The organism is Oceanispirochaeta sp. M1, from assembly GCF_003346715.1.
Taxonomy (GTDB): Bacteria; Spirochaetota; Spirochaetia; order DSM-2461; family DSM-2461; genus Oceanispirochaeta.
The window spans coordinates 1-50,229 of record NZ_QQPQ01000034.1; the positions used below are offsets into that span (position 1 = coordinate 1).

Here is a 50,229-nt window from a genome sequence, read left to right on the forward strand (position 1 = left end):
GTTAAGAGAAAATTTTAAAATTATCCTTATATTAAGTATTTTTATTTGCTTTATCGGTATTCTACAGTTTTTTGGATTTATAACTATTGATAGTCGTAGTTATATTGCAGGATATAAGGATAATATTGATATTGGTTCTATGATACGACTTACATCTATCTTTGATGAACCTGCCTCTTTTTCATATTTTATTTGTCTTTCATATTATATTTCAAGATATGTATTAGTAAATCCTAAATTTACAATTTTGTTTGTTTTTTCACTTTTTTTATCTCTATCCATGTCAGCTCTTGTTACAATCTTTCTCATTGAGATAGTCAATATGAATAAGAAAACTGTCATTAAATCTTTAATTGTAATAAGTATATTCCTTTTTTTATCATATTTTACTGTAAATGAGTTTAAAATAATAATAGATTTATTTTACAATAGAATTGCAAATGGTAAGTTTGGTGAATATCGTACTGTTGCACCTATTAAAGCATTGGTATTATTTTCAGAGAATATTTTCACTATTTTCTTTGGAAATGGAATATCATCTTTAGTGGACGCAACTACTACTTTTAATTTATCTGAAAGTGCTTCTACAACTCATAATATTTTTGTAGATATAGTTTTTGAATTAGGTTTGGTTGGATTATTTCTTTATATTTTTTTGACATTATCCATAATAAAAAATTTTAAAGTATTATTTACTATGGGAATTTTTCTTATGGTTGGTACAGGATATAGAAGCGGTAATTTTATTATTTTATATGCTTTAATGCTGGGTTCTATAAATATTGAAAAAAATAAAATTGAAAATAGCAGGATTTAGTAACTTACAATTCTCTATATTATTCACAGTTTTTCTACTATCTATGTCTTGTCAGTAAATTAAAATTTATTCATCAATAATAAGGAAATTTAAATGTATGATTATGTATTTGTAACTCATTTGCCATGCTTCTATAAAGTTAATCTTTATAGAGAGTTAGCAAAAGAACTTAAAATTTTTGTGATTTTTATTTCTGATAGTACAATAGAAAAAAGATCTGATGATTTTATTGATTTAAATAGTTTAAACTTTGACTATAAAGTAATTAATAAAGGACATTTTCAGAGCAGATGTATATTGAATAGTATATTTAGAATATATAAAGTTTTAAAAAATACTAAATTTAATAAAATAATTGTTTCAGGATGGGATTTGTTAGAGTTCTGGTTTATTATTTTATTTTTTTCTAAGCATAAGAATTGTTTGGCTTTAGAATCAACAGTATATGAAAGTCATATTACTGGCTTAAAAGGTCTTTTAAAAAAATATTTTTTGTTACGAATTAGTACTGTTTTTGCATCAGGTTCAATGCATCATGATTTATTAAAGAAATTAAATTATCAAGGAGATGTGAGAATAACGAAAGGTGTTGGAATAATTAACAAGCCAGATATTATATTTCACGAGAAAATATATAATAAAAAATATTTGTATTTGGGTAGACTCACTTATGTTAAGAATTTAAAGATAATGATCGAAATATTTAATTCTCTAGCAAATTATGAATTTACAATTATTGGAGATGGTCCACAAAAAGATATTTTAAAGGAAATGGCAAATACAAACATTAAATTCATTGATTCTATAGATAATAAGGATCTTCAAAAATATTTTTTGAAGTATGACATACTTATTTTACCTAGCATTTGTGAAACTTGGGGACTAGTTGTAGAAGAATCACTTTATTATGGACTTCCAGTAATTATTTCCAAATATTGTGGATCTTCAGATCTTATACAACATTGCAAAAATGGCTACATTGTTGATCCTTATGATATTTCTTTGATTAAAGAAACTATAGTAAATGTAGATGAGGAGAAATATCATAGTCTTGTTGAAGGAATAAGAAAAATATCTATTTTGGACAAAGATCTTGATCAAATAAATTCATATCAATAATATATTTTAATGACTCCTGTATGACTTGTGTTTTATTAATTTCAATATATTATCAGTATTCAAATTTTTACTAATTGTATTTATCTCTTGTAAAAGGACTAATTTTGAAAATCACATTTATTGGATATACTATAAAACGAGGTGGAGCTGGTAAAGCCGCGCTTCGCATGTATAATGCATTAGATAAATCTGGAGTAGAAAGAGAATTTATAACTATCGAAAATAATTCGCTTTATTCAGCAAAAGATAATAAATATATTGAGAAGTATATTCATCTTATAGGATGGATAACTTCATATTTAATTTGTAAATTTCAAAAAACAAAAAATATTACAAAACATTCTTTAAATATTTTTGGTAGTTCTTTTATCAAAAGGCAAGTTAGTGAGGCATCATTGCTTCATATTCATTGGATCAATAATGAAAGTTTACGAATAAAGGATTTTTATCTTTTATCAAACAAATCAGTAATTACACTTCATGATGAGTGGTTTTATTGTGGAGCCGAACATTTAGCTTTAGATGATGAGACATTTAAACGTGTTATTGAAGGGTATAGTTTCGTTAATAAAAATGTAAAGGGTATTGATATAAATCGTTTTATTTGGAATATAAAAAAACAGAATTATAAATTATTATCTGGTGTTATTTTTACTGTTCCATCTAGTTGGATGAAAGATCGTGCACAACAAAGCAATCTATTAAAGAATCGAGATATCAGGATTGTACCAAACCCCATAGATACATCAATTTTTAAGAAACAGAAAGATCTAGATTATCCGTATTATGGAATTTTAAAGAATAATTTTATTATCACGTTTGGTGCTGTGAAAGGAAGTATAAGCAATATTAAAGGTTTTGACTTGCTTATAAGTGCAATTGAAAAAATATCTATATATTTAGATGATATTTCTATGTTAAAGATAATTACATTTGGCGGTAAAGTTAAAAAAAAGAGCACTATTTTTGGTATCGATGTTATCGAAGTGGGGCATATATCTTCAGAATCTGAACTTGCTGAAATTTATTCATTATCATCAATAACTGTTGTACCATCAAGAGTAGAATCTTTTGGGCAAGTTGCAGCAGAAAGTTTAAGCTGCGAGACTCCAGTTGTTGGGTTTGATCATTCGGGTTTAAAGGACATTATTATTCATAAAAAAAATGGTTTTTTAGCAACTCCATTTGAACCTGATTCTCTTGCTGAGGGAATTTTGTGGTTTTATAATATGAGTAAGACAAAACTTTGTCATATTGGTGAATGCGGAAGATCTCATATTGAGCTCAATTTTAGCAACAAAATTGTTTCAGAAAAAATGATTTCTATTTATAATGAGATAGAGGGGAATTTATAAAAAGATGAAAGTATCAATAGTTACTGTCGTATATAATAATGAAAATACAATAGAACATTGTATTAAAAGTGTTCTTAGTCAAAATTATGATAACTTTGAATATATACTAATAGATGGTTGTTCAAGTGATAATACTATGAATATAATTGATAAATATAAGGAAAATATAGATATAATTATAAGTGAAATTGATAATGGTATATACGACGCAATGAATAAAGGTTTAAGGATTTCAACTGGAGATGTAATAGGTTTTTTAAATTCTGATGATATATTCTATAGTGAAAACATAATTTCAAATATAGTAGATCAATTTAAGAATAACGATATCGATTGTTGCTATGGTAATCTAATTTTCAAAAATATAAATGGGAGTATCAGTCGTAATTGGATTTCTAAGGATTTTTATTCAGGATTATTTCAACGTAGCTGGACTCCAGCACACCCCACATTTTATTGCAAAAAAGAAATGTATGATAAATATGGATTTTATAGAACAGATTATAAAATTGCTGCAGATGTAGATTTAATGTTTCGTTTTTTGGACATTCATGGAATAAATTCGAAGTTTATTGATCAGTATTTTGTGATAATGAGTGATGGTGGGGTTTCTAATCGTGGGATAAAAAGTACTTTTACAATAACTAAAGAGGTACGAAATAGTTTTATTGAGAACAAACAGCCCTTTAATTTGCTTGTTTATTTAATTTATAAATTTATTAAAATAATAAGGCAAAAAAATGAAAGCACTAATAACAGGGTATAATGGTTTTATTGGTAGATACCTATTTGATTATCTTAAAAAAAATAATATAGAAGTTGACGGGATAAGTTTAAGTGAAACAAATCTTGAAAAAATAAATTTAAAAAATTACGATTCAGTTGTTCACTTATCAGGACTTGCTCATCAAAAAAAAAGTACACCTTATAGTGAGTATAAGCGTATTAATGAAGATCAGAGTTTTCATTTAGCTCTTATTGCAAAAAGAAATGGGATAAATCACTTTATTTACTTTAGTTCTTTGAAAGTTTATGGTGACGGAGATCTTTTTATTAAAGAAGATACTGAGTGTTTTCCCACTGATTCCTATGGGAAAAGCAAAAAGAATGCAGAAGGTAAGATATTAAGTCTACAAGATACTACTTTCAAAGTTACCATTTTGAGAGTTCCATTAGTTTATGGACCAAATCCTAAAGCTAATATATTGTTGTTATTAAAATTAGTTAATAGATGTCCAATATTACCATTTCGAGGAGTTGAAAATAGGAGATCAATTATTTCAATTTATAATCTTTCTGAAATAGTTAGACAAGTTTTAAAAAATCAAATTGAGGGTATTTTAATTCCTTCTGATATAAGACCTGTTTCAACAAGCGATATTATTCATTATTTAAGTAGGGCTAGAAATAAGAGTAATATTAATTTTGCAATACCTCATATTATTGAGAGTCTTTTAAAAATTGTTTTCTTAGATAAATATAAACGTCTATACATGGACTTCTATGTTGAAAATACAGAATCTTTAAAACGTATAGATTTAAGACAATTACATGAAAGTGAAAATGATTTTATTGAGTTCTTTAAGAAAAATTGAAGGAGATAAATATGAATTTATTATCTATTTTGAATCGTGAAAATCAGTTACTAGAGAAAGATATTAAAAAGAACATTGTTACATTAAACAAAAGAGTTTCCGAATCTTCTTTTTTGGTAATTGGTGGTGCAGGTTCAATTGGACAAGCTGTAGCAAAAGAGATATTTCAACGTAATCCAAAGCGATTGCATGTTGTTGATATTTCTGAAAATAATCTGGTAGAGTTAGTCCGTGATATTCGTTCTTCTTATGGTTATATTGATGGTGATTTTAAAACATTTGCTTTAGATTGTGGCAGTAGGGAATTCGAGTTATTATTTGAAAATGAAGGACCTTATGATTATGTGCTTAATTTATCTGCGTTAAAACATGTCAGAAGTGAAAAAGATCCATACACATTAATGCGAATGATTGATGTTAATGTATTGAATACTATAAAGACAATAGATTTATCAATTAAACATGGTGTAAAAAAGTATTTTTGTGTTTCAACTGATAAAGCAGCCAATCCAGTAAATATGATGGGTGCTTCAAAACGAATCATGGAAATGTTCCTGATGCAAAAAAGTATAGAAATAGATATTTCGACAGCTCGTTTTGCTAATGTTGCTTTCTCAGATGGTAGTTTACTATATGGTTTTAATCAAAGAATTTTAAAGAAGCAACCCTTATCAGCTCCTAATGATGTGAGGCGATATTTTGTTCTTCCTGAAGAAGCCGGACAGTTATGTCTTTTTTCAACTATACTAGGAGAGAATCGGGATATATTCTTTCCTAAACTTAGTCAAGAATTAAACCTTATTACTTTCTCTTCAATTGCAGAGAGGTATTTGAGTGAAAGAGGATTTGACCCCTATCTATGTGATAGTGAAAATGAAGCAAGAGAATTAGTAAGTAAACTTTCTGCAGAAAACAAGTGGCCATGTTATTTTTTTAAAAGCGATACGACTGGTGAAAAGGACTTTGAGGAGTTCTTCACAGAGAAAGAAACTCTCGATATGAATCAATTTATAGCTTTAGGAGTGATTAAAAACAATCCAGATTATAATGAAGAAAAGCTTTCATTTTTCCTAAAGAAAATAAGTGATTTGAAAGATAGCGGATGGAATAAGAAAGAACTTTTAGAATTGTTTTATTTTATGATACCAGATTTTGGACACAAAGAAACAGGGAAATATTTAGATGGTAGGATGTAATTATGATACGTTTTTTTGATATTCTTTTTTCAACAGTGGCAATCGTTATCTTATTTCCACTTTTTTTAATTGTAATGGTTTTATTAAAGTTAACTGGTGAACATGAAATCTTTTATTTGCAGAAGAGAATGGGAAGATTAGAAAAATCTTTTAATATTATTAAATTTGCTACAATGTTAAAAGATAGTGTTAATATGTCTGGTGGGGCAGTAACAAAGAAGCATGATAGTCGTGTTTTACCTATTGGTAAGTTTTTAAGGAAAACTAAGATAAATGAACTTCCTCAACTTTTTAATATTTGGATTGGCAATATGAGTATTGTTGGTCCTAGACCTTTAACTATTGAACAATATCATAATTATTCTGAGGCTCAAAGAAAGTATATCTCAGAATTAAAGCCAGGACTAACTGGTATAGGATCATTAATATTTCGTGATGAAGAAGAAATCATGGAACGATCAGGAATGGATTATAATAAAATACACGATACTATTATTGCTGACTATAAGGGTGATCTTGAATGCTGGTTCCATCATAATAATAGTTTAAGAAAATATTTTTTATTAATACTATTTACTGCTCTATCAGTGGTTAAACCTAATTTGAATTTTCAACACAGATTTAAGAACCTCCCTGAGCCTAAGGGTATATTGAAAGATCTAATAAATGGATAGGAAATTGAAAAAAGCACTAATTACAGGAGTCTCCGGTCAGGATGGTTCTTACTTGGCTGAGTTTTTATTAGCAAAAGGTTATGAAGTTCATGGTATAAAAAGAAGAGCTTCTTCATTTAATACAGCTAGAGTTGATCATCTCTATAAAGATACTCATGAAAAAAATGTTAACTTTTTTTTACATTATGGTGATCTGACTGATTCCAGTAATCTGGTTCGTATTATACAGGAAGTAAAGCCCGATGAACTTTACAACCTAGGTGCTCAAAGCCACGTTCAAGTCAGCTTTGAAGTCCCTGAATATACTGCTGATACTGATGGACTTGGTACACTACGTCTTCTAGAAGCAATCAGAATTCTTGGCATGGAGAAAAAAGTCCGCTTTTATCAAGCTTCTACAAGTGAACTTTATGGAAAGGTGCAGGAAATACCTCAAACAGAGAAGACTCCATTTTATCCGAGAAGCCCATATGCTGCAGCAAAAATGTATGCCTACTGGATTGTTGTTAACTACAGAGAGTCTTATGGAATGCATGCAAGTAATGGAATCCTATTCAATCACGAAAGCCCCCGTCGAGGTGAAACATTCGTAACTCGCAAAATAACTAGAGCTGCAGCTCGGATAAAAACCGGATTACAGGATAAATTGTATCTGGGTAATATGAATGCCGAGAGGGATTGGGGATTTGCCGGGGATTATGTACGGATGATGTGGATGATGATGCAGCAGGATACTCCTGATGATTATGTTGTTGCTACTGGTGTGAAAAGAACAGTTCGCGATTTTGTCAATTACTCATTTATTGAGCTTGGTATTGAATTGGAATGGCAGGGTGAAGGAATAAATGAGAAAGGTATAGATGTGGCTACAGGTAAAGCTCTTGTTGAAGTCGATCCTAGATATTTTAGACCTGCTGAAGTAGAACTTTTAATTGGAGATCCTACTAAGGCAAAAGAAAAGTTGGGATGGGTACCGGAAATAACTCTTCAAGAATTGGTCTCCATGATGGTTCAGTCTGACTTAAAAGATGCTGAAAAGGAACTTCATCTTAAAGAGGGTGGATACGAGGTTCAGAATTATTATGAATAAATCAGATTGTATATATGTTGCGGGTCATCGGGGAATGGTTGGTTCGGCAATTATACGTTTGTTAGTAAAGGAAGGTTATTCAAATATTATTACCCGTACTCATAGTGAGCTCGATTTAATCAGGCAGGAGGAAGTAGAAGACTTTTTTTCTGAGAATAAGATTGATTATGTATTTTTATCTGCTGCCAGGGTCGGTGGAATAATGGCTAATTCTACTCATAAGGCGGAATTTTATTACCAGAATGCAATGATAGCTCAGAATGTTATTCATTCTTCCTGGAAGAACAATGTTAAAAAGCTGATGAATCTTGGTTCAAGCTGCATTTACCCGAAATTAGCTGAACAGCCTTTAAGAGAAGTTTCATTATTGACAGGTGCTCTTGAAGAAACAAATGATGCTTATGCAATTGCCAAAATTAGTGCCATCAAAATGTGTCGTTATTACAATGAGCAATATGGTACAAATTATCTCTCTGTGATGCCTACTAACCTTTTTGGTGAATCAGATAATTATGATTTGAATTCATCTCATGTACTACCCGCAATGATCCGTAAATTTCATGAAGCTAAAATCAATAATAGTACTGTTCAATTATGGGGTGACGGCAGTCCATTGCGTGAGTTTCTATATGCAGATGATTTAGCCGAAGCTGTTGTTTTTCTTATGGAAAATAAGGATGCTGATGAAATTGGTGAGTTTGTGAATATAGGAACAGGTAAAGACTGTTCTATAAAAGAGCTCTCTGAAATGATTGCCGATATAGTAGGATTTAATGGGAATGTCGAATGGGATACTTTAAAACCGAATGGTACACCCCGTAAGCTTCTTGATGTTTCAGTCTTGGAAGAATTAGGATGGACAGCCAGTACATCTCTTAAACAAGGTATCCAAAAAGCCTATAACTGGTACTTGGAAAACAAGGCATAAATGAAATATCTAGTATCATTACCAGAATCTACTTCTGATCATTTTCATCAATTGGCTTCTTTAGATAAGGATCAATGGTTCTGTACCTCTGATCCAAATGGTGGCAAGGTTGGTTCCGGTGGTGGAACTGCCTGGCTATTGTATGATGCATGGAAAAAGTCTTCTTCTGAATTAAGTTTTTCTCAGTGGATTAGTACAGAGAAAAGAATTTTGATTCATGGTGGGGGGCAAAGTCGTCGTTTACCGGCATATGCCTCAATGGGGAAATTACTCCTGCCTATGCCTGTCTTTAGATGGGAGAGAGGGCAGAGGTTAAATCAAACGCTATTGGATCTTCAAAAACCTCTTCTGGATAGAATCCTCGATGCATCTGCTGATAAATGTCATACTTTGATTGCCAGTGGTGATGCGTATATAAGTACGGATGAGTTAATACCTGATCTTCCTGATTCAGATGTTATTTGTTTCGGATTGTCCGTTGATCCCTCTCTTGCATCCCGTCATGGTGTCTTTGTTACTGAGAGAAATACCCCTGAATCATTGAAGTATATGCTTCAGAAACCGAGTATTGATACTCTTCGTGATCTGGCTAGGGATAATCTTTTTTTTATCGATATAGGAATCTGGTTACTTAGCGACAGAGCACTCAATATATTAATGAAAAAATCCGGTTGGCTAGATACTACAAATACATTTCAAAATGGTATTCCTGATTATTATGATATGTATGGTAATTTTGGCTTGGCATTGGGTGAAAATCCTTTTACTGTTGATGATGATATTTCCTCATTATCTGTAGCCATTAAACAAATACCTAATGGAGCATTTTATCATTTAGGAACCAGCCCTGAGATAATCTCTTCTTCCTTGTCTATTCAGAACAAAGTGACAGACCAGAAAGAGATCTGGTCAAAGAATATTAAGCCTCATCCAGCTATCTTTATCCAGAATTCTGATGTTCAGATTTCTATAAATGAGAATCATGGAAACTTATGGATTGAGAATTCCAATGTTTCTGAAAAGTGGTCTATCGAGGGTAATCAGCTTCTTACAGGGATTCCGAAGAATAGCTGGAATCTTACACTTCCTGCGGGAATCTCTCTGGATATATCTCCCATCGGTACTGATGCTTATGCAATACGCCCTTATGGGATAAGTGATGCATTCAGAGGAAAGCTAGGATCTAAAAGTACAAAATGGATGAGTAAACCATTCCTGAACTGGATGGAGGATAGAAATCTTTCAATGACTGATTGTTCGCTGGAACCTGAAGATGATATTCAGGATGCTGCATTGTTTCCCGTATTGTCTGACTTCTCTGATATGGAAAATGTTATTAAATGGATGCTAAATCCCAAAGAATATAATGCTAGAGACCTTTGGATTAAGTCTTATAGAATGTCAGCTACTGATATTTCTTGTTCAGTGAATTTTGAAAGATTAGAACAGCAGAGAAAACAGTTTCGGGACATAAATTGGCTTCAGTTGGCTGAAAATAGTGAAAACAGTGTTTTCTTTCAGATAGATCTGGATCATGCTGCCCATGAGTTTGCAGAATCTTCTCTAGAAATTCCGGAAAGAGTACTGAATCTTAATAACCCTATCCAAAAAACTCACACTCAGATGTTTGCTTCCAGGGTTAATAGGTATAAGGGGTTGGATTATAAACATTATTCTGAATCAGCTTTTGAGGTTTTGCAGAATAGTCTGTTAATAAATCTTATTAATTCCAAACCAACTCCTATTAAGAATGTTTTTGATGATCAGATTGTGTGGTCACGTAGTCCTGTCAGAATTGACCTTGCCGGTGGATGGACAGATACTCCTCCCTACAGTGTCCTTTGTGGTGGTAATGTTGTCAATGTCTCTCTTGAGCTTAATGGACAGCCACCTCTTCAGGCTTTTATCAGACCATCTTCTAAAAAAAAGATAGTACTCAGTTCTATAGATCTTGGAGTAAGAGAAGTTGTAACAAGCTTTGAAGAGTTGAAGGATTTCACCCAGGTAGGTTCTCCCTTTGCAATACCTAAGGCCGCTTTGTGCCTTGCTGGCTTTCATCCTGATTTCTGCTCAGATTCTTATCCCGACTTAATCACTCAGCTAAATCAACTAGGCTGTGGTATTGAAATTTCATTATTGGCAGCCATACCCAAAGGCTCTGGTATGGGTACCAGCTCTATTCTGGCTTCTACCATATTAGGAGCTCTTTCTGATTTCTGTTCTCTTGACTGGGATCATTTTGAAATTTGCAGCAGGACCCTGGCCTTGGAGCAGTTGTTAACTACTGGAGGAGGCTGGCAGGATCAGTATGGTGGTGTTATTCCCGGAATTAAACTACTTCAGACTGAGAAGGGATGGAACCAGATTCCAAAGATTCGCTGGTTACCCGATAGGCTTTTTACTGAACCTGAGTATCAATCCTCTATGCTTCTATATTATACAGGTATCACCAGAGTTGCTAAAAACTTACTGGCTGAAATTGTAGAAGGTATGTTTTTGAATGAACGAGATCGCATGATGGTTTTGAAAGAGATGAAACAGCATACTCTGGATACCTGGGAAGCTATTCAATTGGGTGATTTTGAGTTATTCGGTAAGAAAGTGGCTCGTTCCTGGAATCTGAATAATCGATTGGATGCAGATACTACAAATCCTGAAATTGAAAAAATCATAGCAATGATAGATGATCTTTCTATCGGGTATAAACTTCCTGGTGCCGGAGGTGGTGGTTATTTATATATTGTTGCTAAAGATCCAGAAGCAGCTCAAATAATAAAAAAGAGATTGGAAGATAATCCTCTGAATTCTAGAGCACGTTTTGTTCAGATGAGGATTTCAAATAAGGGGATGCAAGTCTCCCGATCATAATTGGAGAATTTATGAAAGCAATAATCTTAGCCGGAGGATCCGGAACTCGTCTCTACCCTGCAACTAAATCAATTTGTAAGCAATTGCTACCAATTTTTGATAAACCCATGATCTATTATCCTCTATCCACTCTGATGTTGGCTGGGATAAAGGATATTCTTATTATCTCTACTCCTGCTGATACACCTCGTTTTGAGGAGTTGTTGGGAGATGGTTCTGATTTGGGGATTTCTCTGACTTATGCAGTGCAGGATGCTCCTAATGGTTTGGCTGAGGCCTTTATCATTGGAAAGGACTTTATTGGTTCTGATTCAGTGGCTCTGGTGTTGGGTGATAACCTGTTTTATGGGCATGATTTTGCCAAGCTTGTTACAGAGGCAGCCACCTTGAAGAAAGGGGCAACCGTATTCGGTTATTATGTGAATGATCCTGAAAGGTATGGAGTGGCTGAGTTTGCTTCTGACGGGACAGTTTTGTCTTTGGAAGAAAAACCCTCTCAACCTAAGTCAAATTATGCCGTTGTGGGTCTCTACTTTTATGATAACCAGGTTGTGGATATTGCCGCTAATCTTGCACCTTCCCCCCGGGGAGAGCTCGAAATCACCGATGTGAATAAAGAGTATTTGAAACGGGGTGAGTTGAAGGTTGAGCTAATGGGGCGGGGTTATGCCTGGCTGGATACGGGGACTCATCAGTCTTTGATGGAAGCCTCTCAGTATGTTCAGATTGTAGAGGCCCGTCAGGGACTTAAGATTGCCTGTATCGAAGAGATCGCCTACAGTAAGGGCTTTATTGATAGGGAGCAGTTTTCAAAATTGGCTGATTCTTTAAAAAAGTCTAGTTATGGTCAGTATCTAATTGATATTCTGGAAAGAGAGGATAAGTAGTTTATGCCATTTGATTTTAAAGAAACTTCTATTCCAGGAGTTATAATTATACAGCCCCGGAAATTTGGGGATGATCGTGGTTTCTTTATGGAAACCTATAAGCAGAGTGATTTTGTAGCTGCAGGGATTACAGAATCCTTTTGTCAGGATAATCATTCTTTATCTTCTAAGGGAGTGTTGCGGGGGGTTCATTTTCAGAGTGCTCCCCATGCCCAGGGTAAGCTTCTTCGTGTTCTTGCTGGTGCTGTGTGGGATGTGGCTGTGGATTTGATTCCCGGTTCACCTACCTTTGGACAGCATGTGGGGGTTGAATTGACAGGGGAGAATGGAACCATGTTCTATATCCCCCCCGGTTTTGGTCATGGATTTTTAACACTCTCTGATAACACTCACTTCCTTTATAAATGTACCGAAGAATATGCTCCTTCCTCTGACGGAGGAGTGAAGTGGGATGATCCTGATCTGGCTGTGAAGTGGCCCTTGCAAACAGGTCAGGTTCCTCTTGTCTCTGATAAGGATGCAATTCTGCCCTATTTAAAGGATCTTTCATTATGATCTGGCTTATCGGGAATAAAGGGATGCTGGGGCAGGATCTTGAAAAAAAACTTTCTGGTTTGGATTGTATCGGAACAGATAGAGAAGTCTCTATTCTCGAAGCTGATGCTTTGAAGGCCTTTGTTGTTGACAAAGATATATCCTTTATTATCAACTGCTCGGCCTATACGGCGGTGGATAAGGCCGAAGAAGATGTAAAGGCCGCCTATGCCATTAACCGGGATGGGGTAGGGAATATAGCAAGACTCGCTGCTGACTTGGATGTTCCCCTTCTTCATATATCAACAGACTATGTATTTGACGGTTCCAGTTCAGTTCCTTTGAATGAAGAAACTCCTACTGGACCCGTTGCTGTATATGGGGCCAGTAAACTGGCGGGTGAAGAGCTGATCCGTTCTCTCTGTACCAGGTATTTTATCATCCGGACGGCCTGGCTTTATGGCCAGTATGGACCCAACTTTGTTTATACCATGATAAAGCTTATGAATAAGCTTGAAACTTTGAAGGTTGTGGATGATCAGGTCGGTTCTCCCACCTGGACCCGGGATCTCACAGGACTGATCAAGTTGATTGTAGGTAGTGGATCTGCTGACTACGGAACTTATCATCTCTCGGGAGAAGGGGAGTGCAGCTGGTTCGGTTTTGCCTCCGAGATTTATACTCTGGGGAAAGAATTGGGACTTATCGAGGGTGAATGTTCTCTTGTTCCCTGTAGCTCTGAAGAGTTTCCAAGCCCCGCAAAACGTCCAGCCTATTCCCTTATGTCTAAAGATAAGGTACGGACTGTATTGGATTATAATGTTCCCATGTGGCAGGATTCATTAAACTCTTTTTTAAAAGGAATTAAAGCAGATGACATCATCTAGATCATTTAAAAATATACTCGTCACCGGGGGTGCCGGGTTTATCGGTAGTAATCTTATCAGGGTATTACTGACAAAGTCTGATTTTACCGGGCGGATTATCAATCTGGATAAACTTACATATGCGGGCAATGCCTCTTCATTGGACGATGTGGCTTCTCAGTTTCCCTCCCGTTATGTCTTTAAACAGGGTGATATATGTGATAGAGAATTTGTGGATTCTTTATTTAAAGAATATGATATAGACAGTGTCTGTCACTTAGCCGCCGAGAGTCATGTGGACCGCTCCATTGAGGGGCCTGAGGCCTTTATTACGACCAATGTAAACGGAACCTTTACCCTCCTGGATGTAGCCCGGAAGGCCTGGGATGGTTCCTATGATGGGAAATTATTCCACCATGTGTCTACAGATGAGGTTTATGGATCTCTGGGAGACACAGGGTATTTCTTTGAGGATACTCCCTATGATCCCCGCAGTCCTTATTCAGCCTCTAAAGCCTCCTCGGATCATCTGGTGATGGCCTATTACCATACCTATGGAATGCCTATCACCATGACCAACTGTTCCAATAACTACGGACCCTATCAGTTCCCTGAGAAGCTTATACCCGTGATGATTGAGAATATGCTTCAGGGGAAGGCTCTGCCTGTGTATGGAGATGGAAAGAACATCCGGGACTGGCTCTATGTGGAAGACCATAACTCCGCCGTCTGGGCCGTCATGCAGGGCGGAAGGCTGGGTGAAACCTATAACATCGGCGGGGAGAACGAGTGGGAGAATATCAAGCTTGTTCATACCCTCTGTGATGTTGTGGCCGATGAGGCCGGGCTGGATGCTTCTTCATTAAAGGGATTGATCTCCTATGTGAAAGACCGCCCCGGTCATGACCAGAGATATGCCATCAATTGTGACAAGCTTAAGAATGAATTGGGCTGGAAACAGTCCCTGGATTTTGAAGAGGGCTTGCAGAAGACGGTGCGCTGGTATCTGGATAACAGGAAGTGGATCGAGAATATAACAAGTGGTGAATATCTTAAATGGATGGAAAAGAACTATAAAGGACGTTAATACAATTAATATTATTGGAGGCGTCATGAAACGTCCGGCATTGATTCTTATACTAATTATTCTACCAATATTCTTGATATCCGCCGATATGAACTTTCGCGGCATCTATTCTGATTACCTCTTCTACAGTGAACTATCGGGTGAGCAGGAAGGGACCTCTCTTATGTTTCATAGTTTCAGTACCGATGCTGGTCGTACTGATTTTTCCTGGGGAGACAGAAGTTTTACCTCCCCCCTGGTAGAAACAAAACTGGGTACACTGAGAATTATGGACCCCGAAACATTCTTTTCCTACAATAGCTATAGAGCCTATGGACACAACGATGGAGCCCTCTGGCAGGGGAAAGGTTTTAACAATGTCACGGCCTTTGGAATGGACTGGATGAACGACTGGTTTTCTATCCGTCTCTATCCTGAAGTCTGGTGGGCTCAGAATGCAGACTATGATATTGTCTCGACAAGCGAAAGTTCCGGCTGGGGTGACTGGTGGGACGGCAGGGGTTATGACCGTCTTCAGCGCCAGGGGGATGACTTCCTCTATGATTTTAACTGGGGGCAGAGTGATCTCCGCCTTTACTGGGAAGACTATCTGACCTTTGGTTTCTCAAACGAAGAAGTCGTCATTGGCAGCGGCCGTGAGAACAACATCCTTCTGAGTGACAATGCAGGAGGCTTTCCCCATTTTGATATGGGAACCTATCGTCCTCAGGAGATCTGGAAGCTTGGAACCTTTGAAACCCGCTTCTTTTGGGGATTTTTAGAAGAGTCTGATTATTATGATGATAATCCCGATAATGACACTGCCTGGTTTTCTGGAATGACCATTGGCTATAGTCCCTCTTTTGTTCCAGGTTTGACTCTGGGAGCCACCCATCAGTATTACAAACCCCTGCAGTATTGGAATGCTCTGGATCTTGTGGCCGCCGTACCTGTTTTCAGCAGCAATAAACCCGGAGCAGATGATGATGAAGACGGCATGATCTCTCTGGATTTTAATTGGATTTTTCCAAAAGTCGGGTTCACTGTTTATGGAGAGTGGGCCAATAACGACTATTCCCATCCCATTACCTCCCCTGAACACACTTCGGCACAGGTGCTGGGTCTCTCTCAGATTCTTAAAACATGGAATCCTGGACAGAAACTGACCCTCTCCTTCGAACATGCCAATCTGGCTCAGACTCGTACCACAAAAGTACGTTCTGCAGGCCCCTGGTATCGCCATGGATTTGCAGGGTGGACCCAAGGCTACAGTCATGACGGACAGATCCCCGGGGCATGGATTGGACCCGGCTCAAACAGCCAGTGGATTAACTTTTCCTACTATCACAATAAGGGGATGGTTGGTCTTGAATATACCCGTATCTGCTATGACAGTGACTACTTCTATAATGTAATAATCAACGACCCGGACTACAACAAATCAACATTCGGTCAGTTTATAGATAATGATATAAGCATAGATGCTCTCTATTTTCTGGGAAACTGGAATCTGTACGGAAAGGCTACTCTTCTATATACTAACAATGAGAATTGGGCCTGGCAGGAAAATCTATTTCATTTCCATTTTGAGACTGGCCTCTCTTATTCATTCTGATCCGGAGGAACCATGTCCGATTCTATCACCGTATTTACCGCCGCCTACAACTATGGCGAATATCTACACCGTGTTTATACAAGCCTGGAGGCACAGAGTTACAAAAACTTTGAATGGGTCATAGTCGATGACTGTTCCACCGATAATACCCGGGAAGTGGTGGAAAGCTGGCTTCAGGATAAGAATGATTTTCCTATCAGATATTTCCGGCAGTCTGAAAATAAAGGCAAGATGGCCGCCATGAACAGGGGTGTGCGTGAAGCCTCATACGAACTCTTTATCAGTATAGATGCGGATGACGAGCTCATGCCCGATGCTCTTGCTATCTATATGAAGCATTGGGATTCAATTGATAAAGAGACAAGACTGGGACTTTCAGCCCTTGTGGGGCTATGTAAAGATCAGCATGGTGAGCTTGTGGGGAACAAATTCCCCAGTGATCCTCTTATTGCCGACTTTTATGAGACCACATTCAAATATAAGATCGTCGGAGATAAGCTTGAGATGTACCGGACGGCGGTGCTCAGGGAATTTCCCTATTATGAGGGTGTTGACCGTCATGTTATCCATTCGGCAACCTACTTTGATATGGCCGAGAAATATAAACTTTACTGTTTCAATGAAATTGTAAGGATCTATTACAGAGATGAAGATGGTAAAGTTCCCCTTTCCAAAAGAACAAAGAAACTTCGCTTCCTGAAAGGGCGGCAGTACTATGCGGAGATGCGTATTAATAAATATTTTCCCCGCATCCCTTCAGTAAAATTTAAATTTTTAACTTTTATCTCCTATACCCGTTACTCCTGGCACATCGGTATCAGCCTTTCAGAGATGATGCAGAGGATCGAGAAAGGAAAGAATAAAGTAGCATTTATTGCAATACTCCCCCTCTCTTTGAGCTTAATAGTCATGGATAAGATTCAGAAAAGGGCCTAATCTCTTTTCAGTTCCTTAAGGAGAATCCTTTTACTGTCCCCGTCTTTTCCCCTTAAATTACCGATAAAGAGGGAAAGTGAAACACAGAATCTCTTGTAGGGAATTAAATACTTCTTCCCAAATTTCCTTGCATAGAGTCTCAGTGAATCGGCATACCAGCTGATACCATTCTTATTATAGCTTTTACCTTCATGGTGAATGATTTTAAAACCCTTGCTCAGTACAGTGGGATTATACTTTTTCTTCAAAATCAATGAGCTCCGAAGGTCATTCTCTTCGAAAAATAGAAAATATCTTTGATCGAATTGATCAGCTTCATTGAACAGCTTTTTTTTAATCATAAAAGCAGCACCCGAAATATAGAGTCTTCGGGATATTCTTTGATCCTTTGAAAATATTCTTTTGTATAAACTCCCATAGAGTTTTTTGGGGAGGATGAAGTCAATTTCAGGGATGTATTTCAAAGGCTTACAGAAGCTCCCGTCAGGATAAAAAAGGGGGAATCCAGTTATGGAATCCTCCGATTTCTCAAACTGTTTTAAGACGGCGGCTCTGTCAAACTCTTCAATCACCGTGTCAGGGTTCAGGAAGAAAAGAATATCCCCCTGTGATTGATCCGCTCCAAAGTTATTCCCACCCCCGAAGCCGCTATTTTCCGGGTTGCTTATAAAGTATACATTCGGAAAAAGAGTCTTATACTCTTTTATATCAACATCCTCAGGATGATTATCCACAACAATTATTTCATCATTAGGGAAAAATCGCTGTACAGAATTTAGACAATCAACTAATATTTCACCACTTTGATACGTTACAATGATTACAGAGATTTTTTTGAATTGATTTTCCATAGAGACTCCTGGATCATATTGATATATTGAAGATAATTATTTGCATCCATATATGTTACTAAATCTTGTATTAAATTTTATAATAATGACTGAAAAAATTAAAGCAATCAAGGAGATATTAGTGATAAATAAGCGTGTGATTATATTCCAACCATCTTCTATTCATATAGAAGTTATTCGCCCACAATTAGATTTCCTGATAAATCATTATGATGTAACAGTTGTGACAACGAGGGACATTGCCCAGGCTGACACGTTTAGTATATTTAAAAAAAATAAATCTATAAGATTCTCGCTTATTCCTGTATTTAAAGGGTTTTCGGGAAGTCCTCAGTGTACCAGACTTTTTCGCTATCTTGCCTTGTTTTCATTACTCTTTAGAAAAGCAGACTACATAATATTTAATACTCTTTCAAAGAGGGATCTCTATTTTAGTCGTATCCTTAAAAAAAGAGCTGAACTATTTGGAATTATTCACAATGTTGATAAATTCACTGGTAACTTGCTTCCGTACCTCACTCATTTTAAAAGAATATTCGTTCTTTCAGATGAGGTTTATAATTATTGTCTGGACAAGAATCTTTTTGACAGAGAAAGTAATAAACTTTTCTGGTTTATCCCCTTGTTAAAAGACTTGGTTGATTTTAATTCTGATTATCAGATAGAAGATATGTCAGGACCAATCACAATAGCCATTGTAGGTTCTGTTTCCCAGGAGCGTCGAGATTACAATTCTCTCTGGAAATCTCTGGGAACAATTATTGAGGATAGAGGGGATTGCCATACTCGTCTAAAAATAAGACTTGTTGGTAGAATGAGCAAGGAAGTAGAAAAAACAATCCCTGGGGAAATAATACCCATGCTCGAATACTCTACTTTCTACCTTCCCTTTGAAGAGTTGAACAGGCAAATTCTCAGTGCCGACTTAATAGCTTATCTAATACATCCGGGTATGACCTATGGATCGGACTACAATAAAACAAAGATCACTGGGACATCTACTATTTTAAAATCTGTTCCCATCCTTCCTGTCAGTTCTGACTCCTTTGCAATGGATTTAACCTACAAAGACATTGCATTCTATTATCCGGAATCTGATATTCTATCTTTTTTTAATAAAATTCTGGATGGTTCAATTACAAGGGAAGAATTAAATAAACGAAGACTTTATATTAATATACATGACTATTCATTTGAAAAACAAAGAGAGCTCTACTTATCCTCTTTTAAGTAAGTTACTACCGAATCTCTTGGTATAATGGTAAAAGAAATCATCTTTTATCAGATACAAGGTTGCGAAATAGAGAACTATGCTGAGTGAAATTTGCAGGAGGAGCAGAATTAGATTTGCTACATACGGGCTGAGTAGATAACCCAAGTAGTAAGGTAAAAACAGGATCAATGTACTAAATAGGTACTTTAATTGCCCTGGATGAAATAAGTGAATGTTGAATTTTTTCCGGATATAGTAAAGTCCGTAAAACATACCCATCCCTTCCGCCGCAAGAGTGACCGCTGCCGCAGCAATATGTTTATATTGAGGTACAAAAGCTACATTGCCTACTACGTTGACAGCAGTTGTTACAAGAGAAAGGACTATCAGAACCTTCTCTTTATCCCGGGGTAGGAGTATATGTCTTCTAATCACATTCAAAATGGCAATCACAGGCACTGTTCCTGTCAGGATGATAAATGACCCGGTAGCTGGTTGTAGTTCCTTTTCAAAGAGTAAAATAATAATTCTCTCTGCATAAAGACTGAGGCCAAGGAGGATAGGAGATGATAAGAGGAGTATGTAATCCATATTGAAACGAATTAATTTTTCAGTTTGTTTTTCATCATTTTGAGCCAGGTATGAAGTGATTCTGGGGAAAATAATATGGTTTAAGGATGTAAAGATCTGCTGAACGATACGTGTCAGTCTGAAACCGACAGCATAATAGCCTACATACAAAGGGCCTGCAAGATAACCAGTCAGGGTTTTATCTATATTTCCATTGATGATTGAAGTAATACTTAAACCGAATAGAATTAATATGGGTTTAATATGCTTTCTGAGTTTCAGCTCTTTAAAACGGAGAAAAGGAATAAAGCCTGTTAGATTTACCAGCCCATTTCCTAGACTTGTCAGTGCTATAATAAGAGCATACTTTTCAGCTTGATCCCCTGGTTTTATAAGCAAAATCATGGCAAGAGCATTCCCCACTTTAAAGATAGTAGCCCTGAGAGACATAAATTTGAATCTTTGTGTACCGATATAAAACCATTCGATATTCATTAAATTAGAAATAATTATGATAGATAAAACCAGAAATGTTTTCTTATACTCTTCTGCCGCTAAAGGATAGAAAACAGTGTAAAAGATGAAGAGAGAAAGACTTACCGATGCCATCTGTATGGTAAATATCTCTGATGAGGTTTGAATAATATCATTCTTCTTGTTCAACTTAGCGATACTTCTTGCCCCGTAGTCTGGAATTCCCATAACCGCGGCCATTGTAAAGTAAGTGATAATTGAATTGGTGTAAGAAAACGCACCATAGTTTTCGGCACCTATCCTACGTAGAACAAAGGGCAGGGTTATGATGGGGATTCCTATGTTCATCATCATCCGCAGTAAGTTAAAAAGATAATCGCTGAATAGTTTCTTTTTATTCAAATGAACAACCTGTTCTTTTCCAGCAGACTGAGTAGCTCTTTACCCTCTTCTTGTCGATTCTCAGAAATATAGAAGTCATAGAATTGTTTTTGACCGGACCAGAGGCTTTCTTCATCTTCACTGGCCTGTCCTGGATGAAAGAGCAGCTCTGCTGTTTCGAGGGTGTTATTTCTATTCAGTTTCTTTGCCATTGAACCGTATAAATCCCCTTTCATATTTCCTGAATACAAAACACCACAGAATAAATCATTAGTTTCGATACCATATTTTTTTACTCTGGAGTGAACAATAGAATCAAAGAATCGTAAAAGCAGCCATTTTATGATATTAGCTGAGAAAATGTTTTTAACTGTGGAGCCGGGATGGTTTTTCAAAAAGAAAAATGGCTCTCTTGTCGTCCTGATGCTGTCCCAGAGGGGGGCATCCTTATGGGCATCCAGTAAGAGCTTCATCAAGGGGGGGATCATATGAAAATGCTGATGGCTGTCCAGCTTTATTTTACCCGGGAAGAACTCCTGATATCTTTTAACCTGTGATTTTATCTCAGTGAGGACCTGTGATTTAAACATTTGATTGTAGCTGAGACTGAACCAGAACGATGCATATCCGACTTTGAACTGCCCCTCACTGTTTATCAGAAGGGGAACATCCTGGGGGGAGGAGAGGGGCCTCCCTTCTGAAAAGTTTAGATGTAAGGCTGAATTAATGGAGGATTCTTTGACAATTGAAACCGCCTCCTCAAGGGCTGAGCCATTCATCATAAGGCTGACCTTGTTGATAATCCCCTGGTCGATACCTTCCTTGATGGTTCGGTTTATATTTTCTGAAGCACCCAGGTCATCGGCGTGAATACATATCCTTTTATTCAACATCTCGTACATTATCCATTTGTAACCAGTCCATAACAAGCATTTGTTCCTCATCCAGTTGAAATTCAAGATGATTCGTTTTATTCGGGTCTTCATAAAAATCATTGCTCAATGCAATCGAATGGGTAGCAATATCAGTATCAAGATGAACTGTCTCCTGGGGCTTTCCATTTAAGTAAATCTGCATTTTGGAGGCGTTTTTTTCTGATGCCCCATGAAAGCTGAGAATAAAAGGGGTAGCCACATCTTCTTCATTCAATTTGAAATAGATTCCGGCCCGTGATGCCGAACTGACTGCAAACTCTTCCTTTGCTTTCGACCAGTGTTTGTCACGATGATAAATCTGCTCACCTTTTTCCCGGGTGGTTCCAAAGTAGAGTTTTTGATTCAGGGGTATTTGAAGGCCCTTTTCTCCCGGCCAGTCATACATCATCTGCTCTATATAATAAAAGCGGTACATATCACTTACTTTAGGATGTGCCACCCAATACAGGGCCGTCAGATACCAGATGACCAGAAAGAGTGAAAATGCATATGTCAGAAAGGGAATTAGTTTAATTTTCATTTTGAACCTCATCAGGTAACGATATAATGCTGGGCAAACCAGAGAATAAGGAGAATCGGATTCAGAGTACAATAAAGAATCATAAAACCCCGGCGGTAAAGCTCTGGTAATTTATGTATCCATTCGACCAGAGCAAAAACTGTTACAGCGGTCCCTATAAAATAACGGGGTAGGGCCTGCAGGTTAGACATCATAGGTATCACCATACAGAGTAGGGCAAATACACCTTCCTCAATCCGTTTGGTCACCATCAGGTAGACCGACAGGACAATTCCAAGTATCCCCCAGGCTCCCAGATACAATTTGGGGATACCCCCCTCTTTTATCTTTTCAATTAAAATGATAACAGGATTTGCGTTGCTTCTGTTCCAGGCAATTTCCACATGAAAGAACCCAAAGGGATCTCCCATATGAAAATATAGAAAGGTCATATACATAAACAATCCGGCGGGGGCACAGATCAGAACAAATAATTTTTTATGGTTCATAATGATGTTTTTGATGACCACGAAAATATTCTTTGTGCTTTTAAATTCCTTCAAAAGGATATTTATTAACAAAGGAATGAAGAACAGAACTCCCGTTCCTCTGGTGGCAGATAAAAAAGCCGTACTGAGGGCACAGGCATACCAGTTTTCTTTCTTCATATAATAGAAGCTCATTACCAGAAGCATAACAAACAACGATTCTGTGTACAGGGTGGAGAAATAAAAATTGTAAGGTCCCATGATAAATAAAATGACAGCAGTAAGAGCTATTTCTTTGTTTCGTGTGAGAACAAGGTATTTGTAGACATAAATCTGGCTGATGAAGAAAAGAATATTAGACATAAGAAATCCCGATTTAATAGTGGAGAGACCGCTCATCGTCTTAAAAACACTCACACTCCATGGATACAATGGAAAAAAAGCCCAATTGGCTGCATCTCCCTTGTAGTGATTCCAGGGGACCAGATCATAACCTTTATCAATAATCCGAATATACCAGGAGGCATCCCATCTCATAAGTGCTGAGATAAATGACTCCTTTGTCACATTTGAAATACCGCCGCCTGGCATCACTTCCGACTCAAGGAGGAGGGTCCATATTTCATGTGTGAAAAAAAACATGAACCTGGAAAAAATCAGCATTATAAATATGAAAAGAGCTACAGACCGGGTCTCTTTACTGACCGTCAATCGTTGTTTTAATTCCATTTATTCAGAATCCTTTAATATCTTATGTGGATTGAGATTTTCACTGTAATCATCTTTCAGTTCCACTTTTTCTCCATTTATTTCATCTATCAAATACAAGGGTCTGGACTTGGTCTCTTTGAAGATTCGTCCTATATACTCTCCCAGGATTCCAATCGATATGAGCTGAACTGAACTAAGGAAAAGTATGGTTACCATGGTGGAGGCATAACCTGGAACATCAATACCGAAGATTATGGTCTTTGTAAAAATAAAAATGAAATAAACAAAGCTGAAGATGGCTGCAATGATCCCAATCATAGTCGATATTCTTAAAGGGAGAGTGGTAAAAGAGGTTATTCCGTCTATAGCCAGTTCAAACAGACCCGCGTAGTTCCACTTGGTATTGCCTGCTACCCGATCCTCGGGTTCAAAGAGAATCTCTTTCTTCTTGTATCCCGCCAGGGAGTAAAAACCTTTGGTGTATCTTTCCTTTTCCCGGTAGAGACGGAGGGCATTAAACATTCTTCTGCTCAAGAGGCGAAAATCCCCCACATTTGGTAGAATCTCAACCCGTGTAGTTTTCTTAAGAATCCTGTAAAAGTAGTTGGAAGCCGTTCTCTTTATAAACCCTTCCCCTTTTCTGTTGATCCTTTTGGCATACACATCATCATATCCCTCTTCAAAATACCGAAGCATTTCTGGAATGTACTTTGGTGGATGCTGGAGGTCACAATCCATAATTATCAGAGCATCTGCATCTATCTGATCAAACCCGGCAATCATGGCAATCTCTTTTCCATAGTTTCTGGACAAGGAAAGGTATGAAATCCTTTTATCCTTCACCCTTTGTTCTTTTAATACTTTCTCTGTATTATCGTTACTTCCATCATTTATAAATAATATTGATGATACATAGTTATCGGCAGCATCCAAAATATTAAGAGTTTCTCTGCAGAAAAGAGGAATCGATTCCTCTTCGTTATAGGCAGGCACCAGGATTGATAGTTTTTTCAATATTAGAAATCTCCTTTAATCAATTTTCAGGCTTTTCGAAGTGCTTTTTTCGAAAAATGAAAAACTCACTGATTATATAATTAAGAATAATCACAATTACAGTTATAATTATTTTGCTGATCATTTTATCAAAGCTAAATACATCAATACAAATAATTAAAGTAAAAAAATCAAAGATAAAGCTGCCTACCCTGGCCAGAAAAAAGTGAAAGGCTTCCCAGGCTAGTTCTTTAAATGATTCAGATTTTTTTTCGAAAACATAAATTTTATTGGTAACATATGCAAAGAGAACAGCAATTATAAAAGAGATGATATTGGCCAGCTTATATTCGACATTCATTTTTAAAAGAATATAGAAGCTGATGAGGCTCAATACTGTTGTCAGAACTCCGAAAATTATATATTTGATATATTTTTTATATTTACCGTATGAATGGATAAAACAATTCAACAAATTCACATGGTGTCCTTTAAAAATCATTTATATTTATACTAACTTACAACATATTATCAAATTAAAGCAATTATATCTTCAATCTGTGTTCTATGGAACTATTTCCGATCAATTACTACAGTGGTTGATCGGGTTTACCCTGAATATCTTACTGAAGTATGATGTGCTGATGAAGTTTTTTGGAATTATCCAGGGGTTCCCAGCTTCCAGGCAATGAACAAGGTGGAATAGGATATAAAATGAGAAATCAGATCTTTTATCTATATGTTAATGGTAATCGTGTCACCCCCAGCACCCGTCTGCGCTGGCTCAACTATATAGATGATTTCAAGGCTGCTGGATGGGATGTTCGAGTGCTTGAATGTGCCCCGAGTAGATCAGAGCGGAGAATACAGTTCGAAAGCATGGAAAAAGGTTCAACCATTCTTGTTCAGAAAAAGCTTTTAGCTTTTGCTGAGTTAAAACAATTAAAATCAAGGTCCGGCTCTCTTTTTCTTGATGTGGACGATGCCATCTGGCGGACTCACCCCCACAAGGGAAATCCTTATGTAAACTTCTTAAAGAAGGTATACAAAAGAGTCTTCCTCCTCTCCGCCATCCCTTTGTATGACAAAATTATTTGTGCCAATGAAGCCCTGGCTTTCGATCTTCGTCCTATAAATCCCCGTATAGATATTGTTCCCACATCACCTTCCGATTCAGAAACTACGGGAGTTGTAAAGGATGATGAGATTTTCAGGATTGTCTGGACCGGTACCAGGGCAAACTTTTTTTATCTGGATGAAATTAAAGATCAGATTACATCCTTTCTAAAAGGGCATGACAGGGCTGAACTCTGCGTTATCTCAGACGGTGAATACAGCATTGACGGTTCATCCTCTCAAATCAGGAATATTCCCTGGTCCACAGATAATGAAAGCCTTTGGATTCAAAAGAGTTCTTTGGGAATTATGCCCCTGACACTGGATGAATGGAGCCGGGGGAAAAGTGCCTTTAAACTGATTAAGTACATGAAATTGGGGCTTCCCGTTATGGCTACGGATTTCGGCTTTCAGAAAGATATGATTAAGAGCGGAGAAAACGGGATACTTGTGGATAATTCAGACTGGCAGAAGGTTCTAAATCGCCTTTTTGATAATCCTTTGCATCTGCAGCAGATGGCAGAAGCCGGACATCAGACCTACCTTGACTCCTATGCTCCAGAGATAATTTTTAAGGCTTATCTTGAGATATTTAAAACTGTAAAAGAGGCGGTCCAATGAAAGTTCTTTATGATCTAGTTGCTACCCAGCCGCTCCATGGCTCCGTGTATCACGGGGGAGGGGAGTATTCCAAGGCGGTCTTTGAGGCAGCCCTTCTGGCCGGATATCAATGCGATGCCTTGTATGACAGCAAGAAGCCACTGGATGAGCATGTAAAATCGCTCTGTGATGATTACGGGATCAAGCTTGTAGATCTTGCGGGCAGAAGCTTTGCACAGGCCTATAGGGGATACGATACTTTTTTTACAGGATTACCCTATGGTCGCTTCAATGGTAATCAGGATGGGGAAACCCGGCTCATATTCACCATTCACGGCATACGATCCCTTGAAATGCCCTCTGATCACTATGAAATGCCTTTCTATCTGGCAAGCAGGGCCTGGAAGAGGGTTCTCAAGGCCTGGTTTATCCGTCTTTTTCCGGCATCTTATAAAAAAATTGCCCGTAGCAAGGTGGAGAGATTGCTCACCCTCCCCAATAGCCGGGTGGTTACGGTCTCAGGCCATAGTAAATATTCCATCCTTTCATTTTTCCCTTTTATGAAGGAAGAGGATCTGCAGGTCTGTTTTTCTCCTCTTTTTAATCCGGTAGCTCCTGAAGCAGTCGAGGCGGCCTCTGCGGGGACTCTGGATACCCTGGGTCTACGTTCTGGTGTCTATTATCTGGGTCTGGGGAGCGGGCGCTGGCTGAAGAACAATCTGCGCCTGGCATTGGCTTTTGATAAACTTATCAGCCAGGGGCGCATGAAAGACAGGAAACTGGTTTTAACCGGCGGGTTTCATTCTGTTTATAAAAGGCTGAGGAATAAAGAAAGTTTTCTCTTTCTGGACTACGTGGAGTCCGAAGTTCTGGAGGTCCTTTTCAAAGAAGCCCGGGGGCTCTTGTATCCCTCTTTAAATGAAGGCTTCGGCTATCCTCCATTGCAGGCCATGAAGTATGGAACTCCCGTACTGAGCACTGCTTTTTCTGCGGTTACAGAGGTTTGTGGCGATGCTGCTCTTTACAGCAATCCCTATTCGGAGAGTGAAATCCAGAGCCGTATTCTTATGCTTGAAAATGACAGTATACGAAATGATTACGCGGCTAGAGGTCCAGGACGTTATGCTCATGTTTTGAAGGAGCAGAAGAGAATGTTGACTGAGCTTCTGGAGATGATCTTTATATGAGAATTCTATTATCAATGTTGTTCCTGTTTTTTTCATTTTCCATATTCTGTCCTGGGGATGATCAAAAATATGAACTTGAAGTCATCGAAGAATATCCCCTACATGGATTTCGTGAACCCTCAGGTCTTACGTACTCAGAGAGCAGAGACAGTCTGTTCATGGTGGGAGATGAAGGTCATGTTGCCGAGATCTCTCTGGATGGAGAGATCTTGAATCTGAAATGGCTTGGATCTAGGGACTTTGAAGGGGTGACCATCCACCCTGAGAGTGAAGAGCTCTATGTACTGGATGAGGGGCTGAACAGACTCCTCCGGCTTGATGCCGATGAATTTAGTATTCTTGCCGATTCTCCCCTCCCGGAAAAACTTTGGGGTCCCTTTGAAGGGCTCAGTTTGGATAATGACGGGAGACTAGTTCTGGTAAATCAGGTCAAGAAGAAAGAGGGAGCCCTTCAGTTCCTGGATGGTCATAAAATTAAAACAGGTATTAGTGATCAGTCAGCCCTCCTGATTACAGCATCTTCCATTTATATTGTAAGTGACAGGGACGATCGGCTTTACTGTCTTGATCTGATGGGAGAATTGCAATGGCATTGTTTTCTTCCCGGTGAGAACCAGGAGGGACTGGCCATCGATTCTGAAGGGTTTTTCTATATTGCCCAGGATTCCGGTGGTATGCTTAAGATGAAACTGATGGGAGAAATCAATGAGTAAACACTGTAAAGCCATTATTCTGCTGATGCTGTTTACTTTTGTGGCTGCAGGACTCCCTGCAAAGGATCAATGGTATGATAAGCTGGATCTTTCTACCAAATTCTTTTTTGATACAGATGATGATATTGCCTATACTGACTATTTTAATCTGGGAGTTGAGCTGGATGGACGTTTTGAGCTTACAGACTCCTGGGAAATAGGTCTTCAGATCGAAGCCGGTTTTGATAAAATCGACGCCGAAGAGATCTGGACTCGCTACAGTCCTAAGCGGATGCATCTTCAGCTTGGAATGTTTGAAAATGAGATTCTTTTAGAGGATCAATTTTCAAAGACAAATATTCCGTTTCATAAAGATACTCTTATCAGGCGCCATATGGATCTTATGGGCTGGTATTCTTCCAAAACAGTGGGTCTTAAAATCTATAAAAACTACAAAGAGGACACCTTTCCCCTCTCGGCCTATGGTCATGTTTTCTTTCAGCCCGCCGGGAGGGAAGTACAGGCTGATGCCGGCTTTTATTATCCCTACAGAGGGGAAGACAGCTGGCTGGGATTCTCGGCGGCCTATTATCCCTACTGGGTGCATAATGGCTGGATCGGTAGTGAATCTACCTATGCTCAGGACAATAATTATATTTTTCAGGCGGTCATTGCCGACCTCAGCGAGACGGATACTGTCATCTATATGGCGGATCTCACCCTGGGGAGTAATCTTGTTGACCCTGTGGGGATTACACATATCCCCGGAGAGGGGGAGGCAAGCTGGTTTCTGGGAGCAGACCTCCTGCTGGGATTGCCGTTCCATTATGATGATTTTGTATGGACCCCCGGTGTAAATGCCGCTTATCTTTTGTATGATCTTAAGCAGACAGAATCCTGGAATATGGAGCTGCGGGCAGGGTCGCAACTGGCCTGGGATAAGACCTTCTACCTCCATATGGAGGGGGGAACCCAGATTCTGACTAATAGTGATGGGGGTGAATCATTTCTACAGACAGGCCTGGAGATTGTATGGGGCATAAGCTTCCAGATAAGATTATAATCCTCTTCTTAACCCTTTTAATCGGGTCGCTTCTCGGCGGCTGCGGTGAGTTTGTGGGAATCCTGGATTCCCATAACCCTGATACCGGACTCTCTGAGTTCAGACTTTACCTCTCTGATGATCAATTTAATACTCTTCAGGATTCGGTTTCACTGGACATATATGCCCACTGCCGCTATGAGAGTAATGAGGGAGAGGGCAGGGGAGAGATGCGGATACGAGGCTTTACCTCAAGGATGCTCCCCAAGAAGTCTTTTACCCTGCGCAGAGAGGTCAATGGTGAAGAGATAAAAATTGCACTGGATGCGGGAGGAGCTCCCTGGATCTCCTACTCACTTATCATGTATGCCTACTCCCTGGCAGGCCTGCCTTACCTTGAACTCTCACCCATAAGCCTCTTCATGAACGATGAATATCTGGGATATTACAACCAGCTCCCCCTATACGATGAATCTGTGGATGATTATTTCGGAGAAAAGGGTGAACTTTATAAAATCAGGGCCTTTGATCTGGGCAGGGATGTTCCAGCAGAGTCTATGTCTGAGAAAAAATATCCCCATGATGATAATTTCTCATCCCTGAACCGTTATCTTGTCAATGCGGCTCATATGTCCACAGAAGACTGGGTAGACTGGGCTGAAGCTAATGTTGATCTTGAAGATCTGGCTGCCTATATGGTTATTCGTGATTATTTCGGCATGGCCGATACCTATGAAACCAACTTCTATGTATATGCAGGAGATAAATACCGTATTCTCCCCTGGGATAACGATCACTATTATCAATACACCCCTGTGGGTGGGAACAATATTCTAACCACCCGTATGCTCGAATCCGAGGAGTTTCAGGACATCTACAGGGATCTATTTAATAGATACTTTCTTCAGGCGGGAGATAACAATATAATTGATCAACTGGAAGGGTATTCTGAGAGTTTGTATTCTCTTTTAGGAGCTGCTGTTGATGTGGAACCCTTCTTTTATCTGACATCTGACGCATTTGAAGCAGAAAAGCAAAGTATTGAGGTCTTTTTTAATACAAGAACAAGCGATATACTGAGTGACCCTTACTGGGCGGATTTCTTCACTGATCCGGATGATGCATCAAGATGAATTATTTAACGGAGAATAAATGAACGAAATTCTAGATATAATAAATAATCCTGCTCAGGCCCAGGATTTTACTATTCTCACCTCATTGATCCGATTAGGTTATGCCTTTATATTGAATCTTATACTGGCCATTATCTATAAGTGGCTCAATGCAGATAAGATTGATAGTCATATCATTATGCATTCCATCATCTATATCGGTGTGATTATGGCCGGGGCCATGATGATGATCGCCTCAAATATGGTGGTCGCCTTTGGTCTTATCGGTGCTGTCTCCATAGTGCGCTTCAGAACGGCCGTCAGCAACCCCATAGACATGTCCTTTATATTCCTTGGTATTGTTGTGGGGATCTCCTGTGGTCTGGCCTTTTTTCTTCATGCCCTGATTCTGACATTCTTTGTTGGATTTATGATGATTTTTTTAAGTAAGATAAAATTCGGTATGTCCCTTCCTTCCAGTTTTAACTATGAAATCAATATCAGCTTTAAAAAGATAAATTTCTATGATGATACAATTCAAAAACTGAGAGAATCTCTGGGTGGCGATACAATGTTGATGGAGATCAGAACCAGTAAGGATAAGATTAAAGTCCGCTATACCCAGAGCCTCCGCAACCGTATGGAAGTTCGTAAGGTTCATAGTGACATAGAAGAGATATTCAGTAATGATTCTTCCCTTGATATTCGGATTGCCAGGAAATAGTTCGAAGCCAGTCAATGATTATCCCTAAATAAACAGGTTTAGTTGCTGATAATATCTTGATTATGACAAAATAACCCCTTAAAATATTAGTAACTAAGACAAAACAAGGGGGTGTTTTATCATGTATCGAAATGCACTGAAGGATTTGAATGCCTGGTTTGATTCTCCCAGAAGAAAACCAATGATCCTGAGAGGTGCCAGGCAGGTGGGGAAATCAACACTTGTCAGGTTATTTGCCAAAGAACACAATCTTAAACTTTATGAATTGAATCTGGAAAAATATCTTTCACTTGATAAAGTTTTCAAAACAATGAACCTTGAGAGCATTTTACTGGAAATTGAGGGTATATGCGGCTCCATTTCATCAGATGAGAATGCTCTGCTATTTCTGGATGAGATTCAATCGACTCCCTATGCATTGCAGGCTCTCCGTTATTTTTATGAAGAAAAACCAGAGTTAGCGGTTATTGCGGCTGGGTCATTATTAGAGTTTACTCTGTCAGATCATTCCTTTTCCATGCCTGTAGGACGAATTACTTATTATCATCTGGGGCCGATGAGTTTCGATGAGTTTCTGTTACACCAGGATGAAGAACTGCATGGTTTCTATAAGGAACATGAGCCAGGGGATCTTATGGCTGATTCCAGGCATCAGGCTTTATTAAAATATCAGAGAGATTATTTGTATTGTGGGGGCATGCCTGAAGCAGTTCTGGCTTTTCAGGAAGATCCCTATACCGTTTCTGATGTTCATAGATCCTTGATTGATACCTATCAGGATGATTTTGCTAAATACGCCAGAAAATCAGATCTGATCCGTTTACAGCAAATTTTAAATAGAATTCCTCTTCAAGTGGGGAAGAAAATAAAATATGTTCATCTCAGTCCTGATGATAAGGCCGCAGAAGTTCGAAGGGTTCTAGATCTTTTGTCAAAGGCGAAACTCTGTTCCCTTGTTTATCATTCTGATTGTTCGGGAATTCCTCTGAGGGCAGGTCGCAATGAGAGAGTATTTAAAATCCTCTTTCTGGATATCGGATTAATGAATCATTTGACCGGCCTCAACTGGGATATACTTCGCAAGATGGATGAACGGACTTTGATTAATGAAGGAAGTATTGCAGAGCAGTTTATTGGTCAGGAATTGTTATTGTATTATCATCATGAGCTGCATTATTGGCTGCGGGAAGGAAAAAGCAATAATGCTGAGGTCGATTATGTCATTCCTCATGAAGGAAAGCTGATTCCTATTGAAGTAAAAGCAGGAAAAAGCGGAACCCTGAAATCACTTCATCAGTTTATGTCTCATAAGGGGGAGAATAGGGCAATACGCTTTGATATGAACAAACCCTCTTTTCAGATGCTGGAGGTACAGGTGCAGAATAAGAGTCAGTATAGGGAAACTCTGACATTTTCACTTCAATCCCTGCCTCTGTATTTCGCAGGACGTCTATCATCCATTATTAATCAATGGATCAAATGAAGAAGGGCTTTCTGAAAGTCCCTGAAATCACTGAGATTGTCATTTATTATGGTCCACACGATATTCCAGTCAATGGATCTGTATTCGTGGACGGCAATGTTACGGAAACCGACGGCGGCAATAAGATTCCCTGCCAATTTTTCGCTGATGATCTTGTTTCCTGCCAGGGATTGGAACACATCTGCCATACTGTTTATGGGTGAACCGTTATAATCGCTCAAGATATGGAGGCCCGTATCAACACATTGCTGTACGGCCCTTTCCAGATTTATAACGATAATGTCCTGTAAATCGAGATCTTCTTTGAGACTTTGACTATTCTCGGGGCATTTACTTTCGATTCTGAGGATACAGCGGCTCAGGGATTCCAACTTGGCTATAAGTATTTCAGGTTCCATAGGCTGTTTTTTCTATCCTTTTAATCTGCATGGCCTGTAACTGGGGTAGAAAGTCCGTTTTAAAATCCAGGGCCCGGATCATATGTCCGGTCAGTTCTCTGCTTGAATACTTCAGACGAACCCCTTTACTTATTATCTTGTAATGGATAAGACCTTTCGCCTTATCCAGGTCTATAAGGTCAATATTTCTGTGGAGTCTTATCTGTAGATCTGCATTCATTTGAACTAAGATCTTGTAATCCAGAGCTGTGAATGAGGCCAGTGCAATATCTACATCACTGTCCCGTCCTGAACTTCCATCAGCTACCGATCCATAGACAATAACGGTGTGGATCTCCTCGCGGGATTCAAAATAACTGCTTATACTGCTGAGAATCTCCCCTCTTTCCATGACTGAAGTATAACACGGCAGGATCAGCTTTGTCCCCAGATTGTGGTTTTAGCCTGGTGTGAGTTGCATAAGGATGAATTACTGGAAAATTGGGATTTAGCAATGAACCATGGAGAAATCCACAGGATAGAACCTTTAAAGTAGGAGAATTTATTATGCATGAAGTCGTACAAGTGATTCCTAATGAAGATTTTTCCGTTATTGTTTATTTTTCAGATGGTATGATAAAACAGTTTGATGCAAAACCGTTGTTGAATAAAGGTGTCTTTAAAAAGATAGCCGATGTTGTAACTTTTACTGAAAAGTGTACAGTTCTGAATAATACATTAGCATGGGATTTGAGTGGTAATTTTGATCCGTATAATTGTTTGGATATAGATCCTGACTCGATATATGAAAATGCTAAGGATGTCAGTGATCCCTTACTCCCCTAAACCCTTAGACCTTATCTGCGATAGACAGCATAAATATGCCCCGGACGACCGGCGGCGTGATTGTGATCCGGAAACCCCGGACTAGCGAAAGGCAGTACCGCCCTTGCTTATTATCCCCCAACTACAGTAAAATACACTCCATGAATTCGTACCTGTTCCGGGCCCTTTTATGATGGCTTTGGGATGAGGTAATAAACAGGAGAAAAGTTTTGTATACCCCCGTAGATCCCAGAGTTGACTTCCCGAAGATGGAAGAGAAAATACAGAAATTCTGGGAAGAGAATACTATTTTTGAGAAATCCATATCCGTGCGTGAAGGTGCCGAGGACTATGTCTTTTACGACGGTCCTCCCTTTGCCACAGGTCTTCCTCACTTCGGTCACTTCGTACCGGGAACTCTCAAGGATATTATTCCCCGCTACCAGACCATGAAGGGCAAGAGAGTCGAGCGACGATTCGGCTGGGATTGTCACGGTCTGCCCGTGGAATACGAAATGGAGAAGGAACTGGGCATCTCCGGTAAGACGGAGATTGAAAAATTCGGTGTCACCGAGTTCAACGAAGCCTGCCGTTCCATCGTTCTCCGCTATACGGGGGAGTGGCGTCAGGTGATCACCCGTATGGGCCGCTGGGTCGATTTTGATAACGACTACAAGACAATGGACGCCGATTATATGGAATCCATCTGGTGGGTCTTCAAGTCCCTCTGGGACAAGGGGCTCGTCTATAAGGGCCATTACATCCTCCCCACCTGTCCCCGCTGTTCCACTCCTCTGAGTAATCATGAGCTGAACCTGGGAGGTTACAAGGACGTCAATGATCCGGCCATAACAATAAGATTCAAGTTAGAGGATGAAGAGTCTACATACTTCCTGGCCTGGACCACCACACCCTGGACCCTGATCTCCAACCTGGCTCTGACCCTGGGGGAAGACATTGACTATGTGAAGCTCAAGGACGGGGATGAATTCTATATCCTTGCCGCAGAGCGTGTTTCCGCCTACTACAAGAGTGAAGAGGAATACCAGGTTATCTGGACCAAAAAGGGTCGGGATCTTACAGGGATCAGTTATGAGCCCATCTTCCCGTACTTTCCGGATCGGAAAGAGCAGGGTGCCTACAAGACCTTTACCGGAGATCATGTCACCACCGAAGACGGTACGGGAATTGTCCATACCGCCAGCGGTTTCGGTGAGGAGGACTATGCCGTCCTCAAGCATACAGGGATTGACGTTGTCTGCCCCGTAGACGACGAGGGCCAGTTTACATCAGAGGTCCCCGACTATGAGGGACGCTTTGTCAAAGACTGCGACAAAGACATCATGAGCCGTCTCAAGGAGGAGGGGAAGCTTGTCAAACGGGATCAGATCCTTCACTCCTATCCCCACTGCTGGAGATGCGACAGTCCTCTGATCTACAAGGCCGTGGGTTCCTGGTTTGTGGATATCAGCAAGGTGAAGGATAAGATGCTGGGGGCCAACGACAAGGTCAACTGGGTTCCCGAACACCTCAAGAAGGGGCGCTTCGGTAAATGGCTGGAGAATGCCCGGGACTGGGCCATCAGCCGGAACCGCTACTGGGGCAACCCCATCCCCATCTGGGAATGTGATGCCTGTGAAGCACGTGAATGCATCGGCAGCAAGGCCGAGCTTAAAGAGAAGTCCGGAGCAGACGTGGAAGACCTCCACAAGCATTTTGTGGATGATATTACATGGGAATGCTCCTGCGGCAAGGGGACAATGAAAAGAATCCCCGAGGTTCTGGACTGCTGGTTTGAATCGGGTTCCATGCCCTATGCACAGGTGCATTACCCCTTTGAGAACAAGGAGTGGTTCGAGGCCAACTTCCCCGCCAAGTTTATCTGCGAGGGTCTGGATCAGACCCGGGGCTGGTTCTATACCCTTACAATTCTGGCAGCGTCCCTGTTTGACAGCCCTGCCTTCGAAAATGTTGTTGTCAACGGTCTTGTTCTGGCAGAAGACGGCAAGAAGATGTCCAAATCACTGCGGAACTTCACAGACCCCATGGAGGTCATCAATAAATTCGGGGCCGATGCCCTGCGTCTCTTTCTGATGAACTCCGCCGTTGTCAGGGCCGAGAGTCTCAAGTTTACCAACGAGGGTGTTAAGGATGTTCTCAAGAGCATCATCATCCCCCTGTGGAACTCCTACAGCTTCTTCGTCACCTATGCCAATATTGACGATGCCGCTCCCTCAGAGCCCCCTGTGAAGCCTGAGAACCCTCTGGATCAGTGGATTCTCTCAGAGACCCTCCATCTGGTGCAGGAAGTTACGACCTATCTGGATGGCTATGATATTCAGAAGGCCATCGAACCCATCGTGAATTTCATTGACCTGTTGAATAACTGGTACATCCGCCGCTCCCGCCGCCGTTTCTGGAAGTCCGAGAATGACGGTGACAAGATGCAGGCCTACGGTACCCTCTGGCATGCTCTGATGACCCTGGTGAAGGTTGCTTCCCCCTTTATCCCCTTTGTCACCGAAGAGATCTACCGCAACCTCAAGACAGAAGAGATGCCCGAGAGTATCCACCTCTGCGACTACCCTGTGGCCAGGGAGGAGGACAGGGATCGGATTCTTGAAAGAAAGATGGATCTGACCCAGCAGGCTGTTTCAATGGGAAGAGCCCTGAGAGCCATGCATAATCTGAAAACACGTCAGCCCCTGAAGGCCATACATATCGTTACAAGAAACGGAGAAGAGAAGAAAATTCTCCGGGAGATGGAAGATATAATTGCCGAAGAGCTGAATGTCAAGGAGGTCTACTTCAGGGAAAATGAGGAAGACCTTGTAGAGTATTCGGTGAAGGCCAACTTCCGCGTCCTGGGTAAACAGCTTGGTAAGGATATGAAAACCGCCGCCGGCCGTATAGCCGAACTCAGCTCTTCCGAGATCATCTCCCTCCTGGAAGGAGCCACTCTGAGTGTCGGCTTTGAAGGGAAGGAGCATAATTCCATCGATATCACCGAAGAATCTGTGGTGGTCAACAGATCGGAAAAAGAGAATCTCAAGGTTCTCAACGAGGGAGATCTTACCATCGCCCTGGACCCCGAGATTACAGAGGAGCTGCTTCAGGAAGGTATGGTGCGTGACATCGTCAGAAGCATCCAGAATCTTCGTAAGGAGAGCGGCCTGGAAGTTACAGATAGAATCAACCTCTTTATCAACGGCTCCGACTCTGTGAAAGCGGCGGTCAGTACCTTTGAAGATCATCTCTTGAGTGAAACTCTGGGTGAAAGCTGGAGCTGGGAAGTCAAAGAGGGTGCTTCTGAAGGCAGCTGCGGTGATGACGAACCTTGTCATATCGCTCTTGTTAAGGCCTGATTCGCAAGCCTGATTTGATTATTAAATGAAATATTAACCCGGTAGTCTGTTTAAGATTAGCGGGTTTTTTTTAGAACTGTGACTTTGCCTGACCATGGATGGAAGTAATCCACATCTTTATATAGTCCACTTCTTCCCGGGGTGTCGTAAAATCATCTCTGTTCTCCCACCACTCATAGGACCTATATTCTTTGCCCCACTTATCCCAGTCGGCCTCTGCTGCTTCCTGAACCTCATCCCATAGAGTATCGACCTCAGCGAGAATCTGATCCAGCTCAAGAGCCGTGTCTAACATCTCACTGTATCTGCTGTTTTGTGCTGTTTCATAGCCTGGATGATTGACAAGTCTTTTGAAAATACCATTCTGGCTTTGGGCGTATTTACTGAAGGAAGGGGATTTCCTTTTTGTTATATAATTCTGTCCGAAACTCTGGTTATAATCCCAGGGGAGGAAATACCATAGTCCATGGGGGTTATGATAATGATAGGCATTTTTATTCATGGAATCACCGGCGCTGATAAAGGAGCTGAAAAACCACCAGTCGTAATAACTCTCCACACTGGCCATTGTTGAAAATCCATCACTGGCATCAGCAAACTCATCATCACTGCTGTTATTGACAAACAGGATAAGATCAGTCAAATCGTCATAGGCTCCGCGGTTTCCGCTTTCGGGAGTCCCCATTTTCTTACTGAATCCATCATAGAGTTCATTTTTAATGTAGAAATTAGCCTCCCGGGTATCTCCCTTGTAGAGATTCCCTCCTGATGTCATCTCTACAGAGTCCAGGGATGGGGTGGTAGAGCTGTCGGCATATCTATCGAAATACTGTTCGTTTACCGCATCAATTACCGTGTAGAGTCCTTCAAATGATCCATTGGTATAGACCACAGAACTGTCGGTCTGAATAACAGGGCTGGAGTAAAGACCCCCTCCCTGATCCTGCATCATTTCCCAGATCTTCTGTGCAAGACGGTTTCTGATATGAGAGTTGTCATCAAAGTCGGCTACTAACAGAATCTTTTTCCGATCAGTAAATCCTTCAGACCCTAATTCCGGGTCATTAAAGAGATCACTGTCAGAAAAACGGATTGTGTAGCTCTTTTTCGGGCTGTATGCCGTGAATCCGCCTCTGATTCTGGCCTCGGCATCATAACTTTTCCCTTTATAGATCACAGTCGCCGGTGAGTAAAAATCTTTACTTATGGGTTTGGGATGGATGTAGAATACGGGAAGTCCCATGGCTTCCTGATTTTCGTAGGGCAGAACAGGTGAATTCATAAAGGAACAGCTGTTAAAGCTAAGGCTGAATAGAAGAATCAGTATGAGGGACATCATATCTCCAGTATCAACTTAACAGTGAGGCTGTGGTTATGGATTTTGTGTGTATAATCTTCGGGTTGGGAAAATAAATATTCTGTTCTTAAATCACACAGCAGTCTTAATTTATCATTTAAAAAATAGACATTGAAACCGAGGCCTGGAATCAGCTTATCCTCCACTCCGTCATATCCTACATTGTCATTGAAGTAATCAAAGTAGATCAACGGTTCCCAGGCATTGACCCTGAGAGAAACTGCCGTATAGAGGCTGTGATTCCAGTGGTAATTAAAGTAGCGCTGTTCGAGATACTCTCCAATAAAAAATAAATTTATATCTTTCTTCAGGGGGAGATTCAACTGGAGATATGCACCATGAGAAAAGGTTTCATCACTTGAATAAAGCAGTTCATATCCTGTTTTTATCCCTTTGTTGTTATAAAAAAGGTTGCCGCTGAATACGATGTGGCCTGATACATTTTCCTCTTCTTCATAAGTCGAAGAATTATGAATACCTAACTTATAGCCAAAGCTGTTAAATATATTTTTTCCGGAAATGATTGTACCCACAGAACGGTCAGGAACAATCAGCTTACTTCCTTCAGAGTGAGTTATATAGACTCTGTCACTCACGCCAAGGGAATATTCCTGTCCAAAGGGTATTTTTGATTGACCTGCCCTGATTCTGAATGGATCTGCAAAATTGTATTGGATATAGGCATTTTTCAAGGCCGGATCATCTCCAATCAACTCTGAGAGATCAAAGGAGAGAGAATATTTCAGCTTCTCCAGATAGGTTCCACTGGTTTTTATTTCTGCCTCAGTCAGTTCAAAACCGGCTCGCCCCGGGAATGAATCGGCTTCATACTTGAAGCTGCTGCCGATAATGAGATTCAAATTTATATTATTCTTTTTGCTTTCATACAGATCGAAAGAATAGAGCGATAAAGTTGAAATAACTGATAAAAAGAACAGGATGTAAATATTTTTGTAATGCACAATATAATTTATGGAAAAATCAGATAACCAGTCAATATAAATTATTAAAAGAATACGTCTTGAAGAATCATTTATAGAGTATTATTGTATATAATCTCACACAGTCATTCAGTATTTCTTAAAAAGAACCATTTGGAGATTCATTCTATGAAACAGACAAAAACTTATCTTATATACCTGCTCTGCAGTCTGTCTTTTTTTGCCTGTACAACAAGGCCGGTTATGCCTCCCCAGGATTCAGATCCCCTGGCGGTCCTGCCGTCTACAGATGATTTCTATCTTCTGGCCAGACCTTCAGTCCACCCTGAGCTCTCCTATGAGCTTCTAAAAGATATATTGCCCGTTGACTCATCAGAGATCTATCCAGCCCTTGAACGGACACATAACACTGTTATTTCTGCCAGATTCGGTAAGCCCCTGGAGTTTTCCGGAATGATGGAGGGGGAATATCCGGCATTTTTTGTCAGACGTTCCCTGAAAAAATCTCCAGGATGGTCAAAGAATGAAGAGAAGACCTATAAAGGTCCAGACGGCATTCTTGCCGACACCATTTATAAAAATACTCTCCTGGCTGCCAGTGCTGATCCCAGACTCCATGTGCTGCAGTCTGCGCTGATGAAATTTCCTGAGGATAATTCTGTATTAAGTGCTGAAGACCGGGAGTGGTGGGAGAGCGGTAATGCCGCCCTTTTGTTCTATCTCCCCGATCTGGCTGTATTCCCCATGCCTGAGGGGCTTCCCGTGGTTCCCGAGGGCAGTTCACTTCTTATCTCCATGATTCCTGCCGATGACGGGCGTTACAGCCTGAATGGAGAGTTCCGTTTTGCCGAGGCCGGCAGTACCCGTTTCTGGGCTCTGGGGCTCAGAATCTTCCTTGCTGGACGTCTGGGACTCTCTGAATCCGAAGAGGAACGGCTGGCCATGAGCGAGCTAAACCTCAAGATTGACGGTGCAACCATTATTCTTGATAACTGGAATATGACAGCCCCCGGCTGGGGGCATTTTCTCTCTACTTTTAATGCTCAATAGCCTATAATTAGTTTATGAGACTGAAGCAATATGAGATACAGAGCATAAAAGAGGTTGTAAGTAAATATTTTCCAGAAGGATCAACGGTGTCCTTGTTCGGGTCCCGCAGCGATGACAATGCCAGAGGTGGTGATATAGATCTTTTTATACGTACAGATCTGACTGGAATCGAGTTACAGGAAGCCAGGATCAGAACTATGGCCGGGATCAGTCTTCGTATAGGTGAGCAGAAAATTGATATTGTCTGCTATTCTGGTAAGGAAAAAGAAAAATCTTTGATAATTCTTGAAGCATTAAGGACATCTATTCCCTTATAATGGCCTGAGCTGGAAGCTCTTTATCTTGGTTTGAAAAAAGCTTCCAGTCGTTTTATAGACCCTTAAAAACTATAAGATAGCTGTTCACAGAAGCATCGGGAGATGTAAGATTCAACTGTATCTCCTGTACTGCTGCGGGGTCAAAGCGGAGCTCTCCGGTGCTAAAGCTAAGCTCGTCGGCAGGGGGAGCATAAGACCAGGTAAATGGCCCGGCAGTTCCGTCATAGTTCAGAACCTCTGCCGCAGATGCATTGGTTTTTATGTCAATTTCCATCTGAGCCCTCTCCAGCTCTTCTGCAGGGATCCCAATGGTTATCTCATTTCCACTCAGGGAGAGTGAATAGTCATCTTCCAGGTCACTCATATCAAAGTCTAAATCATTGATCAAAAAGTGAAACCCCGGTCCCATATCGATAATAAGATCATTTTTTCCGGCTTCAATTGTGACTGCCTGTATGGCCATGGAGATAATATCTCCGTCACTCAAAAGCATGGCCAGAAAGGAGTAGTCTCCCACGGGGATTCCCGTGAAAAGATGATCTCCCTCAAAGTCTGTGATCTCTTCAATAAACTCGAAGTTATACATCACATCCTGCTCTACAAAACCAAGAATAGCCTCATCAACTGTTTCACCCTCACCGGCGATATAACGGGAGCTGCCGCTCTCTGTCAGTTTTACGCTGACCGTACCCTGATCGCTCAGATCAGCCATATTTCCGCAGCTGCTGAGTAGCAGGAGGAGGCCTGTAATTGTAATTATTATTTTTTTCATTTCTGTCTCCTCATTATCTCAATTCAATCGAGGCGTAACCGCTTCTACCCGAGGAATCACTGCCATCGCCACTCCCTGTGCTTCCGGTGCTGCTCTGTACCTGACGATCTGTAAGGACGGCCACAGTGGGGCTGAGAAGTCCGGGTCTGCCGTTAACAACACTGACCCTGGAACTCTGTCCCCGTTTAACACTGAAGCTGTAGGAGCCTACCGTAAATGTCACAGTACCTTCTGTAACATCCAGTCTTCCCGAGGCCATATCAAAGCTGGTTCCCCTTACAGCCGCAGTGGCTACAGGGGTTCTTACCTTAAAGTCATGGATTCTTCCCTGAGATTTTTTAACATCAGCCCTGATTCTTCCGCTTCCCAGGTAAAGTCTGGTATTCTGGGCACCGTCGCTCTGTTTTGCGGCTTCTTCCACAGTCAGCCGGCTCAGAGCCTTAAGGGTTACCCTGGTCTCACCATTTACCAGTAAAACAGCACTGGAATTAAAACCTGTAGATATTCTGCAGTCTCCCGGAAGTTCCGCTCCCTGCTCTGTTTTACTCCAGCTCATCGCTCCGGGGAGCATAATCTCTACATTCCCCTGAATCTCATCCACCCTAATATCCGCCCAGAGGGGGGAGGAGAGGGATAGTATCAATAAAATAAATAATAACTTTTTCATAATTGGCTCCTTGTCCTAAAAACTGAAGGACAGATCAAATCCGATTTTCGGTATAACCGGTAGATAGGGTTCGAGGTATTCATTCAATGTGATACTTTCTCCGGGATAGAGGGCTCCCAGTTTAATGGAAGCTCCAAAGTCCGATACAGGTCTGAATTTAAAGGCCATCAGACCCTCCTGACCTATAAAAAGATCGCTCACGCCGTTGTCTATAATCATTGTTGAGGATACTGGACCGTCCACAGTTCGCATAAGGGTTGTGGTGCTCAGTTCAAAGGCGAATTTTTTACTCTTCGAAAGGCTTATTAAGAGTTCAAAAGCCGTAATATTTCCAAGATCCAGCTCAAGGACATAGCCCTGTGAACCGGCCGTGGATATGGGCATAAACTGATTCTGATCACCCGCTGCATTCTGGCCGTAATAATCAGATCTGTTCTCCCAGCTCTCTCCGGATGTCATCAGTGCTTTTAATGAGAGGTAGAAATTACTTCCTCCCGGCACCAGGAAGAGCTGGAAATCTGTAAGATATCCGTTTGACCGGGCATCACCGTATGTTCCTATCTGATAGATAAAACTGCTGTCATACATAATAAAGGGGAGGAGGAATCCATCCATTCCCAACTGGAGGTAGAGGCTGTCCATCTTCTCAGATCCCAGTGCAATATCTGAGTCATTGATTAGATCCTGCTGAGCGGTTACTCCGGCTGTAAGGTTCATAAAAGAACCGAGAAGCTCGGGATATGTATAACTTAATCCCTCAATGAGTCGGCTGGAACCGTCAAAATCACTCTTTGTCATGGCAATATCAGAGGCCTTTTTATGAACAAGACCGCTGTAACCCACAGAAGCATTCAGAACACCCGGACCCAGACGTATTCCCGCATCCAGGGCGTCAATGGGCTGAGAAATAATCATTCCCGAGGCATCAGAATAATGCTGGCGCCCCAGCCTGTAATCAAAGATTCCTGTATATCCAAAGATATTCAGGGCTCGGATATCGGGGTAGAATTCTCCCTCCACACCCAGATAGGAGAGCTCCTGGTTCAAGTCGACCGCCACTCCGGCATAGGCTTCATAAACCACGCCGCCCTCGGCGCTGATATTGATCAGATCGTTGACTCTTCCCTCATACCAGAGGCTGAATCTGTCTTCAGTTTTAGCCTCGGCAATGGTTCCGTAAATGTTTGGAGCCTCTATATTCAAGTCAAGACGGGCTCCTCCGATATGTTCATAGGCAAAAAGGAGGGTGGGGAGGGTGATAAATAAAAGAATTAGTATTTTCTTCATTTTTCTTCCTCCCTGGCTTCCAGTGCCATGGAGAGGGAATCCAGTACCTCGTTGGGTGTCATCTTATGATTGACGTAGGGAGTTCCCGAGATATATCCCTGATATCCGGCTTCCTGAGCTGCCGCCCTGGGGGTCTTGAAAAGGCCGAAGATCATTCCACCCTTTATTTCAAAACTCCTGAACAGGGCGATATGGAATTGTCCTGTATTGATGGCATCATCTGCTTCCAGCTTCCTGAGTTTCCTACCCCAGCTCTGATCCGCACACCATTTCATTGCATCATCTGTTGTTGCCGAGTCAGGGAGTTCCCCCCTGGCCTGGGCTATCAGAAGAAGAGCCGTTCCTGCATCTGCTGCCTCTTTTTCGAGAAAACCGTCCATCACTTCGTTGGATTGGGCTGTAAGGGGCAGAATCAATATTGATAGTAGAATCAATGTAAGTAATAAAATTCTTTTCATTGCAGCATTATACATCCCTCTGGTTCATTTTTCACTTTTTTTATTAAAATCTAAAAAAAGAGATGCCTTGCAGGTTTTGATGCCTTTCTGTAGACTTGAATTAACAAATTATCTCTTAAAGGATAACCATTAATGATTGCTGTAGTAGATTACGATTCCGGTAATCTGAAAAGTGTTGAAACTGCCCTTGAAAAGCTTGGTGCCGATTTCTTTATCTCATCAGATCCTGATAAACTGGCAAGGGCCGATAAGATGATTTTTCCCGGTGTGGGAGAGGCGGCCCAGGCCATGAAAAGACTCAAAGAGAGTTCCCTGGAACAGTGCGTAAAAGACTTTGCCTCCTCAGGGAAACCTCTGTTCGGCATATGCCTTGGTGCGCAGATCCTCTTTGACCACTCCGAAGAATCAAACACTCCCTGTCTGGGAATCCTCCCGGGTAGAGTTCGTCTTTTCTCATCTGATATGGGGCTTAAAATCCCTCACATGGGATGGAATACTCTGAAACACAGCAATCATCCTCTTTTTAAAGATCTCCCCCAGGAGAAGTCCTTCTATTTCGTCCACTCCTACTACATCGAGGCCGCAGAAACTGCGGATGTTATAGGTACCAGTGATTACGGCATCGAATTTTGCGCCGCCGTGGCCAGGGACAATGTTATGGCCACCCAGTTTCACCCCGAAAAGAGCGGGGAGTGGGGCCTGCAGATATTGAAGAACTTTATCCAGTACTAAAGAGGAATGAAAATATGCTTCAAAAAAGAATAGTTGTCTGTCTGGATGTGAGAGACGGCAAAACAACCAAGGGAATTAAATTCAAGGGTAATATAGATATTGGTGATCCCGTTGAGATGGCTGCCATGTATTATGAACAGGGTGTGGATGAGCTTGTCTTCTACGATATCACTGCCTCCTCCGAGAAACGGGGCATTATGATAGATGTTGTCAGCCGTGTTGCTAAAACAATCTTTATCCCCTTCTGTGTGGGAGGAGGAATCTCCAGCCTTGAAGATATGAAGAAGGTTATCGGAGCCGGGGCAGAGAAAGTCAGCCTTAACTCAGCAGCCGTAAGGAATCCTGATATTATCAATCAGGGTGCCCGTCACTTTGGTAATCAGTGTATTGTCCTTGGGATGGATGCCCTGGCCGATCCTGCCATGCCATCGGGTTACAGAGTGGTTATAGACGGCGGCAGAAAACATACCGAACTGGATGCTCTGGCCTGGGCCAAAGATGCTGAAGCCAGAGGTGCCGGTGAAATAGTACTGAATTCAATAGACGCTGACGGTACCCGTGAGGGATATGAGCTTACAGTAACCCGTTTGATCTCTGAAAATGTTGGCATTCCTGTTGTTGCATCAGGGGGAGCGGGGGAGCCTTCTCACCTGGCTGATGTTCTGACAAAAGGTAAGGCCGATGCGGCTCTCATCGCCAGTATGGTCCACTTTGGAGATTATTCGGTACCGGGAATCAAGGATTATCTGCATAAGCAGAATATTCCTGTGAGAATTTGAGAGAACTCTTGCCTCTGTATGAAAATATCAATATATTTAATTTAACACTCAACTATACAGGAGAGCTTTAATGCCTACCTATGATTATAAATGTGAAAACTGCGGTCATCTCTTTGAATATTTCCAGTCCATGGCCGATGATCCCCTGAAAACATGCCCCGACTGCAAACAGGACAATCTGAAACGCCTTATCGGCGGCGGTATGGGTATTATCTTTAAAGGGAGTGGTTTTTATGTTAACGACGCCAAAAAGAGCTCAAGTACCTCTAAACCTTTGAAGGATAAAAAATCTTCATCATCAGCCTCGGGGAGCGAAAAAAAGGATGCCTCAAAAAGCGCCTCATAGTTTTCTATTATTAGCCTTAATAGCTTTATCAATAAGTTTTTTCTCCTGCTCCACAGAGACAGAATCTCCCTATGAACAGAGCTATATAGAGTTTAAACTCGACACCTCATCTCCTTTGGGATATGATGACCTTCAGTCTATAAAAGTCTTTGTAGATCCCTATGGGGCATTTAATCTTGTAAGTATTTTCGATAATGGCCGCTCTGTACTTGGGTCCTATGATTATAATTCAGAAACAAAACTTTATATGGGTTTTGAGTACAGCCCCCTCTATACCTGCCGCCTGGAAGACCTCTCGGTTTCTGTGACAAGTGAGGGAAGTCAGAATTTTATTGATTCCGCCGAATATACACTGCAGTTTATGGGCGGGATGCCCGCAGAGTCTGCAGATAAACCCTATGTTCAAATTTCGGTAGCCTCCGGAGCAGTAACTCTCAGGGCAGTTCAGGGAGCTGCAGGCAGCCCCCTCTTAAGCATTACAGAGCAAGTCGATCCCTAGTCTTTATCGTATTCCACAACAGGTATAAAGATCTTCTCAGCCTTCTCTTCGGCTTCAGCCATAAGTCTGTCTATATCTTCTATGGCAGTCCAATCCTCCTGAGTTTTCTTTAACTTGGGTTTCACCTCGGGATGGTCAGGAGAGAAGAGGGTACAGCAGTCGTCAAAGGGCTGAATAGAGGTTTCAAAGGCCTTGATTTTGCGGGAGATCAATATGGTCTCCTCCTTGTCCATTCCGATCAGAGGACGGAATACCGGCAGATCCACCTGGCTGTTGGTGTAGGCAAGGCTCTCTAATGTCTGGCTTGCCACCTGACTCAGGGCTTCACCCGTAATAAGGGCAAGATCATCCCGTTTTTTAGCTATGGACTGGGCAATTTTCATCATGGCTGCCCTTGAATGAAGAGTCGTTGTCTCCGGGCGGACAGAGCGGTTTATCTGTACCTGTACCTCCGTAAAGGGGACCGTAAAGAGATGAATTCCACAGCACCAGGGGGCAATAATCTTTGCAAGATCCCGTACCTTTTCCAGTGATTCGGGACTTGTATAGGGGGGAGTATGGAAATAGACTGCATCCAGGCTCATTCCCCGCTTGGCCATCAGATAGCCCGCCACGGGTGAATCGATTCCACCCGAGAGGAGGAGCATCCCCTTACCTCCGGTGTGAACAGGGAGTCCGCCGGGACCCTTATGGGTATAGCCATAGACATATCCCTTTTCCCTGAGTTCTATATGGATAACCCAGTCCGGATTCTTTACATCTACCTTGAGTCCGGGGATCTTCTCAAAAACCCTTCCTCCGATCTCTGCGGAGTATCCGTAGTTATCCAGGGGGAGACTCTTGTCTATCCGCCGTGTTTCAATCTTGAATTTAATGCCGTTTCCAGCATCGATATTCTGCTGAGCAACCAGTAAGGCCTTCTCTTCAAGGGCATCCAGCTCCTTGGGGCAGCTGTAGGATCTGGTAAAACCCACAATGCCGAATACCTTTGAGAGGCAGTCGCATACATATTCCTCCGGGAGATTTTCTGTCTCCAGGTAGAAACGCCCGCTCCGGTTGGTCACCCTTGTGGGGTGGGGGCGAAGTATTCTCTTGATGTTCTGTTTCAGCTGTCTCTCAAAGAGAGCCCTGTTCCCTTTTTTGAGGGTTATTTCGCCTATCTTAATCAGATATAATTCACTCATATTTTTCCTATCCTACGGCTCTGCCGACAATTTTAATCTGTTCTTCCAGGGCCTTGATAACAGCCCTGATCTCATCTTCACTTGTACTGGGACCCTGGGAGATCCTGATGGAGCTGAAGGCAGTTTTAGAGTCTACTCCCATGGCTTCAAGCCCCCTGGTTCGGCTCTTTTTATTACTGGAACAGGCGGAGCCCGTTGATATGGCAAAGCCGGCGTCATCCATAACCCTTACCAGTACCTCCCCCGGCAGGGGAGGGAAACTGCAGTTCAGAATCCAGGGGGAGAAATCAGATGCATTCTCCATACGCCCCTCAGGCAGCAGCCTTGCTCCCCTGATGGCACTTATGCCGGTCATAAGCATCTGCATCCTGAGTGAGGCCTCATCAAGGTGATCTTCTACAACTTTTATAGCATGTTCTAATGCAACGCACATTCCCGCAGCAGCAGCCAGGTTTTCAGTTCCCGGTCTGAGACCTTTTTCCTGACCTCCCCCTGCATAGAGACCGGCCAGAGGTTTTTTCTGATAAAGAAGACCTATTCCTCTGGGACCCTGTATTTTATGCCCCGCAAAGGCCGCGGAATCCAGATCAAGTTCTTTTAAGGATAGAGGGATCTTGCCGGCACTCTGTACCAGATCGCTGTGAAAATGGATCGGCCGTGATTCTTCTGCCTCCCGCACAGTGCGGATGAGTTCCTGAATGGGTTGAATAACACCAGTTTCATTATGAACACCCATTATAAGAACCATTTTTGTATCAGGAGTAAGGAGTTTTTTGAGTTTTTCGGGCTTTATCAGACCATTTGTACCCGGATTGATCACCTTTACTTCCCATCCCTGCTTTCCCAGCATCTGTACGGGGTTCCATATGGCGGGATGTTCTATACCGCTGACAATAATTCTACCCTTATCTCTTCGCATCAGGAGGGAGGAGAGGATCATATTATTGGATTCAGTTCCACCGGAGCTAAAGATAAGCTCTTCAGGGCTGCACACAAGGGCATCGGCGCAGCGGCAGCGGATCTCTTCAAGTCTTTTATGGGCTTTCTGCCCCTCTTTATGGATGGATGAGGGATTGCCGAAATAGATAGATGCGGTTTCAGACATCTCATTTAATACTTCTTTTAAGGGGGGCGTTGTTGCAGCCCAGTCAAGGTATATCATTTTTCCATCCTAACAGAGTTCTATAGCAGGAGGCAAGGATAAGTAAAGCTGAGAGCCTTTGTAACTTTTAATTGATTAAATAAAACATTTCTGATAATTTACTATATATGGAAAATAAATGTAATTGTCCCGAAGAACTGATAGACGGATATGCTAAAAAACTGAAGGTCTGCGGACATCCCCTGAGACTTAAAATGCTCTGCCTTATTGAACGACAGGATTGTTGTGTTTCTGAACTATGGCAATGTCTTGATCAGCCACAGCCCGTTGTATCCCAGCATCTTGCTGTCCTTAAGGATAAGGGTATTGTTGAATCCCTCACCGAAGGCAACAAGCGTATTTACCGAATTGTTGATCCCTTTGTCAGAAATATCATCACCGGTTTTGATAATGTCTTACCCGGAGATCAATCCTGAAGGTGAAAAAGCTTATTATGCCGCTTTTGGCGGCATTCCTTCTTCTCCTCAGCTCATGTGGAAATAGTCCTGATGCCTCTGATAACGTCATTCCTCATGAATACAATTTAAGCGGATTTGACAGCATTAAGGCAAACAGTTCCTTTACTGTTTATGCTTCCTATGCTGAGACTTATTCTGTGACAGTTAATGCCAACGAGGATCAGTGGGATTTTATCGATGTCTCTGTCTCAGAGGGTGAGTTGGTCATCTGGTACGATCCTCCTGAGGATTATAATAATCTTCAATTCACAGTGGATGTCACCCTTCCTGACTTAAACAGGGTTCATCTTTATAAAAGGGCGGTAGCCTATTTTTATGACAGATCACTTGGTACTTCAAGCCGCAGCCTCTGGGATGATTCCTTCGCTTCTTCAGGAAAAACTTTTGAGATCCTCCTGGACGGAGAGTACTCTCATGCCTCCTTCGATATGGTGGTGCCTACTATCACTGATGGAACCTTCTACCTATACAGCAGGAGTGATTTCTCCTCATATAACAGGACCCATACTATTAATGCTAAAGAGGTGGTTATCCACTCCGAGGCCGATAATGCCTCCAGTACTGTCACCCTCCGCGGGTCCTATGAACCTGAGATCATGATTGTTCAGGGAGACCGTTACGGAACCCTCAGTATGAAGGACTTCAAGTCAAAGGAGCTTTTTATTCAGATGGATTATTATAAGAACACTGCCTATCTAAATACTGCCCGTTTTATGGGTGAACAGTCAGACAGGGTTAAGGTACTTCGTGAACAGTACGGCCTTAACTCCAGTGGAAGCCACAGCAGATCAGACAGTTATGTGTCATCCTTCTCTTCCATCTATTACAAATACGGTGCCGGCTCCACAGCAAATGTCAAAGTCCTCAGTTCTTCAGCAGTTTTCACTACCTACTGAAAATAAAAAAAAAGGGGCTGTTGCAAAAGTAAAATTGTAACAGCCCTTCTTATTTCTAACTAACCATACCCCACCCAAAAGCTTCCCAACAGAAAAAAATGAGTACCATCTTCTACTTTTAGTGGGTTTTTCTGCTTGAA

Annotated in this window: 51 protein-coding genes; 34 read left to right on the forward strand and 17 right to left on the reverse strand. The window is 40.9% G+C overall.

The annotated features are described in order from the left end of the window. From DV872_RS26660 to DV872_RS19695, 16 genes are all read left to right on the forward strand, one after another. Positions 1-817: hypothetical protein (locus tag DV872_RS26660; RefSeq protein WP_158547070.1), on the forward strand; the 817-nt coding region annotated here is incomplete at its 5' end. A gap of 93 nt (positions 818-910) precedes the next feature. Then, complete coding sequence (locus tag DV872_RS19625) at positions 911-1,936, forward strand: glycosyltransferase (RefSeq protein WP_114631664.1); 1,026 nt, start codon at positions 911-913, stop codon at positions 1,934-1,936. A 104-nt stretch (positions 1,937-2,040) separates the two neighbouring features. Continuing rightward, entirely contained in the window at positions 2,041-3,291 is a 1,251-nt protein-coding gene (locus DV872_RS19630; protein WP_114631665.1) for a glycosyltransferase, read from the forward strand. A 4-nt stretch (positions 3,292-3,295) separates the two neighbouring features. Further along, positions 3,296-4,057: a glycosyltransferase family 2 protein gene (locus tag DV872_RS19635; protein ID WP_114631666.1), complete on the forward strand. Its 762-nt coding sequence runs from the start codon at positions 3,296-3,298 to the stop codon at positions 4,055-4,057. Further along, positions 4,032-4,886 carry an NAD-dependent epimerase/dehydratase family protein gene (locus tag DV872_RS19640; protein ID WP_114631667.1) on the forward strand — a complete coding sequence of 285 codons (855 nt, stop codon included), beginning with the start codon at positions 4,032-4,034 and terminating at the stop codon, positions 4,884-4,886. The genes DV872_RS19635 and DV872_RS19640 overlap by 26 nt, the downstream gene beginning before the upstream one ends. 11 nt (positions 4,887-4,897) lie before the next feature. Beyond that, positions 4,898-6,082, forward strand: a complete 1,185-nt coding sequence (locus tag DV872_RS19645) for a UDP-N-acetylglucosamine 4,6-dehydratase (protein ID WP_114631668.1) — start codon at positions 4,898-4,900, stop codon at positions 6,080-6,082. Between the two features lie 2 nt (positions 6,083-6,084). Continuing rightward, on the forward strand, positions 6,085-6,756 hold the full coding sequence (locus tag DV872_RS19650; RefSeq protein ID WP_114631669.1) for a sugar transferase: 672 nt from the start codon (positions 6,085-6,087) through the stop codon (positions 6,754-6,756). 4 nt (positions 6,757-6,760) lie between these two features. After that, positions 6,761-7,846 (forward strand): GDP-mannose 4,6-dehydratase, encoded by a 1,086-nt coding sequence (gene gmd / locus DV872_RS19655; protein ID WP_114631712.1) that lies wholly within the window; start codon positions 6,761-6,763, stop codon positions 7,844-7,846. Then, the gene (locus DV872_RS19660) at positions 7,839-8,774 is read left to right on the forward strand and encodes a GDP-L-fucose synthase (protein ID WP_114631670.1); all 936 of its coding nucleotides are present in this window, start codon (positions 7,839-7,841) and stop codon (positions 8,772-8,774) included. The genes gmd and DV872_RS19660 overlap by 8 nt, the downstream gene beginning before the upstream one ends. Beyond that, entirely contained in the window at positions 8,775-11,642 is a 2,868-nt protein-coding gene (locus DV872_RS19665; RefSeq protein WP_114631671.1) for a bifunctional fucokinase/fucose-1-phosphate guanylyltransferase, read from the forward strand. 11 nt (positions 11,643-11,653) lie between these two features. Continuing rightward, positions 11,654-12,529, forward strand: a complete 876-nt coding sequence (rfbA, locus tag DV872_RS19670; protein WP_114631672.1) for a glucose-1-phosphate thymidylyltransferase RfbA — start codon at positions 11,654-11,656, stop codon at positions 12,527-12,529. A gap of 3 nt (positions 12,530-12,532) precedes the next feature. Continuing rightward, positions 12,533-13,084, forward strand: coding sequence for a dTDP-4-dehydrorhamnose 3,5-epimerase (rfbC, locus tag DV872_RS19675; protein ID WP_114631673.1), 552 nt, complete (start codon positions 12,533-12,535; stop codon positions 13,082-13,084). Beyond that, entirely contained in the window at positions 13,081-13,950 is an 870-nt protein-coding gene (rfbD, locus tag DV872_RS19680) for a dTDP-4-dehydrorhamnose reductase (protein ID WP_114631674.1), read from the forward strand. The genes rfbC and rfbD overlap by 4 nt, the downstream gene beginning before the upstream one ends. Next, a complete protein-coding gene (rfbB, locus tag DV872_RS19685; protein WP_114631675.1) occupies positions 13,937-15,016 on the forward strand; it encodes a dTDP-glucose 4,6-dehydratase in 1,080 nt (359 codons plus the stop codon). The genes rfbD and rfbB overlap by 14 nt, the downstream gene beginning before the upstream one ends. A gap of 25 nt (positions 15,017-15,041) precedes the next feature. Then, positions 15,042-16,610, forward strand: a complete 1,569-nt coding sequence (locus tag DV872_RS19690) for a hypothetical protein (protein WP_114631676.1) — start codon at positions 15,042-15,044, stop codon at positions 16,608-16,610. A 12-nt stretch (positions 16,611-16,622) separates the two neighbouring features. Further along, positions 16,623-17,546: a glycosyltransferase family 2 protein gene (locus DV872_RS19695; protein ID WP_114631677.1), complete on the forward strand. Its 924-nt coding sequence runs from the start codon at positions 16,623-16,625 to the stop codon at positions 17,544-17,546. Here the strand turns inward: DV872_RS19695 and DV872_RS19700 are convergent. After that, on the reverse strand, positions 17,543-18,397 hold the full coding sequence (locus tag DV872_RS19700; protein ID WP_114631678.1) for a glycosyltransferase family 2 protein: 855 nt from the start codon (positions 18,395-18,397) through the stop codon (positions 17,543-17,545). The genes DV872_RS19695 and DV872_RS19700 overlap by 4 nt on opposite strands. Before the next feature lie 85 nt (positions 18,398-18,482). Here DV872_RS19700 and DV872_RS19705 point away from each other — a divergent pair, with 85 nt between their 5' ends. After that, positions 18,483-19,631, forward strand: a complete 1,149-nt coding sequence (locus DV872_RS19705; RefSeq protein WP_147283218.1) for a hypothetical protein — start codon at positions 18,483-18,485, stop codon at positions 19,629-19,631. Here the strand turns inward: DV872_RS19705 and DV872_RS19710 are convergent. From DV872_RS19710 to DV872_RS19735, 6 genes are read right to left on the reverse strand one after another with little or no spacing between them, the layout of a single operon-like run. Next, entirely contained in the window at positions 19,614-21,056 is a 1,443-nt protein-coding gene (locus DV872_RS19710; RefSeq protein ID WP_114631680.1) for an oligosaccharide flippase family protein, read from the reverse strand. The two genes, DV872_RS19705 and DV872_RS19710, sit on opposite strands and share 18 nt — an antisense overlap. Next, the gene (locus DV872_RS19715; protein ID WP_158547071.1) at positions 21,053-21,928 is read right to left on the reverse strand and encodes a carbohydrate deacetylase; all 876 of its coding nucleotides are present in this window, start codon (positions 21,926-21,928) and stop codon (positions 21,053-21,055) included. The genes DV872_RS19710 and DV872_RS19715 overlap by 4 nt, the downstream gene beginning before the upstream one ends. Further along, complete coding sequence (locus DV872_RS19720) at positions 21,918-22,490, reverse strand: hypothetical protein (protein ID WP_114631682.1); 573 nt, start codon at positions 22,488-22,490, stop codon at positions 21,918-21,920. Before DV872_RS19720 ends, DV872_RS19715 begins: the two co-directional genes overlap by 11 nt. A gap of 11 nt (positions 22,491-22,501) precedes the next feature. Next, positions 22,502-23,686 (reverse strand): mannosyltransferase family protein, encoded by a 1,185-nt coding sequence (locus tag DV872_RS19725; protein ID WP_114631683.1) that lies wholly within the window; start codon positions 23,684-23,686, stop codon positions 22,502-22,504. Beyond that, a complete protein-coding gene (locus DV872_RS19730) occupies positions 23,687-24,682 on the reverse strand; it encodes a glycosyltransferase family 2 protein (RefSeq protein WP_114631684.1) in 996 nt (331 codons plus the stop codon). It abuts the gene before it with no gap. Between the two features lie 19 nt (positions 24,683-24,701). After that, positions 24,702-25,163, reverse strand: coding sequence for a GtrA family protein (locus tag DV872_RS19735; protein ID WP_114631685.1), 462 nt, complete (start codon positions 25,161-25,163; stop codon positions 24,702-24,704). 212 nt (positions 25,164-25,375) lie between these two features. Here DV872_RS19735 and DV872_RS19740 point away from each other — a divergent pair, with 212 nt between their 5' ends. The 7 genes from DV872_RS19740 (at position 25,376) to DV872_RS19770 (ending at position 32,617) form a co-directional block, all read left to right on the forward strand. Further along, the gene (locus DV872_RS19740; RefSeq protein ID WP_114631686.1) at positions 25,376-26,398 is read left to right on the forward strand and encodes a glycosyltransferase; all 1,023 of its coding nucleotides are present in this window, start codon (positions 25,376-25,378) and stop codon (positions 26,396-26,398) included. Next, a complete protein-coding gene (locus tag DV872_RS19745; protein WP_114631687.1) occupies positions 26,395-27,564 on the forward strand; it encodes a glycosyltransferase in 1,170 nt (389 codons plus the stop codon). Before DV872_RS19740 ends, DV872_RS19745 begins: the two co-directional genes overlap by 4 nt. Then, complete coding sequence (locus DV872_RS19750) at positions 27,561-28,277, forward strand: SdiA-regulated domain-containing protein (RefSeq protein WP_114631688.1); 717 nt, start codon at positions 27,561-27,563, stop codon at positions 28,275-28,277. Before DV872_RS19745 ends, DV872_RS19750 begins: the two co-directional genes overlap by 4 nt. After that, positions 28,270-29,319 carry a hypothetical protein gene (locus DV872_RS19755; RefSeq protein ID WP_114631689.1) on the forward strand — a complete coding sequence of 350 codons (1,050 nt, stop codon included), beginning with the start codon at positions 28,270-28,272 and terminating at the stop codon, positions 29,317-29,319. Before DV872_RS19750 ends, DV872_RS19755 begins: the two co-directional genes overlap by 8 nt. After that, the gene (locus tag DV872_RS19760; RefSeq protein WP_114631690.1) at positions 29,289-30,431 is read left to right on the forward strand and encodes a CotH kinase family protein; all 1,143 of its coding nucleotides are present in this window, start codon (positions 29,289-29,291) and stop codon (positions 30,429-30,431) included. The genes DV872_RS19755 and DV872_RS19760 overlap by 31 nt, the downstream gene beginning before the upstream one ends. Positions 30,432-30,450: 19 nt before the next feature. Beyond that, positions 30,451-31,134 carry a DUF4956 domain-containing protein gene (locus DV872_RS19765; RefSeq protein ID WP_114631691.1) on the forward strand — a complete coding sequence of 228 codons (684 nt, stop codon included), beginning with the start codon at positions 30,451-30,453 and terminating at the stop codon, positions 31,132-31,134. 121 nt (positions 31,135-31,255) lie between these two features. Further along, on the forward strand, positions 31,256-32,617 hold the full coding sequence (locus tag DV872_RS19770; RefSeq protein ID WP_114631692.1) for an ATP-binding protein: 1,362 nt from the start codon (positions 31,256-31,258) through the stop codon (positions 32,615-32,617). Here the strand turns inward: DV872_RS19770 and DV872_RS19775 are convergent. Together DV872_RS19775 and DV872_RS19780 are read right to left on the reverse strand one after the other, a co-directional pair. Continuing rightward, positions 32,602-33,015 carry a DUF86 domain-containing protein gene (locus DV872_RS19775; RefSeq protein ID WP_114631693.1) on the reverse strand — a complete coding sequence of 138 codons (414 nt, stop codon included), beginning with the start codon at positions 33,013-33,015 and terminating at the stop codon, positions 32,602-32,604. The two genes, DV872_RS19770 and DV872_RS19775, sit on opposite strands and share 16 nt — an antisense overlap. After that, positions 33,005-33,406: a nucleotidyltransferase domain-containing protein gene (locus tag DV872_RS19780; protein WP_114631694.1), complete on the reverse strand. Its 402-nt coding sequence runs from the start codon at positions 33,404-33,406 to the stop codon at positions 33,005-33,007. The genes DV872_RS19775 and DV872_RS19780 overlap by 11 nt, the downstream gene beginning before the upstream one ends. 155 nt (positions 33,407-33,561) lie before the next feature. Between DV872_RS19780 and DV872_RS19785 the strand changes: the two genes are divergently transcribed. Together DV872_RS19785 and ileS are read left to right on the forward strand one after the other, a co-directional pair. Continuing rightward, positions 33,562-33,840 (forward strand): DUF2442 domain-containing protein, encoded by a 279-nt coding sequence (locus DV872_RS19785; RefSeq protein ID WP_171832142.1) that lies wholly within the window; start codon positions 33,562-33,564, stop codon positions 33,838-33,840. 209 nt (positions 33,841-34,049) lie between these two features. Beyond that, entirely contained in the window at positions 34,050-37,184 is a 3,135-nt protein-coding gene (gene ileS / locus DV872_RS19790; RefSeq protein ID WP_114631695.1) for an isoleucine--tRNA ligase, read from the forward strand. A 70-nt stretch (positions 37,185-37,254) separates the two neighbouring features. Here the strand turns inward: ileS and DV872_RS19795 are convergent, their stop codons facing one another. Further along, the gene (locus DV872_RS19795; protein ID WP_158547073.1) at positions 37,255-38,520 is read right to left on the reverse strand and encodes a CotH kinase family protein; all 1,266 of its coding nucleotides are present in this window, start codon (positions 38,518-38,520) and stop codon (positions 37,255-37,257) included. Continuing rightward, positions 38,520-39,401 carry a porin gene (locus DV872_RS19800; RefSeq protein WP_158547074.1) on the reverse strand — a complete coding sequence of 294 codons (882 nt, stop codon included), beginning with the start codon at positions 39,399-39,401 and terminating at the stop codon, positions 38,520-38,522. The genes DV872_RS19795 and DV872_RS19800 overlap by 1 nt, the downstream gene beginning before the upstream one ends. A gap of 249 nt (positions 39,402-39,650) precedes the next feature. Here DV872_RS19800 and DV872_RS19805 point away from each other — a divergent pair, with 249 nt between their 5' ends. Together DV872_RS19805 and DV872_RS19810 are read left to right on the forward strand one after the other, a co-directional pair. After that, on the forward strand, positions 39,651-40,532 hold the full coding sequence (locus DV872_RS19805) for a hypothetical protein (protein WP_114631698.1): 882 nt from the start codon (positions 39,651-39,653) through the stop codon (positions 40,530-40,532). A 14-nt stretch (positions 40,533-40,546) separates the two neighbouring features. After that, positions 40,547-40,849, forward strand: a complete 303-nt coding sequence (locus tag DV872_RS19810; RefSeq protein ID WP_147283219.1) for a nucleotidyltransferase domain-containing protein — start codon at positions 40,547-40,549, stop codon at positions 40,847-40,849. 52 nt (positions 40,850-40,901) lie between these two features. Here DV872_RS19810 and DV872_RS19815 read toward each other — a convergent pair whose 3' ends face one another. From DV872_RS19815 to DV872_RS19830, 4 genes are read right to left on the reverse strand one after another with little or no spacing between them, the layout of a single operon-like run. Continuing rightward, complete coding sequence (locus DV872_RS19815) at positions 40,902-41,621, reverse strand: hypothetical protein (RefSeq protein ID WP_114631700.1); 720 nt, start codon at positions 41,619-41,621, stop codon at positions 40,902-40,904. A 13-nt stretch (positions 41,622-41,634) separates the two neighbouring features. Then, complete coding sequence (locus DV872_RS19820; protein WP_114631701.1) at positions 41,635-42,288, reverse strand: FecR domain-containing protein; 654 nt, start codon at positions 42,286-42,288, stop codon at positions 41,635-41,637. 15 nt (positions 42,289-42,303) lie between these two features. Beyond that, positions 42,304-43,575, reverse strand: coding sequence for a hypothetical protein (locus tag DV872_RS19825; protein ID WP_114631702.1), 1,272 nt, complete (start codon positions 43,573-43,575; stop codon positions 42,304-42,306). Then, positions 43,572-44,033 (reverse strand): hypothetical protein, encoded by a 462-nt coding sequence (locus DV872_RS19830; RefSeq protein ID WP_147283220.1) that lies wholly within the window; start codon positions 44,031-44,033, stop codon positions 43,572-43,574. Before DV872_RS19830 ends, DV872_RS19825 begins: the two co-directional genes overlap by 4 nt. Before the next feature lie 132 nt (positions 44,034-44,165). Between DV872_RS19830 and hisH the strand changes: the two genes are divergently transcribed. The 4 genes from hisH to DV872_RS19850 all read left to right on the forward strand — a co-directional run bounded on the left by hisH (position 44,166) and on the right by DV872_RS19850 (position 46,389). Next, a complete protein-coding gene (gene hisH, locus DV872_RS19835; protein ID WP_114631704.1) occupies positions 44,166-44,765 on the forward strand; it encodes an imidazole glycerol phosphate synthase subunit HisH in 600 nt (199 codons plus the stop codon). Between the two features lie 14 nt (positions 44,766-44,779). Next, complete coding sequence (hisF, locus tag DV872_RS19840; protein WP_114631705.1) at positions 44,780-45,544, forward strand: imidazole glycerol phosphate synthase subunit HisF; 765 nt, start codon at positions 44,780-44,782, stop codon at positions 45,542-45,544. A gap of 70 nt (positions 45,545-45,614) precedes the next feature. Further along, on the forward strand, positions 45,615-45,890 hold the full coding sequence (locus tag DV872_RS19845; protein WP_114631706.1) for an FmdB family zinc ribbon protein: 276 nt from the start codon (positions 45,615-45,617) through the stop codon (positions 45,888-45,890). Next, a complete protein-coding gene (locus DV872_RS19850; RefSeq protein WP_114631707.1) occupies positions 45,868-46,389 on the forward strand; it encodes a hypothetical protein in 522 nt (173 codons plus the stop codon). The genes DV872_RS19845 and DV872_RS19850 overlap by 23 nt, the downstream gene beginning before the upstream one ends. Here the strand turns inward: DV872_RS19850 and thiI are convergent. After that, complete coding sequence (gene thiI / locus DV872_RS19855) at positions 46,386-47,573, reverse strand: tRNA uracil 4-sulfurtransferase ThiI (protein ID WP_114631708.1); 1,188 nt, start codon at positions 47,571-47,573, stop codon at positions 46,386-46,388. The two genes, DV872_RS19850 and thiI, sit on opposite strands and share 4 nt — an antisense overlap. 7 nt (positions 47,574-47,580) lie before the next feature. Beyond that, positions 47,581-48,735 (reverse strand): cysteine desulfurase family protein, encoded by a 1,155-nt coding sequence (locus tag DV872_RS19860; RefSeq protein ID WP_114631709.1) that lies wholly within the window; start codon positions 48,733-48,735, stop codon positions 47,581-47,583. A 107-nt stretch (positions 48,736-48,842) separates the two neighbouring features. On the opposite strand from DV872_RS19860, the gene DV872_RS19865 reads away from it, so the two are divergent. After that, the gene (locus DV872_RS19865; protein ID WP_114631710.1) at positions 48,843-49,151 is read left to right on the forward strand and encodes a helix-turn-helix transcriptional regulator; all 309 of its coding nucleotides are present in this window, start codon (positions 48,843-48,845) and stop codon (positions 49,149-49,151) included. A gap of 2 nt (positions 49,152-49,153) precedes the next feature. Next, on the forward strand, positions 49,154-50,089 hold the full coding sequence (locus DV872_RS19870; protein ID WP_114631711.1) for a GIN domain-containing protein: 936 nt from the start codon (positions 49,154-49,156) through the stop codon (positions 50,087-50,089). Positions 50,090-50,229 lie beyond the last annotated feature (140 nt).

Bases quoted from the DNA above. Each gene is read 5' to 3' on its own strand.
- DV872_RS19625 (WP_114631664.1), top strand. From the start codon at position 911: ATGTATGATTATGTATTTGTAACTCATTTGCCATGCTTCTATAAAGTT.
- DV872_RS19635 (WP_114631666.1), top strand. From the start codon at position 3,296: ATGAAAGTATCAATAGTTACTGTCGTATATAATAATGAAAATACAATA.
- DV872_RS19640 (WP_114631667.1), top strand. From the start codon at position 4,032: ATGAAAGCACTAATAACAGGGTATAATGGTTTTATTGGTAGATACCTA.
- DV872_RS19645 (WP_114631668.1), top strand. From the start codon at position 4,898: ATGAATTTATTATCTATTTTGAATCGTGAAAATCAGTTACTAGAGAAA.
- DV872_RS19650 (WP_114631669.1), top strand. From the start codon at position 6,085: ATGATACGTTTTTTTGATATTCTTTTTTCAACAGTGGCAATCGTTATC.
- DV872_RS19660 (WP_114631670.1), top strand. From the start codon at position 7,839: ATGAATAAATCAGATTGTATATATGTTGCGGGTCATCGGGGAATGGTT.
- DV872_RS19665 (WP_114631671.1), top strand. From the start codon at position 8,775: ATGAAATATCTAGTATCATTACCAGAATCTACTTCTGATCATTTTCAT.
- rfbA (WP_114631672.1), top strand. From the start codon at position 11,654: ATGAAAGCAATAATCTTAGCCGGAGGATCCGGAACTCGTCTCTACCCT.
- rfbC (WP_114631673.1), top strand. From the start codon at position 12,533: ATGCCATTTGATTTTAAAGAAACTTCTATTCCAGGAGTTATAATTATA.
- rfbD (WP_114631674.1), top strand. From the start codon at position 13,081: ATGATCTGGCTTATCGGGAATAAAGGGATGCTGGGGCAGGATCTTGAA.
- rfbB (WP_114631675.1), top strand. From the start codon at position 13,937: ATGACATCATCTAGATCATTTAAAAATATACTCGTCACCGGGGGTGCC.
- DV872_RS19690 (WP_114631676.1), top strand. From the start codon at position 15,042: ATGAAACGTCCGGCATTGATTCTTATACTAATTATTCTACCAATATTC.
- DV872_RS19695 (WP_114631677.1), top strand. From the start codon at position 16,623: ATGTCCGATTCTATCACCGTATTTACCGCCGCCTACAACTATGGCGAA.
- DV872_RS19700 (WP_114631678.1), bottom strand. From the start codon at position 18,397: ATGGAAAATCAATTCAAAAAAATCTCTGTAATCATTGTAACGTATCAA.
- DV872_RS19705 (WP_147283218.1), top strand. From the start codon at position 18,483: ATGACTGAAAAAATTAAAGCAATCAAGGAGATATTAGTGATAAATAAG.
- DV872_RS19715 (WP_158547071.1), bottom strand. From the start codon at position 21,928: ATGTTGAATAAAAGGATATGTATTCACGCCGATGACCTGGGTGCTTCA.
- DV872_RS19720 (WP_114631682.1), bottom strand. From the start codon at position 22,490: ATGAAAATTAAACTAATTCCCTTTCTGACATATGCATTTTCACTCTTT.
- DV872_RS19725 (WP_114631683.1), bottom strand. From the start codon at position 23,686: ATGGAATTAAAACAACGATTGACGGTCAGTAAAGAGACCCGGTCTGTA.
- DV872_RS19735 (WP_114631685.1), bottom strand. From the start codon at position 25,163: ATGATTTTTAAAGGACACCATGTGAATTTGTTGAATTGTTTTATCCAT.
- DV872_RS19740 (WP_114631686.1), top strand. From the start codon at position 25,376: ATGAGAAATCAGATCTTTTATCTATATGTTAATGGTAATCGTGTCACC.
- DV872_RS19745 (WP_114631687.1), top strand. From the start codon at position 26,395: ATGAAAGTTCTTTATGATCTAGTTGCTACCCAGCCGCTCCATGGCTCC.
- DV872_RS19750 (WP_114631688.1), top strand. From the start codon at position 27,561: ATGAGAATTCTATTATCAATGTTGTTCCTGTTTTTTTCATTTTCCATA.
- DV872_RS19755 (WP_114631689.1), top strand. From the start codon at position 28,270: ATGAGTAAACACTGTAAAGCCATTATTCTGCTGATGCTGTTTACTTTT.
- DV872_RS19760 (WP_114631690.1), top strand. From the start codon at position 29,289: ATGGGGCATAAGCTTCCAGATAAGATTATAATCCTCTTCTTAACCCTT.
- DV872_RS19765 (WP_114631691.1), top strand. From the start codon at position 30,451: ATGAACGAAATTCTAGATATAATAAATAATCCTGCTCAGGCCCAGGAT.
- DV872_RS19770 (WP_114631692.1), top strand. From the start codon at position 31,256: ATGTATCGAAATGCACTGAAGGATTTGAATGCCTGGTTTGATTCTCCC.
- DV872_RS19775 (WP_114631693.1), bottom strand. From the start codon at position 33,015: ATGGAACCTGAAATACTTATAGCCAAGTTGGAATCCCTGAGCCGCTGT.
- DV872_RS19780 (WP_114631694.1), bottom strand. From the start codon at position 33,406: ATGGAAAGAGGGGAGATTCTCAGCAGTATAAGCAGTTATTTTGAATCC.
- DV872_RS19785 (WP_171832142.1), top strand. From the start codon at position 33,562: ATGCATGAAGTCGTACAAGTGATTCCTAATGAAGATTTTTCCGTTATT.
- DV872_RS19795 (WP_158547073.1), bottom strand. From the start codon at position 38,520: ATGTCCCTCATACTGATTCTTCTATTCAGCCTTAGCTTTAACAGCTGT.
- DV872_RS19805 (WP_114631698.1), top strand. From the start codon at position 39,651: ATGAAACAGACAAAAACTTATCTTATATACCTGCTCTGCAGTCTGTCT.
- DV872_RS19810 (WP_147283219.1), top strand. From the start codon at position 40,547: ATGAGACTGAAGCAATATGAGATACAGAGCATAAAAGAGGTTGTAAGT.
- DV872_RS19815 (WP_114631700.1), bottom strand. From the start codon at position 41,621: ATGAAAAAAATAATAATTACAATTACAGGCCTCCTCCTGCTACTCAGC.
- DV872_RS19820 (WP_114631701.1), bottom strand. From the start codon at position 42,288: ATGAAAAAGTTATTATTTATTTTATTGATACTATCCCTCTCCTCCCCC.
- DV872_RS19825 (WP_114631702.1), bottom strand. From the start codon at position 43,575: ATGAAGAAAATACTAATTCTTTTATTTATCACCCTCCCCACCCTCCTT.
- DV872_RS19830 (WP_147283220.1), bottom strand. From the start codon at position 44,033: ATGAAAAGAATTTTATTACTTACATTGATTCTACTATCAATATTGATT.
- hisH (WP_114631704.1), top strand. From the start codon at position 44,166: ATGATTGCTGTAGTAGATTACGATTCCGGTAATCTGAAAAGTGTTGAA.
- hisF (WP_114631705.1), top strand. From the start codon at position 44,780: ATGCTTCAAAAAAGAATAGTTGTCTGTCTGGATGTGAGAGACGGCAAA.
- DV872_RS19845 (WP_114631706.1), top strand. From the start codon at position 45,615: ATGCCTACCTATGATTATAAATGTGAAAACTGCGGTCATCTCTTTGAA.
- DV872_RS19850 (WP_114631707.1), top strand. From the start codon at position 45,868: ATGCCTCAAAAAGCGCCTCATAGTTTTCTATTATTAGCCTTAATAGCT.
- thiI (WP_114631708.1), bottom strand. From the start codon at position 47,573: ATGAGTGAATTATATCTGATTAAGATAGGCGAAATAACCCTCAAAAAA.
- DV872_RS19860 (WP_114631709.1), bottom strand. From the start codon at position 48,735: ATGATATACCTTGACTGGGCTGCAACAACGCCCCCCTTAAAAGAAGTA.
- DV872_RS19865 (WP_114631710.1), top strand. From the start codon at position 48,843: ATGGAAAATAAATGTAATTGTCCCGAAGAACTGATAGACGGATATGCT.